The following is a 56,119-nucleotide window of genomic DNA, read 5'->3' as shown; positions in this document are numbered from 1 at the left end:
TCGTCTGTGTGGTGATCGGACTGGTGGCGGGCCTGCTCACCGCCGTCGTGCACGGCAATGCCAAGGCGACGCTGGCCGTCCTGCTGCTGGCGCTGCCCAACCTGGTCTGGCTCGCCCTCGGGCTGGGGCTGGGCGCCGAGTGGCACGGCCACCTGGTCGGGGCGCTCGGCCTGCCGGTCCCGCAGCCGCTGGCCGACGTGATGCGCGCGCCGGACGGGCAGGAGGCCACCATCAGTCTCGGCACCCTCGCGGAGCAGGACGCCCGCGTCTGGTGGCTGCTGCCGCTCGCGGCCCTGCTGCTGCTGGCGGCGGGCTTCGTCGCCGCGTACCGCTCGCCGCGCGGGGTCCGGCTCTGGCAGCACGCCGTCCGGCTGGGCGCGGCGGCGGCCGTGACCATGCTGCTGGTGGGCGTCTGGTCACGGGTCTCCGCCGCCTACGGCCTCTCGGTGCTCGGCGTCGGCGTCGGCGAGGGCGGCCTGGGCGATCTCCTGGGCTCCGTCCTCGGCGACACCAACCCGGTCTCGGGCCTGGGCGGCGGGTCGCTCGCGCTCAGCCCGCAACTCTGGACGGCGGTGCCGCTGGCGGCGGGCTGGGGCGTGGTCGCGGGCCTGCTGGGCGCATTGCTGGCGGCCGGTCGGGGCCGGCGCGGCGAGATCGCGGCGGACGACGGCTGACCGACCGCCGGGGCCCGGACCGGCCGGCGCCTCACCGCGCCCGGGGGAAGACGACCGGGGCCGCCCAGAGCGGCGGCTCTGGGACGGCGGGCGAGGCGCCCGGCGCGCCCGGGCCGACGGCCGAAAGCGCCTGGGTGGGCGGTCCGCCGCCCTGCCACGCGGCGGCGCGGCCCGGGGCGTCGGCGGTGGCGGCGCGCAGCTCGGCCACGAACTGCAGGCAGCTGGTGTACCGCTGTTCGGGCGATTTGGCGAGCGCCCGGCCCACCACCTCGTCCACCCCGGTGGACAGGTCGGGGCGGTGGTCGCGCAGCGTCGGCGGCGGGTCGTTGAGGTGGGCCCAGAGCAGGGCGAGATCACTCTCCCGGCGGAACGGCGGCGTCCCGGCGAGCATCTCGAAGACGACGCACCCCAGGCTGTACTGGTCGCAGCGGCCGTCCAGCGGCCGCCCGGAGATCTGCTCGGGCGCCGCGTAGTCCAGGGTGCCGACGATCTGGCCGACGTTGGTCAGACCGCTGAGCGAGAGCGACTTCTTGGTGAGGCCGAAGTCCGCCAGGTAGAGGTGCTCCGGGTGTTCGCTGTCCGTCCCCGCGGCGACCAGCACGTTGCCGGGCTTGACGTCCCGGTGGACCAGGTCGTGGTCGTGCGCGGCGTCCAGCGCGGAGCCGATCTGCAGGGCCAGCCGGGCCGCCCGCTCGACCGGGAACGCGCCGCCCCGGTTCATCAGGCCGCGCAGGTCGCCGCCCTTGACGAAGCGCATCGCGATGAACAGGATGCCGTCGGCCTCGCCCGCCTCGAAGACCGGGATGATGTGCGGGTGGTCGATCGCGGCGGCGGCCTCCGACTCGTGGATGAACCGCTGCCGGAACACCTCGTTGCGGGCGAGCTCGGGGGCCAGCAGCTTCACCGCGACCGTCCGGCCCAGCCGCAGGTCCTTCGCGCGGTAGACGACGGCCATGCCGCCCCGCCCGATCTCCGCCTCCAGCCGGTAGCCGGCCACCCGCCGGCCGACCATGCCGGACGGCAGGCCCGGGGCCTCCGTCGTGCGCCCGTCGGGCGGTGCCGGCTGCTCGGTGGGCTCCCCGCCGCCGGGCCGGTCCGGGGGGATCACGGCTCACCCGTCCGGGTCTGCTCGTAGTCGCCCGCGCCCGGGCCGGGCGCCGCCGGGCGGGGCGCCGCGCCGGCTGCCGCGCCGGGGGTGGCCTTCGGCCGCCCGGGGGCCGCGTACGTCTGCAACTGGAGGCCGTCGCAGTAGCACCAGCGGTCGTGCACCTGGTCGAACAGCCAGAGCGCCTCGCCGTCGACGACCAGCCCGATCCGCAGGCCACGGGCCCGGTCCCGGAAGGTCTCCAGGTCGGCGCTGCCGGCGGCGAGGTCCTCCAGCAGCGCCCGGTAGCGGGCCAGCGCGCCCTCGGCCTCGGCCAGCGCCGGCCTGGGGTCGGCCGTCCGGGCCGGCGGGCCGGTGGCGTCCGGCGGCGCGCCGGGGAGGTTGATCAGCAGCCGGCCGTCCACCCAGGTGGTCCACCCGTTGGAGCAGAGCACGTGCCCCCAGTCGCCCTGCAGGCCGATCAGCCGGACGGGCAGCAGCGGGTCCAGCCGGGCCGACGGCTGCGCCGGGTCCGGGGCCGCCCAGGTGGCCATCCCGTCGGGCGGGGCCACATGGGTCGGGCGGAACGCGAATTCGTCCATGGGCTCCGTCCATCGGGGGGCGGTTCACTTCCGCATGATCGCCGGCTCCTGTCGGCGCAGCAGTGCCAGCACGGCGCCGCCCAGCACCACCGCGAGGCCCACCAGGATGCCCAGGCAGCGCAGCCAGCTGGTGCGGCCGGGGCGGAACAGCGGATCCGCGGTGATGGCGGTCGGGAACACCGTGTGCAGGTCGACGGTCTGGGCCATCGCGGCCAGACCCCAGCGCGACGGCACCAGCCAGGCGAACTGCTCCAGGCCGGGCACCCCGTGCAGCTTCAGCATGGCGCCGCTGAAGACGATCTGCACCACCGAGAGGAGCACCAGCATCGGCATGGTGGCCTCCTCCTTGCGGACCAGCGCCGAGACCAGCAGGCCGAGCATCATCGCCGAGAAGGAGAGCATCGCGACCGCCAGGATCAGCTCGATCAGCGGCGGCAGCACGACGCCACTGTGCACCTGCAGCCCGGTGGGCAGCGTCGGGCTGAGGTCCACCCCGGCCAGGCCGACGGTGGTCAGCACGGCCGCCTGGGCCACCGTGATCGTGCCCAGCACCACCACCTTGGAGACCAGGTACGCCGATCTGGAGAGCCCGACCACCCGTTCTCGCTGGTAGATCGGACGTTCCTTGACGATCTCGCGCACCGCGTTGGCGGAGCCGGTGAGCAGGCCGCCGATGCAGAGGGTGAGCACCACGTTGATGGCGTTGTCGGGGGAGATCCGGGAGCCCGCCATCGCCCGGCACATCACACCGATGATGAACGGCAGGGCGATCATCACGGTGAGGAAGAGCCGGTCGGCCGCCAGCACGGCGGTGTAGCGGCGCACCAGGGTGGACAGCTGGGAGAACCAGCCCTGCGGCTTCTCCGGTCCGAACGGGCTGCCGGCGGCCGCGGCCGGGCGTGCGGCCGGGACGCCCTGCACCGCGCCGGCCGCCACGTACCGCTGGTACTGCGGGGACTCGCGGTAGCGGCGCTGCCAGGTGGCGTGGTCCTCGTTCTCGAACGCCTCGAAGGCCTCCGGCCATTCGGTGTAGCCGAAGTAGGCCAGGGCCTCGCCCGGCGGGCCGTAGTACGCGGTCCGGCCGCCCGGGGCCAGCACCAGCAGCCGGTCGCAGACGGACAGGCTCAGCACGCTGTGGGTGACCACGACGACCGTGCGGCCGTCGTCGGCCAGGCCGCGCAGCATCGTCATCACCGAGCGCTCCATGCCCGGGTCCAGCCCGGAGGTCGGTTCGTCCAGGAACAGCAGCGAGGGCTTGGTGAGCAGTTCCAGGGCGACGCTGACGCGCTTGCGCTGACCGCCGGAGAGGCTGGAGATCACCAGGTCGGCCCGGCTGTCCAGGCCGAGTTCGTGGATCACCTCGTCGACCCGGGCCTCGCGCTCGCCCTTGGTGGTGTCGCCGGGGAAGCGGAGTTCGGCCGCGTAGGAGAGCGCGCGGCGGACGCTGAGCTGGGTGTGCAGGATGTCGTCCTGCGGCACCAGGCCGATCCGGCGGCGCAGTTCGGCGTAGTCCCGGTAGAGGTCGCGCCCGTCGTACAGGACGGTGCCCTCGTCGGCGGGGCGCAGTCCGGTGAGGGCGTTGAGCAGGGTCGACTTGCCGGCGCCGCTCGGGCCGGCCACCGCGAGCAGGGCCTTCTCGGCGAGCGGGAAGCCGACGCCGTCCAGCAGCACCCGGTGGTCGGGGCCGACCCGGACGACCAGGTCCTGGACGTCGAGCGAGATCTCGCCGGTGTCGGTGTACTCGACCAGCTCGTCACCGGACAGGCAGAACGCGGAGTGGCCGATGCCGACGATGTCGGCCGGGCCGACCGGAGCCTGGTGCACCGGGCGGCCGTTGAGGTAGGTGCCGTTGTGGCTGCCGAGGTCGACGATCTCGTGGCCGCCGTCGGGGAGGGTGCGCAGTTCGGCGTGGTGGCGGGAGACCACCAGGTCGTCCAGGACGAGGTCGTTGTCGTCGGCCCGGCCGATCCGCATCGTCCGGCCCGGCAGCCGGATGATCGCACTGGGCTGCCGGAACACGCCGGAGGCCTGCGGGGCGATCAGCGACGGCCGCTCGCCGGCCGCCGCGGGCAGCCCGGCGAAGGTCGCGGACGGGCCGTCGGCGGGGCTGCCGAACCGCAGCCGGGTACCGGGGCTGATGTCCTCGTGCTCGATCCGGCGGCCGTCCGTGAAGGTGCCGTTGGTGCTGCCGACGTCATCCAGCAGCCAGTGGCCGTCACTGGCGTGCAGCACCGCGTGGTGCCAGGAGACCCGCGGGTCGTCGAGGACGATCTCGCTGGTCGGGTCGCGGCCGACGTGGTACGACCGACCGGGGTCGATCAGCTGCGAATCCCCGTCGGTGACGAGTACCAGAGGCGGCGCGACGGGCGCGCCTGCGCGCTCTCCCATGATTCGGATTCTAGCCCGGCCGGGGCGCCCCGGCTTTCCGGTGCGTCCCCTCCGGTGCGGCCCCGGCGGCTGACCGGCACAGGTAAGTGGACTGGACCACTGGATCCGGACCGGGCCGCTGCCCTATCGTTTGCCCCATCGTCCGGAGCCGCTGCCTCATCGTCCGGAGCGGTTGCCCCGTCGTCCGGAACGATCCGGACCGCCCCCGCGAGCCCCTGGATGGACCGATGAGCCCCTGGCCGCAGTTGCGCGACTCCCGGCTCGTCCGGGCCGGCCGGGCCCCGGGGACCCTCCTGCGCTGCGGGCTGATGGACACCATGCTTGCCGACCTCTCGGTCTCGGTGGTCCTCTTCTTCGAGCAGACCCTCGACGAGGACCGGCTCGCCGCCGGCCTCGCCCGGGCCCTGGCGCGGGTCCCGGTCTTCGCCGGCCGACTGCGCACCGTCGGCGAGGAGTTGACCGCCGTCTGCGACGACTCCGGTGTGCCGGTGGACAGGTACGACGTCGACGGGACGCTCGCGGAGGCGATGGGCCGGGTCACCTCGGCCGGCGCCGCCCTGGTCGACCCGGTGGACGCCCCGGCCGCCCGGGCCGGCGGCGTCCCGCTGCTCACCGTCCGGATCACCCGCCCCTCGGCCGGCGGTACGGTGCTCGGCTGCTCCTGGCACCATGCGATCGGGGACCTGCAGAGCTTCATGCTGCTGATGCGGGCCTGGTCCGCCGCGGTGGAGGGTGAGGAGCTGCCCGAGGCCGAACTCGTCGAGGACCAGGACGCGTTGTTGGACAAGGTGCTGCCCGCCGAGGACTGCGGGCGGCCCGGGTTCCGGCTGCCCGGTCCGGCCGAGGCCGCCGTGCTGGCCCGCGCGGTGGCGGCCGGGCCACGCGCCAACCGGACCGTCCAGCTGTACTTCGGCGAAGCCGAGATCGACCGGATGCGGGCGGAGTTCAGTGCGCGGGCGGGCCGAAGACTCTCCGCCGGCGACGTGCTCTGCGCCCATGTCGTCGCTACCGTCAGGGCGTTGGACGAGGACGGCGGGACCCGCTGGCTGACCGTCCCGGTCAACGCGCGCCGCCCGCTCGGCCTGCCGCCCACCCTGGTCGGCAACCTGCTGGGGGACGTCCACCTGCCGCACGCACCGCAGGACGGGGCACCGGCCCTGGCGGCCGCGCTCCGGGCGGCGCTGGACGGCTTCGCGGGCGAGCACCTCAACCTCCGCTCCAACCTCCGCTTCCTGGAGGCGATCGGGCGGTCCCGGCTGCGCGACTGCGTACCGCTCGGCTTCGACCCGGAGGACCGTCGGTTCAGCTTCTCCAACTGGAGCCGGTTCGGCGCGTACGAGATCTCCTTCCAGGGGCACCGGCCGGTGTTCTTCAGCCCGGCCGCCAACTATCCGCTGCCGTGGGTCTCCTGGACGGTCGAGGGCTTCCACGGGGCCGGCTCGCTCACCACGGCGGTGCTCCCGGCGCGGTTGGCCGCCAGGCTGCGCGGCGCCGAGGGGCGGGCGGCGCTGCACCGCTTCCGCGACCCGGCCGACGTGCTGCCCGCGCTGGTCGCCGCGGTGCCGAAGGTGCTCTGAGGCACCGGCTCTCGCGACACCGGTCCTCGGGGCACCTTCCCCGGGACGCCGGCCCCAGGGTGTCAACGCCGATGGGGGAGAGGGCCAACGGGCCGTCTCCCCCCCCGATCGGGCGGTGGTGCCGGTCAGGCCGGGAAGGCCTCCTCGATCGCCGTCCAGAGCTGCACCCGGGCCTTGAGCGCGAGCCGGACGGTCTCCGCACACGCGGTCCACTTGGCGTCGTCCTCGCCGCAGAGGTCGATCAGCATCTGCATCGCCATCGGGGTGTGCTGCTCGCCGTCCACCTCGATGTGCCGGGCCAGGTAGTCCTTGAAGACGGTGAGCGCGCCGTCCGGGTCGTCGATCTCGATGACCTGGGCGAACATCTCGGGGATGAGGTCCTCGCGGCCGAAGGCGAACGCGGCCGCGCGGCAGTGCACCGGCGCGTTCTCGATGATCTCCCAGGTGGTCGCCGTGAAGTCGACGGCGGCCTGCGGCACCCCGGCGGTCTTCAGCGCCTCGGGTACCGGGGTGCCCGCCCGCAGCAGCTCCAAGAAGGCCTCGACCGGGGCCGGGTCGGCGCCGGCCTGCCGCATGCCCTCGACGTACAGCTCGAAGTGGCTGGTGTAGCCCTCGCCGAGCTCGTCGCTCTCCTCCACCAGCACGATGTCGTTGATCAGCCGGCGGCTGGCGGTCGGCCCGTTCGGGACCCAGGGCACGTCGACGCAGGTCAGCTCGCGCTGCAGGCTCTTCAGCAGCGACATGAAGTCCCAGACGGCGAAGACGTGCCGGTCCAGGAAGGTGCGCACGTGGCCGATGCTGGTCAGGCCGCCGTAGACGGTGTGGCCGACGACCTCGCGGCGCAGCGGGTCGATCGCCTCCTGCAGGCCGGTCAGGCCGGGGTGCGAACGGTCCCAGTGGTAACGGTCGTTGGACATGTGAAGCTCCTTCACGGGGGGAACGGGAGTCTGCCACGACGGGTGCGCTCCGGACAGGGGTCGCGCAGCTGCCGGGCTACTTGGTGGCCGGACGGGACCTACTTCATGACGGCGCGCAGGGCGGCCCGCAGCTGCTCCCGGCCGGGCTGGAGGGCGCGGTCGAGGGCGGGGGCGAAGGGCAGGACCGCGCCGTCGGGGCGGGTGATCCGGCGGGGCGGGGCGATCAGCCGCATCTCCTCCGCGGCGGTCGCCAGCACCTCGGCGCCGATGCCGCAGCTGCGGTTGGAGTCGTCGACCACCACCAGCCGGCCGGTGCGCTCCAACGAGGCGGCGAGTGCCGCCCAGTCGAAGGGGTGCAGCGTGCGAGGGTCCAGTACCTCGACCGAGATCTCGTCGGCGAGCTCCTCCGCGACCGCCAGCGCGTCGTGCACCAGGTGGCCGACGGCGACCAGGGTGACGTCGGTGCCGGCCCGGTGCACGCGCGCCGAGCCGAGCGGGATCGGCTCCAGCGCCCAGGTGACGGTCTCGCGCACCGCCAGCGCGGCGGCCGGCGCGAACACCACCACCGGATCCGGGTCGCGCACGGCGGAGCGCAGCAGGCCGTACGCGTCGGTCGGGGTGGCGGGCACCACGGTCTTCACCCCGGCGTGCGCGAACAGGCTGTACGGGTGGTCGGAGTGCTGGCCCGCCCAGCCGTCCCGGGAGCCCGAGCCGGGGACGACACAGGTCAGCGGGACGCCCGCCTGGCCTCCGGTCATCAGGGAGAACTTGTGGGCCTGGTTGACGAGTTGCTCGAAGACGAGGAACAGCAGGGAGGGGATCTGGAACTCGATCACCGGCCGCCGCCCGGCCAGGGCCGCGCCGATCGCCATCGCGGTGAAGGCCTGCTCGGAGAGCGGGGTGTCGACGATCCGCTCCGGCCCGAACCGGTCGAGCAGCCCGAGGGTCGGTCCGGCCAGGCCGGCGCCGATGTCCTCGCCGAACACGCAGACCTCGGGATCGTCGGTCAACTCGTCGGCCAGGGCCCGGTTGAGCGCCTTGGTGTAGGAGAGCCGGGTCACCGCGTCGCCCCCGCCCGCGGTCGCCGTCCATCGGCGTACAGGTAGTCCAACGCGCCCTCCGGGTCCGGGAGTTCGGATGCGAGCGCGAATCGCTCAGCCTCCGCCAGGTCGGCCGCCACCGCCACGTCGAGTGCGGTGGCGGCGGCCTCGCCGATCGCCGCGGCGGCGCGCGGAAGCGGGTCGCGGGCCCGCCAGTCGGCCACCTCCTCCGGGGTGCGGTAGCGCAGCTTCATCCGGCGCTCCATGGTGTGGTGGCCCTCGAAACGGTAGGTGCGGCACTCCAGGAACCCCGGGCCGCCGCCCGCCCGCGCCCGGGCGACGGCCTCCTCGGTCGCGGTCCGGACGGCCTCGGTGTCCATCCCGTCGACGGTGACGGCGGGGATGCCGAAGGCGGCCGCCCGGCCGACGGCGGTGCCCGCGACGGCGGTGGCGGCGGGCAGCGTGGTCGCGTAGCCGTTGTTCTCGCAGACGAAGACCACCGGCAGCCGCCACATCGCGGCCAGGTTGAGCGACTCCAGCAGCACGCCCTGGTTGAGCGCGCCGTCGCCGAAGAAGGAGACCGCCACCCGGCCGTCGCCGGCCTGCCGGGCGGCCCAGGCGGCGCCGACCGCGATCGGTGCACCGGCGCCGACGATGCCGTTGGCGCCCAGGATGCCCAGCGAGAGGTCGGCGGCGTGCATCGAGCCGCCCCGGCCGCGGTTCAACCCGTCGACGCGGCCCGCCAGTTCGGCGAGCAGCCGGCAGGGGTCGACGCCCCGGGCGAGCACATGGCCGTGCCCGCGGTGGGTGGAGGTGAGGCGGTCGCCCGGGTCCAGTGCGGCGCAGACGCCGACCGCGACCGCCTCCTGGCCGATGTAGGGGTGGATGCCGCCGGTGATCACCCCGGACTTCACCAGGCCGAGCGCCAGCTCCTCGAAACCGCGGATCAGCCGCAGCATCCGGTACCGCTGTGCGGGCGTGCCGAGCGCCGCCGTCCCGGTGCCGCCCCGCGCCGTCGGGTCGTCCGTGGCGGCGCCGGCCGCCGCCGTCACGGGGTGCCCCGCCAGAGCGTCGGGCAGATCTCCGGGTCGGCGTAGTCCGGTCGGCCGTCGGCGGTGCGGCGGACCACCACGTCGTGGTTGTAGACCACGGTGCCGCCGTCCGGCCTGAGGTGGCGGCGGTACTCGTTCGCCCCGTCCTGGAGGTGGAGCGAGACGGCGCGGCGCGGGGCGTCGGAGAGGTTGGCGCCGCTGCCGTGGTAGGTGCGGCAGTGGTGGAAGCTGACGTGCCCGCGCGGGATCTCGATCGGGACCTTGCGCACCTGCTGCCCGTTGTGGTGCGCGTTGGCGGTCAGGATCGACTCCAGCTCGGAGCGGTCGCGGTGGGCGAAGTGGCGGGTGGAGTCCTCGCCGGAGTCCAGCTCGCGCCAGCGGTGGCTGCCGTCGATCATGGTGATGGTGCCGTTCTCCTCCCGGCAGTCGTGGAACGGGAGGAAGGCGGTGAGCATCCGGTCGGAGCTGGACGTCTGCCAGTAGTGCTTGTCGAAGTGCCAGGGCACCTGGTTGGTCGGCTCCTCGGGCACCGGCGGCTTGTAGATCAGCGTCGCCTGGAAGACCCGGATCTCCTCGGCCTCGGCCAGCAGTGCGGCGACGGCGCCCAGCAGGGGCTTGCGCAGGATCGCGCCGATGGCGTCGCTCTCGTAGTGCACGTAGTCGTTGTGCCGCTGGACCGGACCGTGCGCGGGCTCCCAGGCGGCGAGGTTCGGCGGACGGACGGGCAGTTCGCGGTCCCGGTGGCCCTCGTAGTACTTCTCGGTGGCGGCCTGCAGGGTGTCCAGCTCCTCGTCGCTGAACAGCCGGCGGGAGAGGTACCAGCCGTGTTCGAGGTAACCGGCCACCTCCTCGGGGGTGGGCAGCAGCGCGCGCTCGGCGTCGGTCAGTCGGAACTCGGGTGCGGTGGTCATGCCGTGGCCTCCTTCTGCGGGGCGGGAGTTGCTCAGACCGAGGCGGTGGCGTTCTGCCGCTCGACGGCCTCGTACAGGGCCTTGATGTTGGCGGTGCCGAAGGTGCCCGCGCCCTGGCGCTCGATCAGCTCCAGGAAGTAGGTGCGGCGCGGGTGGGTCGAGCGGAGGAAGATCTGGAACAGCTGCCCGCCGTGGTCCTGGTCGACCAGCACGTCGAGTTCGCGCAGCGTGTCGACCGGGATGGCCGTCGTGCCGAACCGCTCGGCGAGCGCGTCGTAGTAGGCGCCCGGGGTGGTGAGGAACTCCACCCCGCGGTCGCGGATGGTGCGTACGGCGGTGGCGATGTCACCGGTACGGAAGGCCAGGTGCTGGACGCCCGCGCCCTCGTTGTCGGCCAGGAAGGTGTCGATCTGACCGGGCCGGCGCGTGGTGTCGGGCTCGATGAGGGTGAAGGTGACCTCGCCGGAGGCGCTCTGCACCACGCTGGAGTCCATCGCCTGCTCGCCGACCTCGATGTACTCGCCGAAGATCCGGTGGAGACCGAGCGCGGCCTCGCAGAACCTGACGGCGGGGGCGAGCTCCCCGGCCGGGACGCAGATCGCGGCGTGGTCGAGGGCGTCCAGCAGGGCGCCGGTGGCGGGCTGCGCGGGTGCGGGGTCCGCCTTGGTGTCGGCGACGAACCGCAGGGCGACGTCGCCGAACCCGGCCACCAGCCCGCCGGCCCGGTCCAGGACGCGGGCGCCGTGCCGCTCGGCGCGCTCCAGCGCGGCCTGCGGGTCGGTGCAGCCGAGCGCGATCACCCCGATGCCGTCGCCGTGCGCGGCCACGAACCGGGCGACCGGGTGGGCGGGGTCGGCGGCGGAGACGAGGTGCAGCCGGATGCCGGCCTGGCGCAGCCGGACGGTGCGCACGCCGTGCGGGCCGGCGCCGGGGCCGGTGGAGGTGAGTGCCCCGCAGGTGTGGTCCTCGCGGGTGTGGTCCCCGCAGGTCTGGCCCTCGCGGGTCTGGTCCTCGCGGGTCTGTTCCTCAAGGACGAAGCCGAAGTCGGCGCAGAGGCCGGCCGCGGTCTTGTCGGCGTCCGCGCAGTGGAACTCGACGTGGGTGATGGACTGGATGGACAACGGGTTCTCCCCGGGGGTGGCGAATGATGGGTGGCCGGGGCTCGGCCCGGCCCGGGCATCCCGGCGGGCCGGGCCGAGCCCCGGCGGGGTGCCGCGTGGCAGGCCGGGGCGCGAACCCCGGCGGCCGGCCCGCTACTTGGCGGACCGGGTGGACGCCGGGCCGAAGACCAGGCTGAGGTTGTGGCCGCCGAAGGCGAAGGCGTTGCTCAGCGCCGCGCCCGGCGGCGCGGGCCGGGCCGCGCCGCGCACGTGGTCCAGCGCGCAGGCCGGGTCGGGATCGGTCAGATTGAGCGTCGGGGGCAGCGTCCCCCGGGCCACCGCGAGTGCGGTCACCGCTGCCTCCAACGCCCCTGCGGCGCCCAGCAGATGGCCGGTCGCCCCCTTGGTCGAGCTGACCGCCGGCCCCTGCTCGCCGAAGACGGCGCGCAGGGCGGCGCTCTCGGCGACGTCGCCCAGCTTGGTGCCGGTGCCGTGCGCGTTGACGTAGCCGATGTCGGCCGGCGTCAGGCCGGCGTTGGCGATCGCGGCGCGCATCGCGTCGGCCGCGCCCGAGCCGTCCGGGCGGGGCATGGTCGGGTGGTGGGCGTCGGTGGAGGCGCCCCAGCCGGTCAGGTCGGCGTAGCCGGCCGCGCCGCGGGCGTCCGCGTGCTCGGCCCGCTCCAGGACCAGGACGGCGCTGCCCTCGCCGAGCACGAAGCCGTTGCGGCGGGCGTCGAAGGGCCGGCTGGCCTGCGTCGGATCCTCCCAACCCGCTGACAGTGCCCGGGCGTTGGTGAAGGCTGCGGCGATCGTCGGGTGCAGCGAGGACTCACTGCCGCCGCAGACCACCACGTCGGCGTCGCCGGCCCGAATCAGCCGCAGCCCCTCGGCGACGGCCTGGGCGCCGGCCGCGCAGGCCGTCACGATCGCCGAACTGAAGCCGCGGATCCCGTGTTTGATGGCGATCCGGGCGGTGGCCATGTTGGAGAGCATGCCGGGCAGCAGATACGGGCTGACGCCGGGCCGGCCGCGCTCCAGCCGCCGGTGCGACTGCTGTTCGAAGGTCTCCAGCCCGCCACCGCCGGTGGCCAGCACGACGGCGGTGCGGTGCGGGTCGGCGTCCCGCCCGACCACCAGGCCGGCGTCGGCGAGCGCGTCGTCGGCGGCGGCGAGGGCGAGCAGGACGAACCGGTCCACGCACCTGGTCTCGGTCGGAGGCAGCACCTCGCGGCCGTCCACGGCGGGTGCCAGGCCGGCGGAGGTGAGCCAGCCGTGCGCGGCGTGGCCCTCGGGCAGCGCGCGGATGCCGGAGCGGCCGGCGGTGAGCGCCTCGAAGACCTCGACCGGCTTCCGGCCCACCGGCGTGACCAGGCCGATGCCGGTGACCACGGCTCCCGGGCGGCCGGCGGCCGCGCTCATCGGGCGGCCACCGAGTCGAGGTAGCGCTGACGCAGCAGCACCTTGCGGACCTTGCCGGTCGGCCCGAGCGGGATGTCTTCGCCCGTCACCACCAGGACCTGGCGGACGGTGGCCGCCGCGGCCTCGTCGAGGGCGGCCGTGACCGCCTCGGTGTGGTCCTCGGCCGGATCGGCGTCGGCGGTCAGGAGCAGCAGGACGTCGGTGACCACGCGCTCGCCGTCCCGGACGGCGACGACCGTGCAGTCCGCCACACCGGGGCAGGCGGCCAGCACCCGCTCCTCCGACATGGCGGTGAACAGCCGCTTGCCGTCGCCCAGTTCGACTGAGTCGACGGCCCGGTCGACGTGGTAGTAGTAGCCCTCCTCGTCCCGGTACATCAAGTCGCCGGTGAGGAAGCGGCCGCGGATCCGGGTGCGGAAGGTGGTCGCCGAGTCGTTCCAGTAGCCGAGCGCCAGGGTGGGGGAGGAGGTGGCGAGTTCGCCGACCTCGCCGGGGCCGAGCGGCTCGCCGTCCGGGCCGACCACCTCGCAGTCGACGAAGGCGTGCGGGCGGCCGACACAGCGGCCGTACCGCTCGGTGCCCGGGCCGTGCGTGATGAAGAAGTGCGAGTGGCCCATCTCGGTGGAGCCGAGACCGTCCACGAAGAGCGAACCGGGCAGCCGGACCCGGCCCTCGCGGGTGACGGACTCGCGGCTGCCGGTGGCGATCAGCCGGCGGATGTGCACCTCGTGCGCGCAGTCCCCGGTGTTCCACCAGAGCGCGACGGAGGACAACTCCCGCTCGGCGAGGTCGTGGTGGGCCAGTTCGGCCCAGGTGGCGGCGAAGCCGATCACGCCGGTGGGCCGCCGGCTCTCGATGGCCTCCAGCACGCCCGCGCCGGACTGCCGGGAGAGCAGGTCGAGCCGGGTGTGCGAGCTGAGCGCGAGGTTGACGGCGATCAGGGTGGCGGCGTGCGGCGCGGGCAGCGCGCTGAGCATCCGCTCCTGGCCCTGCGGGCGGGGCAGGCGCAGGCGGTGACGGATGGCCGCGTACAGGCCGGCGTGCGAGTGGACCACGGCCTTGGGCATCCCGGTGGTGCCGGAGGAGTGCGTGATCGCCACCGGGTCACCGGACCAGTGGCGGTAGGGCGCGGGGGCGGCGTCCGGGTCGCCCGCGCCGAGCGTGCCGATCTCCGGGAACAGCGGGGCGCCGGGGTCGTGGCCGGCCAGGGCGGCCAGGTGCGCGGCGTCGGCGAGGATGCCGACGGCGCCGAGCCGGGCGATGTAGCGGGCGGCGCGCTCGCCGTCCACGTTCGGGTTCAGCAGCGCCGGGATCGCGCCGAGCCGGGCCAGTGCGAGGAAGGAGAGCACGTGGTCGGCGGCGTCCGTCGCGTAGACCACCACCGGGTCGCGGCGGGTGACGCCGAGGCCGTGCAGGGCCGCGGCCCGGGCCCGGACGGCCCGGTCGAGCTCGCGCAGGGTGAAGGCCTGCCAGGCGGCGTGGTCGTCCACCGGGGTGTCGAAGGTCAGCAGCGGCTCGTCCAGACCGAGGCCGAGGGCCAGCCGGCTGGTGAGGACGTTGCCGGCGCCGACGTCGGGGTCGTCCGCGAGAAGGGTGCGGATACTGCGGATGCTCACTGTGGTGAATCCCTCCCATGGTGCTGGGCGTACTTCGGCGGGGCACGGCGGATGGCGCCGTCCGGCGTGCGGGGAACGCGGAGGCGGTGGGGCGTGCGAGGTCGGTGGGTGCGGGTGACCGGGCTGCGCGGGTCAGCCGGCCGTGACCAGGACGGCGGCGGCCCGGTCGGTGCCGTCGGCCTGCTCGGCGGCGATGACGAGGACCTGGTCGGCGTCGCCGTCCGCGAGGAGCAGCGCCGCGAGGTCGAGCGCGTCCTGCGGCACCCGGCCCGGTACGGCGTCGGCCGGGCTGATCGCCACCACCGGGCCGGTCAGGCCCCAACGGGCGGCGATGTGTCCGAGCACGGCGTTCGGATTGGACTGGAAGAAGAGCAGCGGCGGCACCCGCTGCCCGGAGGCGGCGGCCTCGTCGATGGCGCGCGCGGTGGCCCGGTCGCCGCCGGCGCTGGCCAGCAGCAGGGCGGTCCGGCCGGGGGCCGGAGCGGTGCCGTGGTGGGCGCGCAGGCAGCGCTCGGCGGTCTCGGCCACCAGGGGATTGAAGGAGGAGGTGGTGAAGCCGGGGATCGGCGGGAGCGGGTCGTGGCGGCCCGGCTCCGGCCAGCGGGCTTCGGCGAGGACGCGCAGCCCGGTCACCGGGCCGCCACCAGGAGTGCGGTGTTGGCGCCGCCGAACGCGGAGTTGAGCGTCAGCGCGTAGCGCGGCCGGCCGGTGCGTGGGCCGTCCAGGACGAGGTCCAGTCCGACGTCCGGGTCCGGGCCGAGCCAGCCGGCGTTCACCGGCAGCCGACCGTCGCGCAGCGCGCCGATGGTGACGGCGAGTTCGAGCAGTGCGGAGGCTTCCAGGGCATGGCCGTGGACGGCCTTGCTGGAGCTCACCGGCAACCGCCCGGTGTGGGCGCCGAACACCCGGTGCAGCGCGCTCGCCTCGGCCCGGTCGGCCAGGGGCGAGCCGGTGCCGTTGGCGTTGACGTAGCCGACCTCGGCCGGCGCGACGCCGCCCCGGGCGAGCGCGGCCACGACGGCCCGGGCCACGCCGTCGCCGGTCGGCTCCGGGCGGCAGACGTGGTGGGCGTCGCCGGCCCGGCCCCAGCCGGCCAGCCGGGCGAGCACCGGCGCGCCGCGCCGTTCGGCCTGCGGCTCGGCCTCGACGATCACGGCGGCGGCCGCGTCGCCGAGCAGTGTGCCGGTCCGTCCGGCGCTGAACGGGCGCAGCTCGCCGTCGCGGGCCAGTGCCCGGCCGGCGTCGAAGGCGGCGAAGACGCCCGGCTCCACCAGATGGCCGGCGGCGACCAGCACCCGGTGGTGGCGGCCGGAGGCCACCAGGGCGGCGGCGTCGGCCACGGCGGTGCCGGCGGCGACGCAGGCGCCGGTGTAGACGCGGGTGACGCCCGCGATGTCCCAGGCGGCGGCCGCCCCGGCGGCCACGGCGGCGGTGACGGCCCGGGTGTTCAGGTCACTGTGCAGGGCGAGCAGGACGGGCGTGCCGTCCGGGGCGGTGGTGGGCCGGTGGCCCCGGTCGGTCGCCCGGCGGTCGCCGTCCTCGCCACCCGTGTCGCCGGTGGTGGGCAGGCCGGCCTGGCGGCAGGCCTGGTCCACGGCGGTGAGGACGGCGCCGGCGAGCGGTACCGGCTCGGCCAGCAGCGCGGCCCGGGTGGTCCGGCGCGCGGAGACGTCGAACCTGGTCACCGTGGTGAAGGCGGTCTTGCCGTGGGCGGCCGCGTCGACGAGTGCGTCGAGCCCGGTGCCGGCGGCGCTGAGCACGCCGACGCCGGTGACCACGGGCCGGACGGCGGGCGGGGCATGGCCGGTCATGACTGCGCGACCCCTGCGGTCTGCGCCGCTGCGGTGCCCCCGGGGTCGCCGGCCGCCGCGAGGACGGCCGTGCGGAGCACCTCGACGGCGTCGTCCACCGTCCGGATCGCCTCGAAGCGTTCGTCGTCGAGGTCCGGCTCGATGCCGTAGCGCTGCTCGAACTCCGCTATCAGCCAGGTGAGTTCGAGGGATCCGAGCTCCTCGGGGACGGTGCCGGCGGCGCGCTGCCCGAACGCCGCCAGTATCGCCAGGACCTCGGCCCGGTCGGGGAGGACGGGCTCGGTCACGCCGGGCTGCCCGCGGTGGCGGCGGCGATGCGCTTGGCGACGTCGCCGGTGAACTCGTCGAGCGTCATCAGCGCGGTGCTCTCCATCTCGTCGAAGTCGAACTTGATCCCGAACTCGTCCTCGACCTGCACCGAGAGGTCGGCCAGGGCGAGCGACTCCAGGTCGAGCCCGGCCGGGCCGAGGTCGGTGTCGCCGGTGACCTCGGAGACGTCGTACTGCATCTCGGTCAGCGCGGCGAGGACGAACTCGCGGATGCGGTCCTGCATGGTGGGCTCCTGTACTCGCGCACGCTGCGGCGCGCGGATCGTCGGGGGAGGAGGGGACACGTCGGTTCGAAGGCGGCGGTCCGGGTACGGCGGTCTGTTCGGCCGGCGGGGCGGGGCGGGGCGGGGCGGTTGAGCGGTTCAGCGGGTCGGTGCGGCGGTTCAACGGGTCCGTGCGGTTCAGCGGGTCTGGTCGGCGGCGGTCGCCCGCAGGGCGGCCGGGTCACGCAGCAGCTTTCCGGTGGCGGTGCGCGGGAGTTGGTGGAGGAAGGCCAGCCGGCGGGGCCGCTTGTAGGCGGCGAGCTGCCGGGCCAGCCCGTCCCGGACCAGCGCCTGGTCGGCGTCCTCGTCGGCGGCGAGGTACGCCTCGATGGCGCCCTGGTCGAAGACCACGACGGCCTCGCGGACCTGCGGCAGAGCGGCCAGGACCAGTTCGACCTCGGTGAGGTCCACCTTCAGTCCGCCGATCGAGACCTGGGAGTCCAGTCGGCCGAGGACGGTGACCAGTCCGGTGGCCCGGTCCAGCTCGGCGGCGTCGCGGGTGTGCAGCCAGCCGTCGGACCAGCGGGTCGGGTCGTCCAGCCCCGGGTACGGCGAGGTGGCCGTCCTCAGTTGCAACTCGCCTGCCACCAGGCGAAGTTCCATGCCGTGCACGGGAAGCTTCGCAGGGTGCAGTCTGCCGTCCAGGTCGGTGGCGATGACGCCGAGCTCGGTCATCCCGTACATGGTGCCCAGCGGCACGCCGTACCGGGCGGTGAAGGCGGCCGGCAGGCCCGGGCGGACCAGTTCCCCGGCCACCACCATCCGGCGCAGGCGCGGCAGCGCCGGGGGCGCGGCCGCACCGGCCAGCAGTTCGGCGTGGAAGGGGACGCCGATCACGGTGGTGGGCCGTTCGTCCTCGTCGGCGACGGCGGCCAGAATGCCCGCCACCGTCATCCGCTCCGGCATGGTCAGCGGTGCGCGGGCGTGCAGGCTGTTCAGTAGTCCGCCGACCAGCCCGAGCACATGCACCACCGAGGAGAGCAGGACCACCCGCTCGCCCTCCCCGGGGAAGTCCACCAGCCGCCGGTAGCAGCCGAGTTCGCGGATCAGATCGCCGGCGGTACGGGCGATGACCTTGGCCGGGCCGGTGGACCCGGAGCTGAGCTGGACCAGCGCGTGGCCGGTCCGGGCCGGCCGCCCGCCCGGTAGTCGGACGGCCACCGGTTCGATCTCGGAGAAGCCGCGCAGCGCCGCCGAGGGCCGGTGTTCGGACCCTACCAGCACCTGCGGGGCCAGCCGTTCGACCGCGCGGTCGATCTCGTGGTCGGTCAGCCGGTGGTCCAGCAGCGCCACTTGGGCGCGCAGCTGCCAGCAGGCGAGCAGCACGGCGACGAAGCCCAGGGAGGGCGGCAGCCGCAACGCCGCCGTGCCGCCCGGGCCGAGGCCGGCCGCGGCCAGCCGTGCGGCCTGCCCGTCGACCAGCGCGCGCAGGGTGGCGCGGTCGACGGGTGTGCCGAAGCGCAGGCACTCCTCGCCCTCCGGACCGGCCAGCAGGAACCGGGCCACCCAGTCGTCCGGGGCGTCGGCGTGCGGCGGTGAAGAGGGCGGAAGTGAAGAGAGGGAAATGCCGGTCAACGCCACTCCACACAGAGGAGATTTGACATGGACGCCGTTCTCAACCAATACGGTCAATTCCGTTGCCAGACTTTTGCACAGACGTTTGGTCAAATCAAGGTCTATACCAATCCGGCTCGTACCTCCTACGCTGCCGAAGCGGGACTGGTCCGAGCGCGGCCGTCCGGGAACGAGGATGCCCGTGGGACCACTCACGCTGGCCGGGATGGCGCGCACGGCGCGCGACCAACTGCCACCAGAAATATGGGACTTCATCGAGGGTGGCAGCGGAGCCGAACGCACCCTGGCGAGCAACCGGGAAATGTTCGGCCACTATGCCCTGCGGCCCCGCACGCTCGTCGACGTCTCGACCTGCTCGACCGCCGTCCCGCTGCTCGGCACCGAGCTCCGGACGCCGGTCGGAATTGCCCCGATGGCCTACCACCGACTGGTCCATTCGGACGGGGAAACCGCGACCGCCCGGGCAGCGGGCCGGGCCGGCGCGCTGCTGGTCGCCGGAATCTTCGCCAGCCGTACCCTGGAGTCGATCGCGGCCGCGGCCACCGGCCCGCTCTGGCTGCAGCTCTACTGGCTGCGCCGCCGCGACGCGCTCGCCGCCCTGGTGGAACGGGCCGAGGCGGCCGGCTTCACGGCGCTGATGCTGACCGTGGACGCGCCCCGGATCGGCCGCCGGCTGCGCGACCTGCGCAACGGCTTCGCCGTCCCGCCGCAGATCCGCGCCGTCAACCTCGACCCCGAGCTGATGGCCGCCAGCCACCACGCCGACGCGGGCTCCTCCGGCATCGCCGACCACGCACTGGAGCAGTTCGACCCCAGCCTGACCTGGTCCGACCTGGCCTGGCTGCGGGAGCGCAGCCGCCTCCCGCTGGTCCTCAAGGGAATCCTGACCGCCGAGGACGCCAGGCTCGCCGCCGAACACGGGGTGGACGCCGTGGTGGTCTCCAACCACGGCGGCCGCCAGCTGGACGGTGCGCTGCCCGCCCTCGCGGCGCTGCCCGAGGTGGTCGCCGCCCTCCCGCCGTCCGTCCCGGCGCTGCTCGACGGCGGCGTCCGCACCGGCACCGACATCGCCGTCGCGCTCGCGCTCGGCGCCCGTGCCGTGCTGGTCGGCCGCCCCGTCCTCTGGGGGCTCGCCACGGAGGGCGAGGCGGGCGTGGTCCGCGTGCTCGACCTGCTCCGCGACGAACTGGAGCACGCCCTGGCCCTCCTGGGCCGCCCCACGCTCGCCGACCTGGACCGCACCGCCCTCGCGCCCTGGCCCACCACCCTCCCACCGGAGGAAGCGCGCCGAGGCCCCGCACGCCCGACAGAAAGACCGACGACATGAAGAACCAGGACGCCTTCCCCGGCTGGGACTGGGACGATCCGGACGGCCTCGCCGTCCGCCTCGACGCGATCAGCGCCGACGTCGCCGTCTGCCGGAAGCTCGAACCGGCCGCCGGCGGCCTCCCGCAGGACCGCCAGGGCCTCCGCGAACTCGGCGTCACCGGTATCGAGTTCGCCGCATTCCGGACGGCCCACCCGGAGGGCCTCGGCACCGATCTGACCGCGCTGCGCAGCGCCGGCACCACCACCGAGCCCGGTACCCTCTACCGCGTCGACGGCGACCGCTGGTTCACCCAGCTCGACATCGGCCGGCCGCTGCCCTTCGCCGACGCAAGCGTCGACTGGGTCTACGCCGAGCACCTGATCGAGCACGTCACCATGCCGGTCGCGGTCGGCTGGCTGCGCGAGGCCCGGCGCGTGCTGCGCCCCGGCGGCGTCCTGAGGATCACCACCCCCGACCTGGCCCGCTACCTGGTCGGCTACGCGACCGACGACGGCTTCCTCGCGAAGCACCGCCGACGCCTCACCACCATGGGCTTCGGCCCGCCGATGCCGTCGCGCCCGGCCTTCCTGGTCAACCAGATCTTCCGGTACTACGGCCACCAGTGGATCTACGACCTGGACGAGCTGCGGCACGTCCTCACCCTGGCCGGCTTCGCGGCCGACCAGATCCGCCACTGCGCCTACCGGCAGGGCGTCCGCGCCGACGTCGCCGACCTCGACACCGCGTTCCGCACCGACGAGACGATCTACGTCGAGGCCGACCGCTGAGCCGGATCGCCCCGACCCCCGCTGTCCGATGGGATCACCATGCCGCTGCACCCCCAGGCCCAGGCCCTGCGCGAGCGCCGCGCGCGGGCCGGCACGCCCCCGCTCTACAGCCTCACCCCGGCCCAGGCCCGCGCCGCCGACCTCGCCGACATCCGGGCCGCCGCCGGCACCCCCGAGCCCGTCGCGGCCGTCGAGGAGCACCGCATCCCCGGCCCCGGCGGCGAACTCGCCCTGCGGCTCTACCGACCCGAGCCGCCCGGTCGGCAACTCCCCGTCCTGCTCTACCTCTTCGGTGGCGGCTGGACGCTCGGCTCGCCCGACACCAGCGACGCGATCTGCCGCCGGCTGACCAACACCGTCGGCTGCGTCACCGCCTCCGTGGGCTACCGCCTCGCCCCCGAACACCCCTTTCCCGCCGCCGTCCACGACTGCCGGGCCGCCGCCCGCTGGCTGGCCGGGAACGCCGAGGCCCTCGGGCTGGACCCGGCCCGACTGGCCGTCGGCGGCGACAGTGCCGGGGGCAACCTCGCCGCCGCCCTCACGCTGCTCGCCCGGGACGAGGGCGGCCCGGCCCTGCGCCACCAGCTGCTGGTCTACCCCAACACCGACCACCGGGCGGCGCCCGCGGCGGCGGGGGAGCAGCACGACGACCCGCTGCTCTTCAACCGCCGTTCGGTGGCGTGGTACTGGGGGCACTACCTGGCCGACCCCGCCGACGGGGACCACCCGCTCGCCTCCCCGCTGCGCGCCCCGAGCCTGGCCGGGCTGCCGCCGGCCACCGTGATCACCGCGGAGTACGACCCGCTGTGCGAGGAGGGGGAGCGCTACGCCGAGGCGCTGCGGGCGGCCGGTGTCCCGGTCGAGTCGCGCCGGTACGCGGGCATGCCACACGGCTTCTTCGCCATGACGGGCGTGCTGGACGCGGCCGGGGAGGCCCAGCGGTATGCCGCCGAGCGGCTGCGCGAGGCCCTGCGGTGACCGCCGGCCGAGCGCTCGCCGAGCCCGCCGCCCCCGTCGAGCCCCTCGCGCTGGCCGGGCTGCACGCCTCGCTGTCCGATCCGCTGCTGGACGCGATGACCTTCCTCAACGAGGTCACCACCCGCTACCCCCGGGCCGTCTCCTTCGCCCCCGGCCGCCCCTACGAGGGCTTCTTCGAACCGGAGGACGTCCACGGGTACCTGGACGCCTATCTGGACCACCTCGCGGCCCAGGGCCTCGACCGGGACGCCGTGCGCACCACGCTGTTCCAGTACGGCCCGACCAAGGGCGTCATCGCCGGCCTGGTCGCCCGCACCCTGGCCAACGACGAGGGCCTGGTCGTCGCCCCCGAGTCCCTGGTACTCACCGTCGGCGCCCAGGAGGGCATGCTGCTGACGCTGCGTGCCCTCTGCGCCGGCCCGGACGACGTCCTGCTGGTCAGCTCCCCCTGCTACGTCGGCGTCACCGGCGCGGCCCGGCTGCTCGACCTGACCACCGTCCCCGTGCCCGAGGGCCCCGACGGCGGACCGGACCCGCAGGCCGTCCGCGCCGCGGCCCGCGCCGTCCGGTCCGGGGGACGCCGTCCGCGGGCGCTCTACGTCGTCCCCGACTTCGCCAACCCCTCGGGCACCAGCATGCCCGTCCCGGCCCGGACCAGGCTGCTGGACACCGCCGCCGAGGAGGGGCTGCTGGTCGTCGAGGACAACCCGTACGGCTTCTTCGCCCGCGACCCCGGGGAGCGGCCCACCCTGAAGGCGCTGGACCGGCGCCGCCAGGTCGTCTACCTCGGATCGTTCGCCAAGACCTGCTTCCCCGGTGCCCGGCTCGGCTACGTCGTCGCGGACCAGGAGGTGGCCGGGCCGGGCGGGCGGCGGTCGCTGCTCGCGGACGAGCTGGCGAAGCTGAAGAGCATGACGACGGTCAACACGCCGGCGCTCAGCCAGGCCGTCATCGGCGGCATGCTGCTGCGGTACGACTGCCGGCTGCGGGCCGCCAACGCGCGCGCGACGGCCTACTACGCGGCCAACATGGCGACGCTGCTGGCCGAGCTGGACCGGCGGTTCCCCGCGGCCGGGCGCTGCCGGCTGGGCGTGTCCTGGAACGAGCCGGAGGGCGGCTTCTTCGCCGTGCTCACGGTCCCCTTCGCGGCCGACGAGGCGGCCATGGAGCGGTGCGCCCGGGACCACGGCGTGCTCTGGACGCCGATGGCACCGTTCTACCCGGCGGGCGGGGGAGAGCGCCGGCTCCGGCTCTCCGTCAGTTCACTGACGGAGCGTCAGATCATCGACGGAGTGGCGGACCTGGCCCGCTTCATCCACGCCGAGGCCCGGGCGACGGTGGCCCCGGCGCGGTAGCGACGGCGCGGGGGCGGGGCCAGGGCTTGGAGAAGCCCCGGCCCCGCCCCCGTTGCGTCACCACCGCGCCGCGGACTCAGCGCACCCGGGTGGAGAACAGCCGGGCCGAGCAGTACACGGACGCCACCGTCATCAGGACGACCACCAGCAGCCCCTGCCAGACCACGCTGTCCCCGACGTGGCCGGAGAACAGCGCCCGCATGCCCTCCACGGCCCAGTAGAAGGGGTTCCACTTGGCCATGGACTGCAGCCACACCGGCGCCAGCGCCAGCGGCAGCAGGACCCCGGACAGCAGGGCGATCGGCTGCGCGAGGGTGTTCACCACCGGGGCCATCGCCTCGTCGGCCGGGAGCACCAGGGCGATGCCGTAGGAGATCGCCGAGGTCATCAGCGCCAGCAGGCCGAGCAGTAGATAGGCCAGCAGCAGGTCCAGCGGTGCCACCCGCAGCCCGAACGGCAGCGCGATCAGGGTGATCAGGACCGCCTGCACCAGCAGCGCCACCGTCTCGCGCAGCGCCCGGCCGAGCAGCAGGGCCAGCCGGCTCACCGGGGTCACCCGGGAGCGCTCGATGATGCCGGCCTTCAGCTCGCCGAGCAGGCTGAAGCCGGTGTACAGGCCGCCGAAGATGCAGAGCACGGCCAACAGACCGGGTACGTAGACCTGGTAGGCCTCGGCGTAGGTGGTCGCGCCCATCGGCGCCAGCACCTTCTTGAGCAGCGGTGCGAACAGCAGCAGATAGAAGACGGGCTGGATCAGCCCGACGGCGATCCAGATCGGGGTTCGCCACATGAGCAGCAGCTGTCGCTGGAAGACCAGCCAGGTGTCGCGGGCGAGCTTCATGAGGGCCTCTCGGGGATCAGTGCTCAGGACTGCTCGATGGAACGGCCCGTCCGGGCCAGGAACACGTCGTCCAGGCTGGGCCGTTGCAGCTGAACGGTGCCGGGTACGACGCCCGCGCCGTCCAGGGCGCGCAGCAGTCGCGGGATCGCGGCCGCGCCGTCGTCGAGGTAGAGCCGCAGGCCGTCGTCGCCCTGCGCTTCCAGGCGGCGCAGGTACGGCTGCTCCCGCAGCGCCTTGGTGGCGCGCTCGGCCTCACCGGCCGTGAGGCCCACCAGGACGACGTCCCCGGAGATCTCCCGCTTCAGGGTCTCGGGCGTGCCCTCGGCGACGATCTCGCCGTGGTCGACGATCGCCACCCGGTCGCAGAGCGCGTCGGCCTCCTCCAGGTAGTGCGTCGTCACCACGACGGTCAGACCTTCGGCGTTCAGGCGGCGGATCTCGGCCCACACCTGTCCCCGGCTGGCCGGGTCGAGGCCGACCGTGGGCTCGTCGAGGAAGAGCACCCGGGGCGCGTGGATGACACCCAGGGCGATGTCCAGCCGGCGGCGCTGACCGCCCGAGTAGGTGCGGCACGCCCGGTCGCCGAACTCGGTGAGCCCGAACGCCCTCAGGGCTCCCTCGGCCAGCTGTTGGGCCTGCGCCTTGCGGGTACCGTGCATCCGGGCCTGCAGCACCAGCTCCTCGCGGGCGCTGACGGTGTCGGCGGTGCCGCCGCCCTGGGCGACGTAGCCGATCCGTCGACGGACTCCGGCCGGGTCGGCGAGGAGGTCGGCGCCGGCGATCCGGGCCGCGCCGCCGTCCGGCCGGATGAGCGTGGCGAGCATGCGCAGGGTGGTCGTCTTGCCGGCGCCGTTGGGCCCGAGGAAGCCGAAAACCTCACCTGCGGCCACGTCCAGATCGATGCCGCGAACGGCGTCGACGGCGGCCTGGCCGCGTTGTTTGGACGGATAGGACTTGCGAAGCCCCTTGGTCTCGATCAACCAGAACTCCCGTGCGGGGATGGGTTGCCACGTCGACGACGGCCAGCGCACACAGGGCTGGACGGTCCGTGCGGGGATGGGTGGCCGGGGCACCTGGGAAGCGGTGCTTCGCGCCACACTAGGGTCTGCGGCGCCCTGGATACAATGGCCTAGACCAATGGATTCGATCGTTCTGCCCCGGCTCCGACCAGCGCCTCCAGCCGGTCGGCCGCCGTCACGGCCCCGCCGCCGGCCCGCAGCGCCGCACCCACCCGGGTGGCGGCCTCGCGGTGCTCCGGCGCGTCGAGAACCGTTCGCAGCGCGGCGGCCAGCCCCTGCGGCGTGACGCGGGCGAACGGCACCCGCAGCCCGGCGCCGGCCGCCACCACCTGCGCCGCGACGAAGGGCTGGTCGTGCCGGATGGGCGCCGCCACCAGCGGCAGCCCGTGCGCCAGCGCCTCGCCGACGGTGTTCATCCCACCGTGGCACAGCACCGCGTCCAGTGCGCCGCGCGCCATCAGCTCCAGCACCGGCGCCCGCTCCACGGCCACCGCGTGGTGGGGCAGTTCGGGCAGCAGGGCGGCCGGGGCGGCGATCACCGGCTGGATGTCGTTCCCGCACAGCTCCAGGGCCCGGACGGCCCGGGCGTGGAAGTCCGCGCCGAGGTCGCCGGCCAGCGTTCCCATGGTGACCAGCACCCGCCGCCGGCCCGGCTCCAGCCGTCCCCAGGGGAAGTGCGGATCGGCCGGCCGCTCGGCGAGCACCGGCCCGACCAGCGCGTAGTGCGCCGGGAAGGCCGCCGGACCGGTCAGCGCGGGCCCGGTCGGTGCCAGCACCAGGGCGGGGGAGAAGCGCGGGTCGGTGTACTCCTCCTCGGGCAGCCCGGCCCGCCGCCAGAGCCCGGTGAGCAGTCCGGTCATCCAGGCCTCGACCCGCGGCAGCGCCCACAGCGGCCGCCCCAGCTCCATCGCGCCCGGCGCCACGCTGGCCCAGGGCAGGCCGTGCCGGTGTGCGACCAGCGCGCCCGCCGGCGTGTGCTGGTCGACCAGCAGCGCGTCCGGCCGGAACTCCCGCACCGCCGCGTCCAGCGGCTTCGCCGTGAAGCGCGCGTACGGGACGATGAAGCCCTCCCAGAGCGAGCGCAGGGCGGCCAGCCCGTGCCCGCCCTGCGCCCGGAAGGCCCGGGTGCCCGTCCCCAGGACGACCGCCCCGGGGCCGAGCAACGGCCGCAGTACCGACTCGGTGCCGGTCCACGCCACCTCGTGGCCGCGCGCGGCCAGCTCGCGGGCGATCCCCACGACCGGATTGACGTGGCCCGTCAACGGCGGCACCACCAGCAGAAATCGGCTCATCGGGCGGGCTCCTCGGCGGGCAGCAGGCGCTGCACATCGGCGACGGTCAGGGCTTCCAGCTCGGCCAGGTCCAGCCCGGCGCGCAGTGCGGCGAGGCCGGCCGGTGCCCCGAAGTGCCCGCACAGAAGGGCATCGAGCGCCGTGAGTTCGTACTCGTCCAGCATCAGATCGGCGTCCAGCCGGGCATCCGGGGTGACCAGCGCGGCCCACTCGGGCGGCGCGCCGGCGGCCTGGACCAGCAGGGCGGTCAGCTCCGGGCGCACCGGGGCAGCGGAATCGCGGGGTTCGGAAACGGTCATGGGGGCTCCACCTGCTCGACGGCACGGGGCGGATGAGTCTGCGAAGGGCCCGAGATCACTTGTGCGACCCGTCGGGCGTCGGAATACTAGCCCGCGTGACCGCACTGGAGGCAGTGGCCGTTCACCTCCCCCACCACACCGTGCCCATCGAGGCAGTGGGCGAGCGAATCGGCCTGACCCCACGTCAACTTCGACTCTTCCGCCGTTTCCACGGCCTGGACCAGCTGCGGCTGGACCCGGACGGGAAGCTGCCCGACCTGCTCGGCGCCGCCGTCGAGGCCTTACCGCAGCTGCGCGGACGCGAACGGCACGTCCGCTTCGTGATCCACGCGCGCAGCATGCCGGTGGCGGTGCCCTACCCGCTCAACCCGCTGCACGACCTGCTCGACCGCTACGGCCTCGCGCACGCCGCGGCCTTCACGGTGACCCACCACGCCTGTGCGGTGGGCCTGCTGGCCGTCGACCTGGCCGGCCGGCTGCTGTCGGGGATGGCCGACCCGGAGGCCCTGGCGCTGGTGCTGGCCGGGGAGAAGACCTTCACCAAGGACGCCCAGGTGGTGCCCGAGACCGGGATCTTCGCCGAGGGAGCGGCCGCGTGCCTGGTCCGGGCGACGGGCGAGCGCAACCGCGTGCTCTCCTACGCCGTCCGCCACCGGCCCGAGTTCGACGGCCGTCTCGCCGAGGACGCGGATCTGCTGGCCCGCTACCAGCGGGAGTACCCGGTGGTGATGATCGAGGCGATCGAGGCCGCCCTCGACCAGGCAGGTCTGGACCTCTCCGACCTCGCCCTGGTGCTTCCGCACAACGTCAACCAGGCCTCCTGGCGGATGATCTGCCGGCGGATCGGCTTCCCGGTGGAGAAGGTGGTGCTGGACAACGTGCGCTCGGTCGGGCACAGTTTCGCTGCAGACAGCCTCATCAATCTCCACACCGCCACCACGCGGGGGCTGCTCCGCCGCGGCGATCGCTACCTGATCGCCGCCGCCGGTGTCGGAGCCACCTTCTCCGCCATGGCCGTCGAGCACTGACGCACCGTCGGCTCGGCGCGCACCGGCGACGCATCGGCAGGCCGAGGACGACCACGCCTCCGCCCGCCGCACCCATTCACCTCTCATGCACGACGGGACGGGACATCCATGTCAGAACCGGCGGTCCAGACCATTGACACCGAGCTGCGCGACCGGGTCCTGCGGAGCATCGGCGAGCTGCTGCCGCGCGTCCTCAAGCGCGACCTCCCCGAGATCCCCGAGAACGCCTGCCTCTTCGACGATCTCGGCCTCACCTCGGCCGGCACCATCGAGCTGATCCTGGAGGTGGAGGAGACGCTGGACATCCAGGTCGACGTCGAGCAGATCGGCGAGGACGACCTGCGCTCGGTGACCAGCCTGGCCGACTACGTCGCCGGGCACATCATCCCCGAGGACTGACCGGGTGGCCGCCGCTTCCGCGCCGCCCCCGCCCGCCCTGGGTGTCACCCGGATCCTCGCCCGGTCCTTCGACGGCAGGTCCGAGACCTCGCTCGACCCGGACCTCCGGGTGTTCGTCACGGACCTGGTCCGGCCGTACGGCCTGCCGGTGCGGGAGGACCTCCTGGCCGAGGGCGTCGGCCACTCCTATGCCGAGATGGCCGAGGGCCTGCTGGGTGAGGCGCTCGCCGACGGCGTGCCGGTGGACCTGCTGATCCTGGCGTTCGACTCGCCGGACGTGCGCCCGGGGGCGCCCAGCTCCCTGGCGCTCAGTCGGTCCTGTCCGGGCTCGCCGCTGGCCTTCGCCCTCTGTGACCAGGGGTCGGCGGTGGCCTTCAGTGCGCTGCGGGTGGCTGCCGAGTACCAGCGCACCGGCGCCTGTCGGCGCGCGGTGGTGGTACTGGCCGAGCAGACCGCGCTGCACTACCGGCCCGCGGTGCCGGTGCAGCTGCCCGAGCGGCACAGTGTCGTTGTCCTGGTCCTCGACGAGACCGCCGGGGCAGAATTGACGGTCAGTCAAATACCGTCGGTCGGAGGTGACATGGTGGCCGAGGTGGTGAGCGGGGCGACGCCGGCGCTGGGGGTGGGCGCCGCCGTGCTGGTGGACTCCGGCCTGGCGGTCGACGAGGGCTGTGGCGCGGCGCTCACCGCTCCGTCCGGCCGGCCGTTCACCGGCCTCTGGGCGGAGCTGGCCGAGCGGCTGCCCGAGTGGCAGGCGCGGCGGCGGCCGGTGCTGGCCGTCGGCCTCGATGCGAGGTTGGGGGTCCTGAGCACCCTGACCCTCCGGGGTGGACCGTGACCGCCGATCCGGCCGGCACCGCCGATCCGGCCGACGCCGCGGCGCCGGTCGACCCGGTCGACCTCTGGATCATCCCCACCGACCAGCCGGACGAGGTCGTCCGGGAGCTCCGCGACCTACTGGACCCTGCCGAACTCGCCCGCGCCACCGGCCGCCGCCCCGACCGCGACCCCGCGCTCGGCCGCCGCTTCACCGTGGTGCACGGCATCGTCCGACTGCTGGTGGCGCAGCGCCTCGGCCTGCACCCCGCCGAACTCGCCTGGCGGTACGGCCCGCACGGCAAGCCCGAACCGGCGATGGGGCGCGAGCGGATCGGTGTCAGCTATTCCGGCTCCGGCGCCCTCGCCGTCCTGGCCCTGACCGAGGGTCGGCCGGTCGGCGTCGACGTCGAGGAGATCCGCGACGCGCGGGTGGCCACCAGGGTCGCAGAGCGCTACTTCCCGGGCGCCGAGGCCGAGTTCCTCGCCGGGTCCGACTCGCCCGCCGTGCTCGCCGAGCGGTTCACCACCCTGTGGTGTCGCCGCGAGGCCTGCGTGAAGGCCTACGGCGGGCGGCTGGTGCAGGGTTTCGGGCTGCCGCTGGCGGGCCCGACGCCCCTGCGCCTGGCCCGGCCGGGTGCGCTCGGTGAGGCCCCCTGCGTGATCGACGACGCGCCGGTGCCCGGGCCGTTCCGTGCCGCCGTGGCGCTGCTCGGCGACCGGCCGTTCCGGCTCCGGAGGCACCGATGGAGCGCTCTGATGTGTTCCAACCTATCTTTCTCGCAATGAAACTGACGGGTCATCAGGCAGTCGAGGCTTCGGTTCCGCACCACTCCTTCGGGCCGCTGGTGGCGTCCCGACCCGCACTCCGCTGAAACCCCAGGCCGGCCGAAGGGCGCGTACGACGTGACAGAGACCAGCCGGCGGATCACCGTCCGGTATGCCGGCGCGAGCAGCGGCTTCGGGCCGCTGACCCTCGGCCAGGACAACATGATCCGCTGCATCCGGCGCGACAGGCCCGAGCAGATCAACAAGGAGTCCGTCTGGCCGGTCCCCGACGGGACGACCCTGCCGGTCGCGCTCCAAGCCCTGCGCCGACTCGTCGAGCGGCACGACTCGCTACGGACGGCCTTCCCGCCCGGCCCGGGTCCGGAGGCCTTCCCCGTACGCCAGCTGGTGGGCGGCGAGGGCGAGTTCACCGTCACCGTGCGCGCGGTGGACGGCCTGCCGACCGACGGTACCGGCGGGCCCGCCGGGCTCGACGCGCTCGCCGACGAGGTGGGCCGGGCCGATGCCGCCGTCCCGTTCGACCTGGCGGTCGGCCCCCGGCTCCGGTTCACCCTGCTCACCGACCACGACCGGGTGCTCCGGCTGGTCGTGGTCGTCTGCCACGCCGGCGCGGACGGCGCCGCGACGGCCCTGCTCATCCAGGACTGGCTCGACCTCGCCGCAGGCAAGGAGCTCCCGCCCGTCACCGCCCGGACCCCGCTGGAGGTGGCGGCGCTGGAGCAGAGCGACCAGGGCCGTCGCAAGGCCGCCGCCGCGCTCCAGCACTGGCGGAAGGTCCTGACCACCGCTCCGCAGGCCGTCTTCGCCGACTCCGGGATCACCGGCCCGCCGAACGGCGTCGCCGCCGTCGTGCTGCGTTCGCGGACGGCCGCCGCCGACCTGGCCGCCACCTCGCGGCGCACCGGCGCGAGCCCCTCCGTCGTCCTGCTCGCCGTCTACGCGGCCCTGGTGGCCCGTCGGGCGGGCCGGACCGGCCTCGTCCTGTCGGCGCTCTCCGCCAACCGGCAGCGCGCCGTGATGGCCGACCACATCGGCACCCTCGCCCAGGACGCCCTGCTCGCCCTGGACACCGACGCGGGCGACCTCGACGAGCTGATCGGCCGCGCCAAGGCGGCTTCGCTGGCCGGTTACTGGCACAGCACCCTCCAGGCGGGCAGGGTCTGGCAACTGATCGAGGACATCGCCCACCTGCGCGGTTCCCGCTTCGCCCGCCAGGTCGTGGTCAACGACCTCAGCCTGACCATCCCCGAGGCGATGTCCGACGCCCGGCCGGCTCCGACGAGCGACCCCGAACTGACCTGGCTGCCCGACCAGCCGGTCGCGGTCCGGGTGATGTTCAACATCCTGCGGACCTCGGGCAGTCTGGAGTTCGTGCTGGTCGCCTGCCCGCAGGTGCTCGACCGCGAGCAGACCGGCCGGTTCGCGCTCGCGGTGACCGCGGTTCTCGAAGCCGCCGCGCGCGGACCGGTCCCGCTCGCCGAACTCCCCGCGCTGACCGGCCTGGACGGCGCCGTCCGGGTCGGCGAGTGGCAGCGGATCGAGGGCTCCTGGGTCGACCTGGACGCCGTCCGGGCGCTGGTCGTGGAGGCTCTCGGCGCCGCCACCCGGGTCGAGTTCGACGACGGCCGCCTGGTCGCCCGGATCGCCACCGCCGACCCCGGGCTCACCCCGCTCGTCGCCCACCGCACGGTGATCGGGGCCCTGCCCGGCCGCGACACCGCGATGGCCCCGCACCACTACGTCGTCCACGCCGCCGCGGCCGACGTCGCCGGGCCGCCGCCCTGGGGCGAGCTGCCGGTAGTCGCCGAGGGCGCCGGCAGATCCCCGGAGGTCGCGGGCCGGCTCGCCCCGCCCGGCTGAGCGCCCGGGCGCCGTGCGGACCGGCCACGGCGGCGTGTTCCGTCCACCGGGAGCCCCCGGTGGGCGGAGCACGGCCGTGAGCGCCTCACCCGAACGGGGGTGGCGCGTCCACGGCCCGGTTCACTCCTGCGCGCCGTCCCAGGAGCAGACGGACGTCGCACCCGAGGTCAGCCCCCACGGGCTGGGCACCTCGCCCGGTTCCCCCGGGTCGGTCTGCAGCGGCAGGCGGTCGACCACCTCGACCAGCGCCGGCGGCAGTCGCGGTGCCAGCCCCCGGTGGCAGCGCGAGAGGATGTCCCGCCGTACGGCGTCCGGCAGCAGCGGCCGGGCCGGGTGCGGCGGCTGTCGGCCGGCCGGCAGCGGGCGCGGTTCCGGTGGGTCCACGGCGGTGGCGAGCTGGTCCGACCAGGCCCGCCAGTAGTCGGCGTCGTCCGTCTCGCCGAACCGAAGGTGGTACAGGTGCAGGCAGTACGCGGCCGTGCCACTGCCGGACCCGGCCGCGAAGCGCCACCAGTACTCGGCGCCCTCCTCGCGGCCGGTGGCGTAGAGCAGTGCGGCGAACACCTCGGCCCCCTCGGGCTGGATCCGCCGCGCGTTGACCAGCAGATCCAGGCCCCGGGACGCGTTCGGGGCGCCCAGCACCAGGGCGACCACCAGGCCCAGCTCGAAGGCGGCCTGCTCGTGCTCGGACGGCAGGTGCGCGGGGGCCGCCGTCAGCCTGGCCTGGCGCAGCGCGGCGATCCGTTCGGAGTGCGCCCGTTCGGGCCGGGGGACGTGCGGCGCGACCGTCGGACCGGTGGCGGGCGGGCCGGCGCCCGGGGGTCCGGCCGGTGCGGCGGGCGCCTCGGCCCGGTGCCGGGGGATCACTGCTCGCCTCCCCGGTCCGGCAGTTCGCGCACACCGAGCCGTTTGGCCAGCCGTTCCCGGGCGTGCCGGAGGTTGGAGTGAACGGTCGCGACGGGTCGGCCCAGGTAGGCGCCGATCACCTTGACGTGCAGGCCGAGCAGGTACCGCAGGACGACCACGTCCCGCTGACGGTCCGGGAGTTCGAGGATCGCCGCGTACAGCCGGACTCCGTCGGCCTCGCTGTGCAGCAGTCCGTTCGCGACGTCCTTGAACGCACCGATCACCGCCGCGAAGGTGACGGCCTCCACCTCGACCTGCTGCTCGCCGGCCACCCAGTCGGCGACGTGCCGGTTCGCCAGCCGCCACGCGTAGGCGGCCGGCTCCTCGAACCGCAGGACGTGGGCCCAGTACCGGGCGAGGTCCTCCTTCACCGCCTCGACGACCAGCGCCACGTCCGCGCGGTTGCCTATCCGGGTCAGTGCGAGGGCTCGCCAGGCCGGCTCGTGGGTCTCGCAGAACGCCGAGTAGGCCAGCTTCAGGCGGATGTTGGCGTTCTCGGGGCCGGTGTACCCGTCAGCGTGGACCTCGTCGTGGCCGGGGTCGGGACCGTCCCCACGGCCGCCGCCTCCGCGGGGGCCCGCCGGTGCGGGACCTCCCCGGTGCCCCAGCGTGCGGACACTCCTGTCCATCGCCATCGAACCTGCCTTCCGCGGCCGCCGACCGATCGCCGGCCGCCTGAGGGTGCGGACTCCGTGTCTGCCGCGCCCATTCCACCAGTTCCGTCACTCCGGGCCGCACTTCGAACACCGGCTGTCACCACCTCCGGTGTGCCGATCATCAGCGCCGCCGAACTCGACCGGACGGAGCGGTGATCGGCCGCCGGGTAGCGTGGGCGGCAATCGGTGAGTCCTGCGGCAGGGGAGAACGATGAGCCTTTACGACGGGGTCGACCTGCGACTGAACGTGCCGCACTCGGCGCGGATGTACGACTACTACCTCGGCGGGTTCACCAACTTCGCCGCCGATCGCGAGGCGGCCGGGCAGGCGCTCGCCGCCCTCCCCTGGCTACGCTCCGCCGCGCGTGCCAACCGTGCCTTCGTGCACCGCTCCACGCGGGCCCTCGCCGAGGCCGGTCTCGACCAGTTCCTCGACATCGGCACCGGCATCCCCACCTCGCCCAACCTGCACGAGATCGCCCAGGCGGTGAACCCACGGGCCCGGATCGTCTACGTCGACAACGACCCGATCGTGCTCTCGCACGCCCGGGCCCTGCTCACCGGGGCCCCCGGGGGCCGCACCGCCTACGTCGAGGCCGATCTCGCCGACCCGGCGGCCCTGCTCGCCGCGCCGAGTCTGCGCGGCACCCTCGACCTCTCCCGCCCGGTCGCCCTCTCCCTCAACGCCGTCCTGCACTTCATCCCCGACGGCGCCGGTGCACCCGACGGCGCCGGTACGCGCCGCGCCCACGCGATCGTCGAGCACCTGAAGGCCGCCCTCGCGCCCGGCAGCGCCCTGGTGATCTCCCATGTCACCGCCGACTTCGCGCCCGAGGAGATCGCCCGCGTGACCGGCATCTACCACTCCGCGGGCACGCCCCTCCAGGCCCGCACCCACCACGAGATCACCCGGTTCCTCGCCGGCTGGACGGTCCTCGCCCCCGGACTGGTCCCCGTCCCCCGGTGGCGCCCGGCCGGCTCCGACGACACCGTCGTGACCGACATCGAGGCGTCCGGCTACGCGGCCGTGGCCGTCAAGCCGTAGCGGCCCGCGGCAGGCACCCGCCCTTTCGCGGCCCCGCATGCCCCCCGGTGCGGACGGGCGCGCGTCGGCCCAGACTGGTCGTGGAGCCTGCCCCGAGGAGAGTCATGCTGCTCGGACTCACCACCGCCCTGGTCGCGACCGTCTGCTTCGGCTTCGGCTCGGTCTTCCAGGCGCGCGGCGCGCGAACGGCGCCGCGGGCGGACCGGGTGAGGGTCGGGCTGCTGACCGCCCTCGTCCGCTCCTGGCAGTTCCTGCTGGGCACGGCGCTGGACATCGGCGGTTTCGCGCTGAGCATCGTCGCGCTGCGCAGCCTGCCGCTCTTCCTGGTCCAGGCGGTCACCAACGCGGGCCTCGCGGTGACGGCGCTCGCCGCCGTCTGGCTGCTCGGCGCCCGGCTGCGGCGCGGCGACGTGGCCGGGATCGTCGCGGTGGTCGTCGGACTCACCCTGCTGGCCCTGGGTTCCGGGCACGAGGGCCGCGAGTACGCGCCGGCGGCCTTCCACTGGGCCCTGCTCGCCACCACGGTCGTGATGCTGGTGCTCACCCTGCTGCTGGCCCGCCGGGACGGCAACGCCGCGGCGGCCGGTCTCGGCCTGCTCGCCGGCATCGGCTTCGGGGTGACCAGCCTGGCCGTGCGGGTCCTCGACGTCGACGGGGTGGTCGGCGTCCTCACCGACCCGGCCGGGTACGGGTTGGCCCTCGGCGGCCTCGGCGGCTACCTGGCGTACGCACTCGCGCTGCAGCGCGGCACGGTGACGGCGGCGACGGCGGCCGGCACGGTGGCGGAGACCTTCGGCCCGGCGCTGGTCGGGGTGCTCGCCCTGGGTGACGCGGCGCGCCCGGGCTATGCCTGGTGCGCGCTGGTCGGCTTCGTGGTGGCGGTCGGCGGCACCTTCGTGCTCTCCCGGTTCGGCGAGGTGGAGGCCGAGGTGGGTCCGGCCGCGGCGGGGGCCGAGGGCCGCTCCGAAGAGGCGGCGATGCCACCCCGGTAGCCCGGACGGCGCCCCCGTGCGAAGGTGACTTGCCGGACAAAACGGACGGCCAGGTGTGCAGCGGACGGGAGCAGCCATGGTGGACGAAGGCCATCACCGGTCCCGGCGGCCCGACCGGCCCGACCGGCCCGGAAGCCCTGGGAGTCCCGCCGCCGGGCCGCCGGTGGCGCTGATCACCGGCGCCTCCTCCGGCATCGGCGCGGCCACCGCGCTCCGGCTGGCACCGGCCGGCTGGCAGCTGCTGCTCTCCGGCACCGACCGCACCCGGCTGGACGACATCGCCGCCCGCACCGGCGGCCGGGCCCTGCCCGAGGACCTCTCCAAACCGGACGGCCCGCAACGCCTCACCGAGGCGGCGCTGGCCGCCGCCGGCCGGGTCGACGTTCTGATCGCCAGCGCCGGTCTCGGCTGGCGCGGGCCCTTCGCCCGGACCCCCACCGACACCCTGGACCGGATGATCGAGGTCAACCTGGCCGCTCCACTGCGACTGGTCCGTCTGCTGCTCCCCGGCATGCTGGAGCGCCGGCGCGGCCGGATCGTGCTGCTCGGCTCGATGGCCGGGGAGGTCGGCGTGCGCGACGAGGCCGCCTACGCGGCCACCAAGGCCGCGCTGGCGATGTTCGCCGAGAGCCTCTGGTACGAGCTGCGCGGCACCGGCGTCGGCGTCCGGATCGTCCTGCCGGGCCCGGTGGACACCCCCTTCTTCGCCCGCCGCGGCACCCCCTACCAGCGTGAACGCCCCCGCCCGGTGAGCCCCGAACGGGTCGCCGACGCCGTGATCGGGACGATCACCACGTCCAGCGACCGCCCCTTCGTCCCGCGCTGGCTGGGCCTCGCCGCACGCGTCCACGGCGTCGCACCGGGGGTGTTCCGGCGCATGGCGTCCCGCTTCGGCTGACCGGGGCGGGCACCGATGGACCGGGCGCGAACGGCCCGCCGGGCGGTCCTCGCCGCGGCGGGCGCCGAGCTGCTCCACCTCGCCCCGGCCGCCGTCCGCCTGCCGCCCGTCCGCCGGACGCTCGCCCGCCGCACGGCCGGGTACGGCGCCACCCCCCGGCACGTCGCGCTGACCTTCGACGACGGCCCGGACCGGCGCAGCACCCCGTACGTCCTCGACGCCCTGGACGGACTCGGCGTCCGGGCCACCTTCTTCCTGCTCGGCACGATGCTGGAGCGGGCCCCGGAGCTCGGCCGCGAGCTGGTGGCCCGCGGTCACGAGGTGGCCGTGCACGGCTGGTACCACCGCCCCCAGTGGTACCCGGCCCCCGCCCGCGACCTGCGCGAGCTGCGCCGCGCCACGGAGGCGGTCACCGAGCTCTGCGCCGCCCGCCCGCTCTGGTACCGCCCGCCCTACGGCGTCCTGACGGCCGGCCCGGCGCTGGCCGCCCGCCGGCTCGGTCTGCGGAGCGTGCTCTGGACGGCCTGGGGCCGCGACTGGACCGAGCACGCCACCGCCGCCTCCGTCCACGCGACCGCCCGCCCCGGCCTCGTCGCCGGTGCCACCCTCCTGCTGCACGACTCGGACTGCACCTCCGCCCCCGACTCCTGGCGCGCCACCCTCGCCGCCCTCCCCCTCCTCGCCGCCCACTGCCGCGACCACGGCCTCACCCTCGGCCCCCTGCGCGACCACGGCGTACCGGGCGGGGCGGTGGAACGGCAGCCGGCGCGGTGACCGCCCCGCCGGGCGGCTACGCCAGGCCGACCCGGGCGAGAGCGGCCCCGAACCCCGTCCGCCAGCCCTCCGGGGAGGCGCCGGCGGACGGCGGCGGCGCCGGGCGGTCCAGCGCGGCGAGCGCGGTGCGGACCACGTCGGGCGGGCGGGCGGAGGTGACGTCGGCGTGGCCGAGCTCCAGCTCGTGCTGGAGGTTGTCCCGGCCATGACCCTGGACGACATCCAGCAGGAGCAGCCGGCGGCCGAGCGCCCGGGCCTCGCTGCAGGTGTCGCCGGAGCTGGTCACCACCAGGTCGGCGGCGGCCATCAGCGCGGGGATCCGCTCGGTGTAGCCGAACGGGTGCAGGCGTGGCCGGCGGCCGGCGGCGTGGCGCAGCCGGCGTTCCAGCTCGCCGTTGCGTCCGGCCACGGCGAGCACGTGCGGTCCGGCATCGGCCAGGTCGGCGGCGGTGCGGGCGAGCGGGCCCAGCCCCCAGGAGCCGGACATCAGCAGCACGCACCGCGCGCCCGGCGGCACCCCGAACTCGCCGCGGGCCGCCGCACGGGTCGGCGGGCGGTAGAACGGCGCCCGCAGCGGCGCCGGCAGCACGGCGATCCCGGCCTCGGGCCGGTAGCGCCGCACCGCGCAGGCCGCGACCTCGGAGGTGACCAGGAAGAGGTCGGTGCCCTCCTGCACCCAGAGCCGGTGCGGTGTGACGTCGGTACAGAGCACCAGGTGCCGGAACGCCGGCCCGCCGGCCCGCCGGGGCAGCCGGTTCACCGCCGAGGTCGCGGTGGCGAACACCGACACCACGAGCTCCGGCCGCTGCCGCGCGACCAGCTCACGCAGGGCCGGGACCAGCCGGGTCCGGGCCGCGGCGTCGGCGAGCAGGGCGAGACGGGCGCCGGGCCGCAGCGCCGCGAAGTGGAAGGCGTCGTAGACCCCGGGCAGGTCGAGCAGCCGGCGGAAGACCGCCTCGCCGGTCGCGCCCGCGCGCTGCCCGAGCAGCGCCATCGCGTCCACCGTGGCCGTGGTCCAGCCGCGCGCCCGCAGCGAGTCGGCGCAGGCCTGGGCCATCACGTCGTGGCCCTGCCCGAGCGAGCCGGAGACCAGCAGGGCGTGCGGCACCGGCGCGCCGCCTCAGGAGGCGCCGGCGGTGGGGCCGGCCTCGCCGCGGTACCAGTCCGCGTACCGCCGCAGGCCGTCCGCGAAGTTGGTCCGCGGCGACCAGCCGAGCAGCCGCTTCGCCTGGGCGGCCGAGATGCGGCGCGCGGCGTAGTCGGCGGTCCGGGCCTCGATGTGCGAGATGGTGACCGGGCCGAGCAACTCGTCGACGGTGTCGGCGATGTCCCGGACGGAGACGGCGGTGGATCCCTCCAGCGCGAAGGTCTGGTCCTCGGCGGCGGGGGAGAGGGCACGCACGTGCGCGTCCGCGAGGTCCTCGACGTAGACGAAGTTGCGGCTCTGCCGGCCGTCGCCCGCGATGGTGATCGGCCGTCCGGCCAGTGCGGCCTGCACGAACCGGGCGACCACCAGCTCGTCCCGCATCCGCGGCCCGTACGGGATGCCGTAGCGCAGGATGGTGAAGTGCTGCCCGTACAGCTCCCGGTAGCTGTGCACCAGCATCTCGGCGGCCAGCTTGGTGGCCACGTACAGGTGCCCGCTGTGCTCCAGCTCGATGGGCACGTGCTCGTCCAGCTCCTGCTCGCCGCTGTCCAGCTGGTCGTCGGTGAGGGCGGCGCCGTAGACCCAGACGGTGCTCGCCAGCACCGTGCGGCTGAGACCGCTGCGCCGCGCCGCCTCCAGGACGCTCTCGGTACCGTCGATGTTGATCCGCACGGCCCGGACCGGGTCGGCGGCGACGTGCTCGACATCCGCCATCGCGGCGAGGTGGAAGACCACTTCGCAGCCGTCCAGGGCGGCGGTGAGGGCGGGCAGGTCGAGGATGTCGATGCGGGCGTGCTCGGCGTCGGTGTTGAGGTACTTGTCGGTGGTGTCCACCGCGAGCACCTCGTGGCCGGCTGCGAGCAGCCGGTCCACGACGTGTGAGCCGATGAATCCGCATCCCCCGGTGACGGCTACGCGCACGTTCTCTCTCCTTGTCCGGCCTTCTCCCGCGCCGTCCGGGCCGGGCTGGCCGGGCGGACGGCGGGGACTCTCTGGGCGGTGCGGGTGGACGGGGCGGTGCGGGTCCGGTCCGGGGACGTTCCGGCGGCTCCGGTCGTCCCGGTCGGTCCGGTCGTCCCGGTGATGCCCGACGTCCTGGTCATCCCGTGAACCGGTGGTGGACGGCCGAGACCGCCTCGATCACCTGGTCGGTCTCGTCCTCGGTCATGTCGGAGTGCACGGGCAGGCAGATCTGCCGGGCGCAGAGGTCCTCGGCGACCGGCAGCGGCCCGCGCCGGTAGGGGGCCAGCACCGGCTGGAGGTGCAGCGGCAGGTCGTACACCTCGCCGGAGAGCCGCACCCCGAACTCCTCGGCAACCGCCCGCTTGAACGCCGCCCGGTCGACGCCGGCCGGGAGCAGCGCCACGTACTTGTAGTAGTTGCTGCGGCAGCCGACCGGCTCGACCGTCGGACGGAGGCCGTCCAGTCCGGCGAGCGCCGTGTCGTACCGCTGGGCCACCCGGCGCCTGGTCTCGACGAACTCCTTGAGCCGGCGCAGGTGCACCGCGCCGACGGCGGCGTTCAGCTCGCTCAGCCGCCAGGAGGCGCCGAACCGGACGTGGTGGTTGGTGGTGAACGACCCCTTGCCCTGGTCCCGGTGGATCCGCGCCTCGTCGCGCAGCTCGGGCGACTCGGTGAGGATCATGCCGCCCTCGCCACTGGTGGTGACCTTGGTCGGGTAGAACGAGAAGGCGCCGGCCAGGCCGAACGACCCGGCCGCGCGCCCGCCGTACCCGCTGCCGTGCGCGTGGGCGGCGTCCTCGACCAGCGGGATGCCCCGGCGGTCGCAGATCGCGCGCAGGTCGTCCACCTCGGGGGTGATCAGACCGCCGATGTGCACCAGCACCACGGCGGCGGTCTCCGGGGTGAGGGCCGCCTCCAGCGTCTCGGGGGAGAGCGCGAACGTCGCCGGGTCCACGTCGGCGATGACGGGGCGGCCACCGGCGTGCACGACGGCGGCGGCCGTCGCGTAGAAGGTGACCGCCGGGACGACGACGTCGCGGTCCCGGACGTCGACGGTGCGCAGGATGATCTCCAGTGCCGCCGTGCCACTGGCGACGGCGACGGCGTGCGAGGCGCCGTGCTCGGCCGCGAAGGCCTGCTCGAACCGCTCGGTCCACGGGCCGAGGGTGAGCGCGCCGGTGGCGAGGATCTCCGTCACCGCGTCCGCGACGGCCGCACGGTCGCTCTCGTCGAACACGATACGAGCGGCTGGAACGCCCATGGGGGCCACCTCCGGCAGCAGGATGGACAGGCCATCGAACGGATCGGTTCCGGCCGGACCGGAGAGAACGGTCGGGCCAGGCACATCACGCTACTTCGCCTGCCCGCTCCCGGCCCGTCGTCACCGCCCGCCCGGGTGACCGGCCGATCACCGGCCCGCCGGACCCGGCCGGCACCGCCGTCCGCCACCGGGCGGCCGGAAGGGCCGGGAGGCCCGACCGCTGCTCCCCACAGCGGACCGCGACTACGCCGTTCGGGTAGTGCGCTACTGCGTACGGACTACGTGAACGACCTGCTCAGCGATGACGACGCGCCGGCCTCCGTCGGCCGAGGATGGCCATGCTCCGGGCGACCCGGGCCGTGACGCGGCCCGGTGTCCGGGCCGCACCCGTGAACGTCATCCGAAGGAGGCTGCTCTTCCGTGGCCACATTCCTGTACCGCCTGGGCCGATGGGCCTTCCTCCGGCGCCGCCTGATGACCCTGTTCTGGGTCGCCCTACTGGCGACCGCCGGAGTTCTGGCCGCCAAGGCACCGGCGGCACCCGACGACGGCTTCGCGGTGCCGGGCACGGAAGCACAGCAGGCCTTCGACCTGATGGACGAGCGCTTCCCCGGCAGCACCGCCGACGGCACCTCGGCCCGCCTGGTCTTCGTCGCACCCTCCGGGCAGAAGATCACTGCCAGTGCCAACCAGCAGGCCGTGGAGCGGACGGTCGCCGAGATCGCCCACGGCGCGCAGGCCACCGGCGCGGTCAGGCCGTTCCAGGCGGGCGCCGTCTCCGAGGACGGTTCGACCGCCTACGCGACGGTCAGCTACGACACCAAGCCCGGCTCGCTGACCACGGCCGCCACGAACGCCCTCCAGCAGGCGGCGCAGCACGGGCGGGACGCCGGTCTCACGGTCGACGTCGGCGGCTCCGCACTGCTGGGCGGCGGGGAGGAGGGCGGTCCCGAGCGGCTGTCGGCGCTCACCGCCCGCGAGCGCGAGGTGATGGCGATGGCCGCCACCGGCCTGGCCAACGAGGAAATCGCCGAGCGGATGTACGTCAGCCGTTCACGGTCCGGATCCATGTCCACCGTGCGATGTCCAAGCTCCAGGCTCGCGACCGGGCCCAACTGGTGGCCATCGCCTACCAGTCCGGGCTGGCCCGGCCGCCCGCTCGCCCCGCTGAGTCCGCCTCGCTGGGCCGGCCCTGCCGAGTCCGCCCCGCCGGGCGTCCCGGCCGGGCAAGGCTCGCCCGTCCGACCGGGCACCGGCGGTGTCCCACCCTGGGCAGCGCCCGGGCACCACCGGGGCACCGCCCGGGCACCACCGGGTACCGACTGCGGCCCGGGCGGCCGTCGCAGGCTGACGGGGCGCCACCGAGGGTGCGCCCGCCGGACGTTGGCCCCTCGTCGGCGGTGGCTGTCCGGGCCCCGGCCACCGCGCTGTTCCGCCCGCACCGTTACCATGCGCTCCAAGGCCCGCCACCGCGGCGGCCGGAGCTGTTTCCCCAGGCGAACGGGGAGCGGGAGGGGCGAGGATGTCAGGCACGGGGTGGCCGTCAGGGAATCGGCAGGGCGAGCGCTGGCCGGGGGTGGACCTGCGGATGGACGTCCCGCACTCGGCCCGGGTGTACGACTACCTCATCGGCGGCAAGACCAACTTCGAGGCCGACCGGACCGCGGCCGATGCGTCCGTCAAGGCGTGGCCGGCCCTGCCGATCTCGATGCGCACCACCCGCACCTTCATGCAGCGCGTGGTCCGCCACCTCGCCGAGGAGCACAAGGTCCGCCAGTTCCTGGACATCGGCACCGGGATCCCGACCTCGCCCAACGTGCACGAGATCGCGCAGGGCATCGCACCGGAGGCACGCGTCGCCTACGTCGACAACGACCCGATCGTGCTGACCCATGCCCGCGCCCTGATGTCGAGCACCGAGGAGGGCCGGACCTCCTACATCGACGCCGACTTCCGCGACGTCGACTCGATCATGGGCGCCCCCCAGCTGCGCGAGGTGCTGGACCTGACGCAGCCGGTGGCGCTCTCCCTGATCGCGATCGTGCACTTCGTCCTCGACCAGGACGACCCGCAGGGCATCGTGCGCCGCTTCATGGACGAGCTGGCCCCGGGGAGCTTCCTGGCCCTGACCGTCTTCACGGGGGACACCGACCCGGTCGGCGTGGGCGGCGTCGGCCGCGAGTACAACGCGCGCGGCATCCCCCTGCAGATCCGGGACAAGGAGGAGGCGCTCGCCTTCTTCGACGGCTTCGACCTGCTCGACCCGGGGGTGACCCTGGTCCACCACTGGCGGCCGGACGCGGACGCGGCACCGGTGCGCGACCAGGACATCGCGATGTACGGCGGCGTGGCCGTCAAGCGCGGCTGAACCGCCCGCCACTGCCCCGTCAGGCGGCAGCGGCGATCAGCGGGGCCGACATTCGAACGGACCGGCGGCAGCCCCTGGCTCCACCGATCCGCCATCGACGAACGAGGCGCGCTCTTCGGGAGTGGCGGTGGCACACTTCGGACACACCACGGGTGACACCGTGGAGAGGCCGAGTGTGCGCACCGGGGACTCCTGACGGCGCACGCGCACCGTCGAGCGAAGGAGCGCCGTGGAGCGGATCGTGCCCGCCGGTGACTGGGTGGTCGGGATCGACGTCGGTGGCACCGGGATCAGGCTGGCCGTCGCCCCCGGCGGGTGGCCCGCCGATCTCTCCGGCGCGCGGCTCCGCGCGCTCGCGGAGCCGGCCCGGATCGCCGTGGGCGGGCACGACGCGCAGGCACTGCTGACGCGCCTGCTCCCGGCGCTGGACGCGCTCGCCGCCGGTCTGCCGCCCGGTGCGCGGATCGGGGCGGTGGCCGTCGGGGCCACCGGTATGGCGCTGCTCGGCCGTGGCCTCGCCGCCGGGCTCCCCGCCCCGCTGGCCCGGGCGACCGGCGCGGACCGGTTGGTGCTGGCCGGCGACGCCGTCACCGCCCACGTGGGTGCCCTGGGAAGGCGGCCGGGAGTGGCCGTGGCCGCCGGGACGGGCCTGGTCGCGATCGGCCTCCATCCGGCCACGGGCTGGCACCGGGCCGACGGGTGGGGCCAGTTGCTCGGCGACTGCGGAAGCGGCGGCTGGATCGGCCGGGCCGGCCTGGAGGCGGCCCTGCGGGCCTACGACGGCCGGACCGGCGGCTCGGCCGCGCTGCTGGCGTCGGCCGAGCACCGCTACGGCCCGGTGACCGGTCTGCCGGGCGCTCTTCAGCCGCGCCCCGACCGTGCCGCCCTGCTCGCCGCCTTCGCTCCCGACGTGGTCGACGCCGCGGACGGGGGGTGCCCGGTCGCGGGTGCGATCGTGCGGCGGGCGGGGGAGGAGATCGCCGACGCGGCGGCCGCCGCCGCGCGGTCCGCCGGCCTGTCGGCGCCGCAGGTGGCTCTGACAGGTGGCCTGTTCGCCCTGGCCCGTCTGCGCGAGGCGGCGCTGGCAGCCCTGGGCGACCGTCTCCCGGCGGCGCGTCCGCACCACCCCGACGGCCCGCCGTTGCTCGGCGCGCTGCGACTGGCGGCGAGCGTGACCGGTGCAGCGCTGCCCTGGCCGCTCGATCCGCCGCTGCTCGACGTGCACACCATGGTGGGCTGAGCGAGGGCCGGGGCGGGTTCGGGGCCGGCCTTCAGCCGGTCCGGACGGTGATCGCGCCGTTGGGCGCGGCCGGGTCGAGCCGGTGGCGGCCGTTGCCGGTCCTGGCCGACACCTGGTGGCTCGCGGCCGGGATGGTGAGGGTGCTGGCTCCGGTGGGCCCGGCAGGCAGGCACAGAGCGCGCCGACGCCGACCCCGGCGATCAGGAGAGCCCCGGGCGTGCGGTGCCGCTGGCGCGTCCCGCCCCCGGCGCCCGTTCGCTGCCGACTGCCGTTCGCGCAGCCGACCGGCCGACCGGCCGACCGTGGCCGGGTGGCGAGGGTGCGAACCCTGGGCTCGTCCCCTGTCCCGGCCGGGGGCCGGCCACCCGGGTGGACCTGGTGCGCAGTTCGCCCGCGCCGCCCCGGGACGTCGGTCGGACGTCGCGCCGAGGGCAGTCGGGCCTGCCCGATCGGGCAGCGTGCCCCCGGGCCTCCCGGTCTTCCCGAGGCGGCGGTTGACACCGGAAGTTGGTCTAGTCCACGGTAGGGAACGTCGGGTCGGGAGGTCGGGGGAGTCTTGGTGGGATTCCCCGCCGTGGGTGTCAACTCGCCTCTGATCAACGTGAGTTCTCGACTGTCCCGGTGCGTGGTCCACCGGCGGCGGGCCGTGCTCTCGTCGTGCCCGGGGCCGACCGGCCGGCTCGGGTGGTGCCGGCCGTGCCGGCGATCGCGTCGGAGGCCACGCGCCGTCGACACCGGCGGGCTCCCCCCGGTCGAGTGCCCTGGGGGCGTGGCCGACCGGCGCGGCCGCAGCAGATTCGACCCTTGGAGTGACCGGGACGGGATGCCGTTCGGCGACGCGCCGATGCGGGAGCCCCCGGGGCGCTCCACGGTCCGCCGACCTCGGGCGGGAGTGGATGGACGTCAGCTGCCAACACCCGTCAACCGCAAGACATCTGATGACCGAACGGAGAACTGGCATGCGCGGAACCTGTCTGGCTCTGCCCACCGACGGGGCCTGTGCCGGCACCATCGCGGACCTGGTCGGGAGCAGCGCCGTCGGCGGATCCGGCGGCACCGTCGGCGGATCCAGTGCCGCTGTCGGAGGGGTCGAGTAGATGACGGACGACATCGACATCAGCTTCCGCCTGCTGGCCGACGACGACTGGGACGCCGTCGTGGCACTGGAGTTCGACGCCTACGCGGCGGACGACCTCTCCGAGGGGCGGGAGGCGCTGCGGGCCCGGGGGCGTTCCTCGCCCGGTACCTGCTTCGTGCTGGAGCACGGGGGGAAGGTCCGCGGTTACCTGCTGAGCCTGCCCTACCCGCTCCACCGGTGCCCGGACCTGGGCCAGGTGGAGGAGGCCGACTTCGATTCGCGGAACCTGCACGTGCACGACTTCGTGATCGCCGAGGAGTTGCGCGGCAAGGACGTGGCGCTGCGGTTCATGCGCCACATCCGGGAGCAGGCGGAGCGGCAGGGCTTCGAGCGGATCTCCATGGTGGCCGTCCGGCGCAGCGACATCCTGCTCGCCCTGCTGGGCTACCGCACCCACCGTGAGGTCGCCGTCCCGGCGGGCTACGGCAAGCGCGCGGTGTACATGTCCATGGAGCTCCAGGGTCCACCGGCCGGGCAGACGGACTCCGCGGTCCGAACTCCCCGGTGACGGCACGCGTGGCGGATGCACGAAGGCGAGGTGGCGCCCGCTCCCGTCGCGCTCGTCCGCCCGGCCCCGCGCCGTTCCCGCGGCTCGGCCGAAGTGATCGCAACGCGGCCTATACTCGGTCTGCTTGACGGACGAACGGCACAACGGGGGGCGTTCATGGAGAGCTACACGGAGACTCCGCTGGGCCGGATCATCCTGATCCTGGCCGGCGTGACGCTGCTTCTGCGGGTGGTGTCACTCCCGCTCCTGACGCGCGCCCAGTTGGTCACCCGCTACCGCGCGGTCGGTCGCCTCGGGGGCCCGGCCGGGCGGCCGGCGGTGCCGGCGGGACTGACGGCGGCGGCGGTCGGCGAGCAGGTGCTCGTCCTGCTGGGCGCGGTCGGCCTGGTGCTCCTGCTGTGCTCGACGGTCGGCGGCAACGACTTCGCGTTCATGATGCCGTCGATCGTCTCGGAGAGCCCGCTGGCCATCGCCCCGTACTTCGGCGTCTACTTCTTCATCGAGCAGATGGTCTTCCTCGTTCCGGCGGTGGCCGCCCTGCTCTGCTGGGTGTTCCTCTGGATCCTGACGCAGCGCAACCTGCTGACCATCGACATGCCGCCGGGGGCCGGGACGGCCCCCGGCAGTACCGTCCGGCTGATCGGCGGGTTCGTCCTGCGCCTGGCGGCCGGTGCGCTGGTGCTGCCGATCGGAGTCGTCGAGGGTGCGCTGATGTTCCAGATCGTCGCGTTCGTGACCAGTCGGCGCCCGCGGGCCGTCGGTGCCGGCTCCACGGCTCACCTCGTGCCCGCTGCTCCGTCCGTCGGTCGGCCCGCGCCCTTCGTGCCGATGCCGGCCGCCCCGGCCGACGCGGTCCGGTCCATGCCGGCCCCGCCGGCGCCACACGTCCCGCCGGCCGTAACGGTCGGGCGCGTCGCACCCGCCGGCCACACCCCACCGGTCGGGCACGTCGCTCACCAGGAGCTGTACCCGTACGAGCCGCGGATGATCGGCGGTTACCAGCTGCTCGGCCGGATCGGGTCCGGTGGCATGGGGACGGTCTACCTGGCCCGCCGCGAGGGCTCGGCCACCCAGGTCGCACTGAAGACGATCAACCCGGAACTCCTCGGCGAAGCCGAGCTGTTGCGGCGCTTCGAGCGCGAGGCGGAGGTGCTGGCGATGGTGTCCGGCGCCTACACCGCCCGGGTGCTCGACGCCGGTGTCGACTCCGGGCGCCCCTACCTGGCCATGGAGTTGCTGGACGGCCGCCCGCTCGACGTCCACCTGCGCGAGCAGGGGCCGATCCGCTCGCCCGAGGCGCTGAGGGCGCTGGCGCTCGCGCTGGCCGTGGCCCTGCGCGGGGTGCACCGGCTGGGGCTGGTGCACCGGGACCTCAAGCCGGCCAACATCATGCTGACGACGGCCGGGCCGCGGCTGCTCGACTTCGGCATCGCGGCCATCGTCGACGGCACCCGGCTGACCCGCACCGGTGGTGGCCCGGGGACGTTGACCTACATGGCGCCCGAGCAGTTCGGCGAGGGGCCGGTCGGCCCGGCGGCGGACGTGTGGGCCTGGGCGTGCTGCGTGGTGTGCGCGGCGCACGGGGGGAGTCCGTTCGCGGCTGCCAGTACGGGGGCCGTGATCCGCCGGATCGTCGACACCGGCCCGGAGCCGACGGCCCTGGCGGCCCTCGCGGCGCTCGATCCGGCCCTCGCGGCCGTGGTCGGCCGCGCGCTGACCGCGGACCCGCAGGCCCGGCCCGGCGACGGGGGCGCGCTGCTGGAGCTGCTGACGACGCACGGCCCGGGCGGCACCGAGCCCGATGCGGGTGTGCTTCGCGACGAGATCACCCACGGCTGGCGCACCCTCGCCCTCCGCGCGGACCAGGACCCGGCTCAGCAATGATCCGGCGCCTGCCGTTCAGGCCCGCCGGAACGAGAGCCTGACGGCACCGGGCGCGGGACACCGCCGCCCGCTCGCCGCGCACCCGCTCACCCCTCCGGAAGGCAGGCCGGCCGGGCGCCGCCGTCCTCGCCGGGCGGCTCGGGCCGTCTCGGCGCAGGATGGAGATCCCGGGCGTCCGACGACGGAACCGGCGACAACGGGAGGCTGTGGTGATCGGAACGGCTGACATCAGGGAGTGGCGCGGCCACGCCGTGGTCGACGAGAAGGACCACCGGATCGGCACGCTGGAGTCGGTGTACGTGGAGACGGCCAGCGACCAGCCGTTCTTCGCCACCGTGACGGTCGGCCTGCCGGCCCGCCGACGGCTGGTGTTCGTCCCGCTCGACGGCGCCGTGGTCGGGCCCGGGTACGTGCGGGTCGCGTTCGCCAAGGGCGTGGTCAAGCAGGCGCCCTCGATCGGGACGGACGACGTCCTGCCCGCCGAGGACGAACCGGCGGTCTTCGCGCACTACCAGCTCGCCTACACCCCCGGCGCCGGCGGCGAGCGCCGACTGGCCAGACGCTGAAGATCCTGCCCGCCGCCGACCGGTCGGGTCCGTGGGACTGCCGTACCCCACGGGCCCCACGGGCCCCACGGGTACGCCTCGGCAGCTCGTCGTGACAGCGGAAGGCAGCCCTCGGGCGCAGGTGGACGAGGAAGTGGTCGGTGCCGTCCTGATCCTGCTCCGCCGGGCCCGGGGGCAGCCGGCGCTGTGATCGCGACGATCGAGGCGGGCCGGGACCGCAAGGACGTCGTTACCCGGATCGACCCGCGCCCGTCGTTCCGACGGCCCTCGTCCCGGTGCCGGCCCGGACCGGGCGCACACGGCGCGGCGCGCCGCCGCCCGCGCGGAGCGCCGGGGTGGGAGGCTCACCTGTCCCGCCGGGGCCGGCCGCCCCGCCGACCCCAGAACGCCGACCCCGGACCCCCGGACCCAAGACCCCCGGACCCCCGGACCCAAGACCCCCGGACCCCCGGACCCAAGACCCACAGACCACCGACCCGCCGAACCCCTTCAGGCTCTTCCTGACCCACCACCACGATCACCGGGCCACCACTCATGACCGTCTCCATCGCCCTGCTCACGCAGGATCTGCGCCTGCACGACAACCCCGTGCTCCACGCCGCCGCCGAAGCCGCCGACGAGGTCGTGCCGCTCTTCGTCCTCGACCCCGACGTCGCCGCCACCGGCTTCGCCGTACCCAACCGGACGGCCTTCCTCGCCGCCTGCCTCACCGACCTCGACGCCGGGCTCCGCCCCCTCGGCGGCCGGCTGGTGCTGCGCCGGGGCGCGGCCGCGGCCGAGACCGCCCGGCTGGCCGCCGAGGTGGACGCCGTCTCGGTGCACGTCGCCGCAGGCGTGAGCGCCTTCGCCCACCGCCGCGAGCAGGCCCTGCGCGAACTCCTCGGCCCCCGCCTGCACGTCCACGACGGCGTGCTGACCGTGGCCGTACCCGGCGCCGTCAGCCCGGCCGGCAAGGACCACTACGCCGTCTTCACACCGTACTTCCGCGCCTGGCAGCAGGTCCCGCGCCGGACGGTGCACCGCGCTCCCCGGGTGCTGCGCACGCCCGAGGGCGTCGCGAGCGAGCCCGTGCCCGCCGTCACGCCGGACTCACCGGGGCTGCCGCCGGGCGGTGAGCGCCCCGGCCGCAAGCTCTGGCAGGGCTACGTCCTGGAGCGCTACGAGGCACTGCACGACGACCTCGCCGCCGACGGTACGTCGCGACTCTCGCCCTACCTGCACTTCGGCTGCGTCTCCGCCACCGAACTGGTGGCGTCCGCCGAAGGGCGGGGCGGCAGCGGCGCGGAGGCGTTCGTCCGGCAGCTGGCCTGGCGGGACTTCCACCACCAGGTGCTCGCCGCCCGCCCGGACACGGCCCACGGCGACTACCGGTCCAAGGGGGACCGCTGGTTGCCCGACGACGCGGAGTCCGAGGCCTGGCGCCGGGGCCGTACCGGCTTTCCGCTGGTGGACGCGGGCATGCGCCAACTCGCCCACGAGGGCTGGATGCACAACCGGGCCCGACTGGTGACGGCCTCGTTCCTGACCAAGACCCTCTACAAGGACTGGCGCACGGGCGCTCGTCACTTCCTGCGCCTGCTGGTCGACGGTGACCTGGCGAACAACCAGCTCAACTGGCAATGGGTGGCCGGAACCGGCACCGACACCCGGCCCAACCGGGTGCTCAACCCGCTCGCCCAGGCGGACCGGCTCGATCCGGACGGCACCTATGTCCGGCGCTGGGTACCCGAGTTGGCGGGTCTGCCCGGCCGTTCCGTGCACCGTCCGTGGCGGCTGGAGCGGCCACCGGCCGGTTACCCGGCGCCGATCGTCGACCCCGACGCGATCTCCGTCCGGCTCCGCCGGGCCCGGGGCCTCGACTGACCTGCGGTCCCTGCCGATCCGTTCGTCAAGGTGCCGGTCGGCCGGCCGGCCGACGCTCGAAGCAGCGGTGGTGGGCGCCACCTCACGGCGCGGTCCGACTGGCCGTCAACTTCGTTCGCCCGTCGCTTTTCACCGGTCCGGACACGCATGGTCCCCGCGGTTGCGGGTAGCCGGGCGGGCACCACTGCCGCCAAGAGAGGGGGGACGTATGGTGCCCCAGATCGTCGAGGACGTCATCGAGGCCTGTCTCGTCGGCCCGGAGCCCCGGCCGGTCCTGATGGGCCTGCGCTACGACCCGGCCGACCCGTTCGCGCTGTCGCTCGGCTTCGGGGCCAACGCCTCGCTAGGACTGGAGAGTTCACTGTCCTGGACGGCGGCTCGCGAGCTGTTCGGCGGCGGGCTGCGCAAGCCGTCCGGTCTGGGGGATCTGCGTGTTCGGCCGTGGGCGCCCGGGGTGGTCGCCGTCGAGTTCCACGGGGACGAGGGTTGCGCGGTCCTGGTGCTGTCCTCCCGGGATCTCGTGCACTTCCTCCGCCGGACCTACGAGGTGGTCGCCCCGGGGACGGAGCACCACCTGCTCAGCTGGCCCGACACGGTGGCCGGGCTGGTGGACGAGGCCGGCTGAGCGCAGGCGAACGGGCGCGTGCCCCGGCCCCGCCGTCGCACCGGTCGCCGCCGGTCGCCCCCGAGTGCGTACCGGTGCGAACCCTCCACTGCGAGCACCACGACGAGCACCACGACGAGCACCACGACGACGGCCACGGCCCGGGCGGAGAGACCGCCCGGGCCGTGGCCGTCGTCCGCTGAGCCGTTCAGCGCCCGGGAGCGAGCCGGCGGGCGTCGATCTCGACCCAGACCGCCTTGCCCTGCTCATGGCGCTCGGCGCCCCAGCGATCGGCGGCCCGCTGGATGATGAACAGGCCGTGGCCGCCGGGCAGGCCGGGCCGGTGCGGCAGGCGGGGCTCGGGGAGCGCGGACTCGCCGTCGCTCACCTCGACCCGGAGCCGGTCCGCGGACGCGTCCAGGACGAGTTCGAGCGGGCCGCCCCCGTGCATCATGGCGTTGGCCACCAGCTCCGCGACGAGCAGCACGACGTCGTCGGCCACGTCCGGGTCCGCGCCGCTCTCCGGGGTCAGCCACGCCCAGTCGGCGAGCGCCTGCTGGGTGAAGCCTCGGGAGCGGGCCACGGGCTTGGGCAGGCCGGCCAGCCGCAGCCGCCGGCGTTGGCCGGCCTCCGGCAGCGCGGCGCCGGACCGGTTGTCGTCCAGGGTGCCCCGGCCCCTCGTCATATGCGGTTCACCCCTTCGTGCGGTTGCTGTGGCACATCGTCCGATCGGATTCCCAGGCAGCGCCGGGTTATTCCTGTGACCGCCGTCCGACTGCCGGCCCGTGGTCGGAGGCGGGCAGAGCGAGCCGGTGCGCACGGTCGAGCTCAACGGACGAGTGCCTCGCCGACCGAGTCGTGGATGGAGAACACGGCGCCGGCTCCGGTCAGCTCCAGCACACGGGCGACCGGCGCGGCGACCGCCGCGAGGCGGAACTCGACGCCCGCGGCCGAGGCGGCCAGGCGGGTCTTCAGCAACAGGTTCAGGCCCGAGGAGTCGCAGAACCCGACCCCCTCCAGGTCGAGCACGACCAGCGGTGTGCGCTGGTCGACCAGGGAGGTCAGCGCCTTCTCAGCGGGGGAGAGGCTGTCGATGTCGAGATCACCCGCCACCGCGCAGACCGCTGCGTCGGCGTCGGTCCGCCGTATGTCCACGGTCAGCGCGTGCGGCATGGTGCTCGCGGCCGCCGCGATCCGGTACTGCTCGTCCTCGACTGGCATCGTGGTTGTCTTTCCCCTCCAGAGAGTGCCCTTCGACCATACGCGGGGGAAAGCCCGCGGCCAAGGCGCACGCCCTGCGGGAGGGCTGACGCCCCGGCCGCCGGGGGCGCTCGGATCAGTCCTGGTCCAGGCCGGCGCGGAGCCGGCCGAGGATCCGGCCGAGCAGCCGGGAGACGTGCATCTGGGAGACGCCCAGCCGTGCGCCGATCTCGGACTGCGTGAGCTCGTCGGTGAACCGCATCGAGAGGATGAGTCGGTCGCGCTCGGGGAGGGCGGCGATCAGGGGCTTCAGGGAGACGAGGTTCTCGACCTTCTCCAGCCGGCCGTCCTCCCGCCCGAGCCGGTCGACCAGGGCGCCCCTGGAATCGTCCTCGTTGGAGTCGGCGCCCAGGTCGAGCGAGCCCACGGTGTGGCCGTTGGCGGCGGCGAGCCCCTCGGTCACCTCCTCCGGGGTGAGCGACAGGTGCGCGGCCAGCTCGGCGACGGTCGGGGCCCGGTCGAGCCGCTGGGTGAGCTGCTCCTGGGCCCTGGCCAGGGTCAGCCGCAGTTCCTGGAGCCGGCGCGGCACGTGGACGGCCCAGGTGGTGTCGCGGAAGTGGCGGCGGATCTCCCCGAGTACGGTCGGCACCGCGAAGGTGGTGAACTCCACGCCGTGCCGCGAGTCGAAGCGGTCGATCGCCTTGATCAGGCCGACGACGCCCGCCTGGACGAGGTCCTCCTGCGGTTCGCGGCTGGAGTTGAAGCGCCGCGCGGCGTAGCGGACGAGGGAGATGTTCAGCTCGATCAGGGTGGCCCGCACGTAGGAGTACTCCCGGGTGCCCTCCTCCAGCTCGTCGAGGCGGGCCAGCAGGGTCCGGGTCAGTTCGCGCGCGTCGGCCGGAGGGACCTCGCTGGGCTCGGCGATCTCGGGGATGGCGGTGCTCTCGGTGATCTCAGCGGTCTCGGACGGACCGGGGAGACCGGACGTTCCGGGGGCCGCGGGTGCGGCTCCCGTCGGTACGGCGCTCGGTCGGGCCTGGCCCTGGACGGAGGGGTACGCGGGGGCGAGGAGAGCATCACTGGACGGAGCCATGTCGGTCCTTTCATCGGTTCCGCGACGGTCCGTCCCCCCGTACCCGGGATCGCCGGACCGATGCCCCTCCGGGGTGTGGTGATTGTGCGAAGAATGGGTGACGACTCCTGTGCGGCCAGGTCCCGCACGGCCGAGTCCTGTGCGGCCGGCCCTATCCGGTCGGGTCCGGGGTGTGCGATTCGTCCCGTTCCGCGGCGGGGGCGACCGGCACCCGGGGCAGGGCGTGGGGGTGGGCCTCGCACAGGTAGCCGACGAGGTGCTCGCGGACCTGGCAGCGCAGCTCGAACGCGGCGTCGGCGTCGGGCGCGGTCATCAGGGCCCGCACCACGATGGTGGTCGGCGTGGTGTCGACCACCTGGAGGGCGCTGCCCTCGCCGTCCCACAGTGAACTCTTGGCCAGGAACGCCTCGAACTCCGCCCGCAGTTCGGGCATCGGTGTGCGGTGGTCCAGGTGGAACAGCGCCGTCCCGGTGATCTTGCTGGTGCGGCGCGACCAGTTCTCGAACGGGCGGCCCGCGAAGTAGGACATTGGCATGACCAGCCGCCGCTGGTCCCAGGTCGCGATCACCACCGAGGTGAGCGTGATCTCCTCGACCGTCCCCCACTCGCCGGCGACCACCACGACGTCGCCGATCCGGATCAGGTCGCCGAAGGCCATCTGGATGCCCGCGAACAGGTTGGCGAGCGTGCTCTGCGCCGCGATCCCGGCCACCACACCGACCAGTCCGGCGGACGCGAGCAGACTGGTCCCCAGCCCCCGGACGGCGGGGAACGTCATCAGCATCGCTCCCAGCGCGACCACGGCGACGGCGGCCTGACAGATCCGGCCGAGCAGGCCGGCCTGGGTCCGGGCCCGCCCGGCCCAGGCGGGGTCGCGGCGCCGGCCGGCGAGCTGCATCGCGCCGCTCGTCAGCAGGGCGATCAGCCGTGCGGCCAGCCAGGCGCAGGCGGCGATGGTCGCGAGCACCAGCAGGTGCCGGACGGCGCCGTGCACGGCCGGGGCGGCGCGGGCCCACGGCTCCCCGGCGAGCATCAGCCCGCAGGCGGTGGCCGCCAGCAGCGGTGGGCGGCAGCCGCGCAGCAGGGACGGTGTGGCGCCGGTGCGCCCGCGCGTGGCGAGGAACCGTGCGGCGGCTTCCGAGAGCAGGTTCAGGGCGAACGCGGCGACGGCGGCCGACGCGGCGACGACGATCAGGCGGACGAGGCTCCACCCCACGGTGTGGATCCCTTCTTCGGACGGTCCCCGCGGGAGCGGTCCGCGGGGGCGGGGCTCCGTCTGCCCGCTGGCCCGCCGTCCACACCCGCCCGGCGCCCGGGGCGGGGCCGGCCGGGTGGTGTCCTGACGGATCGTCCGGATCGGGGCATACCCGGGCGCGGCCGGGGCAGGCGCCCCGGCGACCGGCCGCCGGCCCGGCGGTCGGGAGCTCGGCGGAGAAGGGAAACGTGATGACACTGATCGAGGAGTCGGTCCAGGTCGATGTGCCGCTCGCGGTGGCGTACGAACAGTGGCGGAAGGTCGAGGACTTCCCGCTCTTCATGCGTGGCGTGGTCAGCATCGAGCGCGCCGGGGAGCTCACCCACTGGGTGGTCGGCGTGGCCGGTGCGTACCGCGAGTTCGACGCCAGGACGACCGAGGTGGTGCCGGACGAGCGGGTGGCCTGGGCCGCGGTGGCCGGCGAGGTCCGGCAGGCGGGCGTGGTGACCTTCCACCGCGTCGGTGAGGACACCACGCGGATCATGCTCCAGCTGGACGTCGAACCGCAGGGCCTGCTGGAGCGGATCGGGGAGGCGCTCGGCTTCGTCGACCGTCAGGTCATCGACGACCTGCACGACTTCAAGGAGTTCGTCGAAGCGACTCACGGCGGCCCCCCGGGTGCGCCCCGCGCGGCCTGACCACCGCTCGCCCGCCCGTCCGCGCGCCCGCAGGCCCACCGGCCCGCCGGCCAGCCGTCCGGCCCGCCCGCCGGGTCGAAGCCGGGCCGGAGTTCCCGCAGCGCCCGACAGCGCGTCATGCGTCGTTCACGTCACGGTCGCCGACCTTGGGATGAATGGGGGCCGCCGACAGTTGTACAGCCAACTGTCGGTCTCCCTCATCCCAACCTCCGTGACCAGCCGCGGACGGGCCCGGCCGTCCCCCCGGCGGACCGGCCTCCCGAGCGCGGCGGACAGGACCACCGTGGCCGCAGGCAGCGCCCTGACGCTCAGCTCATCCGCCGACCCGTTCGAAGGCGACCGGCTCACCTTCCACTGGAGCACCGACGCTCCGGACGCCAAGAACTGGGTCGGCGTCTACGACGGCAGCCGGAAGCCAGGCACCGGCAGCTCGCTGGTCTGGAAGTACACCCCGGCCGCCGCCGGTGACGTGCAGCTCGACACCTCGGCGCTCACCGGCGGGCCGTACACCGCCTACCTGCTCGCCAAGGACGGCTACGGCGTCCTGGCGCAGTCCGCGCCCTTCACCTTCCGGCCCAAGCCCGCCGTGGCCCGCCCGCACAGCGCCGTCGACGCGCTGACCACCACGGCCGTGGCGCCCGGCGGCGCCGTCTCCGTCAAGCTCGGCGGTCTCTGGCACCGGCCGGCCGGCAATCCGGCGGGCACCGCCGCCTTCCGCAAGGTCAGCGGCCCCGCCTGGGCCTCCGTCGGCTCCGACGGCACGCTCACCGGTACCGCGCCCGCCACCGCGCCGAAGAACCCGGAGGTGGTCGTCGTCGGCGTCAAGGACAGCGCGGGCGCCACCGACACCGTCACCGTGCAGATACCGGTGGCCGACCCGGCCGGCCCGCTCCGGCTGAAGGTGGCGAGCTGGAACCTCGCCGAGGCGGGTGCCGCGTTCACCGACGCCCTGGAGAAGCAGCTGCGCGTGGTGCTGACCCAGGGCCTGGACGTGCTGGCCCTCCAGGAGACCGTCGGCACGGCCGCCCAGAGCCTGGCCACCGCGCTGGGCTGGTACGCCTACCAGAGCGCGGGCAGCGTCGGCATCCTCAGCCGGTACCCGCTCACCGCCGTCACCCCGGTCACGGCCGCGCTGCCCGCCGCCGGGGCCACCCTCCAGCTCCCCGGAGGCCGGAGCGTCCGGTTCTGGGCCGCGCATCTGGACGAGGCGAACTACGGCCCGTACGCCGCCCAGGACGGCCAGAGCGCCGCGCAGATCACGGCCACCGAGAACGCCTCCGTCCGACTCCAGCAGGCCAAGGCCCTCGCCACCGCCGTCCAGGCGGACGCCGCCGGGCACGCCGCGGTCGTCCTCGCCGGGGCGCTCGCCTCGCCGTCCCACCTGGACTGGACGGCGGCCACCGCCGGCCTGCACAGCGGTGTCGGCCCGCTCGACTGGCCGGTCACGGTGGCCCTCCGGGGCGCCGGACTGACCGACAGCTTCCGTGAGGAGAACCGGAACCCGGTCAAGGCACCCGGGACCACCTGGTCGCCGGTCCGCAAGCAGCGCGGCAGCAAGCCCGAGCCGCAGGACCGGATCGACTACGTGCTGTACGCGGGCCCGCTGAAGCTGGTCGAGGCCCACACCCTGGTGGCCGACTGGCCCGCCACCGGGGCCGACCCGGCCGCCGTCGCCGCCAACCAGTGGCCCTCCGACAGCGCCGCCGCGGTCGCCACCTTCCAGCTCTGACGGCCTCGCGCCCCACTCCGCTCCCTCCCACCGCCCCGAGAGGCCAGTTCGCCATGTCCGATCTCTCCCGTCGTTCCTTCGTCGGCGCCACCGCGGCCGTCGGCGCCGCCGCCGTGGTCGGCCTGCCGGCCGCGTCCGCGAGCGCCGCTCCCGCCGCCGACCGGCCCACCGGCAGCATCGCCGACGTCAAGCACGTCGTGGTGCTGATGCAGGAGAACCGCAGCTTCGACCACTACTTCGGCGCCCTGAACGGCGTCCGC

General features: G+C 74.8%; 54 protein-coding genes and 1 pseudogene (1 of these 55 cut by a window edge). 27 read left to right on the top strand and 28 right to left on the bottom strand.

The genetic code is table 11. The features are described 5' to 3' along the window. A protein-coding gene (locus AB0J08_RS07575) for a streptophobe family protein (RefSeq protein WP_360628449.1) crosses the window boundary here: on the top strand, positions 1-674 show its 3' portion. 670 nt of this gene lie to the left of the window's left edge; 674 of the gene's 1,344 nt are visible here — the last part of the coding sequence; its start codon lies off the left edge, out of view; the stop codon is at positions 672-674. A gap of 31 nt (positions 675-705) precedes the next feature. Here the strand turns inward: AB0J08_RS07575 and AB0J08_RS07570 are convergent, their stop codons facing one another. From AB0J08_RS07570 to AB0J08_RS07560, 3 genes are all read right to left on the bottom strand, one after another. Continuing rightward, complete coding sequence (locus AB0J08_RS07570; RefSeq protein WP_360628588.1) at positions 706-1,686, bottom strand: serine/threonine-protein kinase; 981 nt, start codon at positions 1,684-1,686, stop codon at positions 706-708. A 92-nt stretch (positions 1,687-1,778) separates the two neighbouring features. Next, positions 1,779-2,360, bottom strand: coding sequence for a hypothetical protein (locus AB0J08_RS07565; protein ID WP_360628446.1), 582 nt, complete (start codon positions 2,358-2,360; stop codon positions 1,779-1,781). 24 nt (positions 2,361-2,384) lie between these two features. After that, positions 2,385-4,748, bottom strand: coding sequence for an FHA domain-containing protein (locus AB0J08_RS07560; RefSeq protein WP_360628443.1), 2,364 nt, complete (start codon positions 4,746-4,748; stop codon positions 2,385-2,387). A 227-nt stretch (positions 4,749-4,975) separates the two neighbouring features. Here AB0J08_RS07560 and AB0J08_RS07555 point away from each other — a divergent pair, with 227 nt between their 5' ends. Next, complete coding sequence (locus AB0J08_RS07555; RefSeq protein ID WP_360628440.1) at positions 4,976-6,325, top strand: acyltransferase; 1,350 nt, start codon at positions 4,976-4,978, stop codon at positions 6,323-6,325. Positions 6,326-6,450: 125 nt separating this feature from the next. On the opposite strand, the gene AB0J08_RS07550 is transcribed toward AB0J08_RS07555, so the two are convergent. The 12 genes from AB0J08_RS07550 to AB0J08_RS07495 form a co-directional block, all read right to left on the bottom strand. Next, entirely contained in the window at positions 6,451-7,242 is a 792-nt protein-coding gene (locus tag AB0J08_RS07550; protein WP_360628437.1) for a DUF3050 domain-containing protein, read from the bottom strand. A 98-nt stretch (positions 7,243-7,340) separates the two neighbouring features. Next, positions 7,341-8,303 carry a transketolase C-terminal domain-containing protein gene (locus tag AB0J08_RS07545; RefSeq protein ID WP_360628434.1) on the bottom strand — a complete coding sequence of 321 codons (963 nt, stop codon included), beginning with the start codon at positions 8,301-8,303 and terminating at the stop codon, positions 7,341-7,343. Beyond that, complete coding sequence (locus AB0J08_RS07540; RefSeq protein ID WP_360628431.1) at positions 8,300-9,334, bottom strand: thiamine pyrophosphate-dependent dehydrogenase E1 component subunit alpha; 1,035 nt, start codon at positions 9,332-9,334, stop codon at positions 8,300-8,302. The genes AB0J08_RS07545 and AB0J08_RS07540 overlap by 4 nt, the downstream gene beginning before the upstream one ends. Next, complete coding sequence (locus AB0J08_RS07535; RefSeq protein ID WP_360628428.1) at positions 9,331-10,245, bottom strand: phytanoyl-CoA dioxygenase family protein; 915 nt, start codon at positions 10,243-10,245, stop codon at positions 9,331-9,333. Before AB0J08_RS07535 ends, AB0J08_RS07540 begins: the two co-directional genes overlap by 4 nt. 32 nt (positions 10,246-10,277) lie before the next feature. Further along, on the bottom strand, positions 10,278-11,366 hold the full coding sequence (locus tag AB0J08_RS07530; RefSeq protein WP_360628425.1) for a VOC family protein: 1,089 nt from the start codon (positions 11,364-11,366) through the stop codon (positions 10,278-10,280). A 132-nt stretch (positions 11,367-11,498) separates the two neighbouring features. Continuing rightward, positions 11,499-12,764, bottom strand: a complete 1,266-nt coding sequence (locus AB0J08_RS07525; RefSeq protein WP_360628422.1) for a beta-ketoacyl-[acyl-carrier-protein] synthase family protein — start codon at positions 12,762-12,764, stop codon at positions 11,499-11,501. After that, positions 12,761-14,380: a class I adenylate-forming enzyme family protein gene (locus tag AB0J08_RS07520; protein WP_360628419.1), complete on the bottom strand. Its 1,620-nt coding sequence runs from the start codon at positions 14,378-14,380 to the stop codon at positions 12,761-12,763. Before AB0J08_RS07520 ends, AB0J08_RS07525 begins: the two co-directional genes overlap by 4 nt. A gap of 132 nt (positions 14,381-14,512) precedes the next feature. Beyond that, a complete protein-coding gene (locus AB0J08_RS07515) occupies positions 14,513-15,013 on the bottom strand; it encodes a beta-ketoacyl synthase N-terminal-like domain-containing protein (RefSeq protein WP_360628416.1) in 501 nt (166 codons plus the stop codon). After that, a complete protein-coding gene (locus tag AB0J08_RS07510) occupies positions 15,010-16,191 on the bottom strand; it encodes a beta-ketoacyl synthase N-terminal-like domain-containing protein (protein WP_360628413.1) in 1,182 nt (393 codons plus the stop codon). The genes AB0J08_RS07515 and AB0J08_RS07510 overlap by 4 nt, the downstream gene beginning before the upstream one ends. Then, entirely contained in the window at positions 16,188-16,478 is a 291-nt protein-coding gene (locus AB0J08_RS07505) for an acyl carrier protein (RefSeq protein ID WP_360628410.1), read from the bottom strand. Before AB0J08_RS07505 ends, AB0J08_RS07510 begins: the two co-directional genes overlap by 4 nt. Then, positions 16,475-16,744: an acyl carrier protein gene (locus AB0J08_RS07500; RefSeq protein ID WP_360628407.1), complete on the bottom strand. Its 270-nt coding sequence runs from the start codon at positions 16,742-16,744 to the stop codon at positions 16,475-16,477. The genes AB0J08_RS07505 and AB0J08_RS07500 overlap by 4 nt, the downstream gene beginning before the upstream one ends. A 177-nt stretch (positions 16,745-16,921) precedes the next feature. After that, entirely contained in the window at positions 16,922-18,358 is a 1,437-nt protein-coding gene (locus AB0J08_RS07495; protein WP_360628404.1) for a fatty acid--CoA ligase family protein, read from the bottom strand. Positions 18,359-18,539: 181 nt separating this feature from the next. Between AB0J08_RS07495 and AB0J08_RS07490 the strand changes: the two genes are divergently transcribed. From AB0J08_RS07490 to AB0J08_RS07475, 4 genes are read left to right on the top strand one after another with little or no spacing between them, the layout of a single operon-like run. Beyond that, complete coding sequence (locus AB0J08_RS07490; protein ID WP_360628401.1) at positions 18,540-19,685, top strand: alpha-hydroxy acid oxidase; 1,146 nt, start codon at positions 18,540-18,542, stop codon at positions 19,683-19,685. Continuing rightward, positions 19,682-20,455 carry a methyltransferase domain-containing protein gene (locus tag AB0J08_RS07485; protein ID WP_360628398.1) on the top strand — a complete coding sequence of 258 codons (774 nt, stop codon included), beginning with the start codon at positions 19,682-19,684 and terminating at the stop codon, positions 20,453-20,455. Before AB0J08_RS07490 ends, AB0J08_RS07485 begins: the two co-directional genes overlap by 4 nt. Positions 20,456-20,494: 39 nt before the next feature. Next, the gene (locus tag AB0J08_RS07480) at positions 20,495-21,433 is read left to right on the top strand and encodes an alpha/beta hydrolase (RefSeq protein ID WP_360628395.1); all 939 of its coding nucleotides are present in this window, start codon (positions 20,495-20,497) and stop codon (positions 21,431-21,433) included. Next, positions 21,430-22,788: a PLP-dependent aminotransferase family protein gene (locus AB0J08_RS07475; protein WP_360628392.1), complete on the top strand. Its 1,359-nt coding sequence runs from the start codon at positions 21,430-21,432 to the stop codon at positions 22,786-22,788. Before AB0J08_RS07480 ends, AB0J08_RS07475 begins: the two co-directional genes overlap by 4 nt. A 76-nt stretch (positions 22,789-22,864) precedes the next feature. On the opposite strand, the gene AB0J08_RS07470 is transcribed toward AB0J08_RS07475, so the two are convergent. The 4 genes from AB0J08_RS07470 to AB0J08_RS07455 form a co-directional block, all read right to left on the bottom strand. Then, on the bottom strand, positions 22,865-23,629 hold the full coding sequence (locus AB0J08_RS07470; protein ID WP_360628389.1) for an ABC transporter permease: 765 nt from the start codon (positions 23,627-23,629) through the stop codon (positions 22,865-22,867). A gap of 23 nt (positions 23,630-23,652) precedes the next feature. Beyond that, complete coding sequence (locus AB0J08_RS07465; protein WP_360628386.1) at positions 23,653-24,609, bottom strand: ATP-binding cassette domain-containing protein; 957 nt, start codon at positions 24,607-24,609, stop codon at positions 23,653-23,655. A 149-nt stretch (positions 24,610-24,758) separates the two neighbouring features. Then, entirely contained in the window at positions 24,759-25,940 is a 1,182-nt protein-coding gene (locus AB0J08_RS07460; protein ID WP_360628383.1) for a glycosyltransferase, read from the bottom strand. Further along, positions 25,937-26,239: a hypothetical protein gene (locus AB0J08_RS07455; protein WP_360628380.1), complete on the bottom strand. Its 303-nt coding sequence runs from the start codon at positions 26,237-26,239 to the stop codon at positions 25,937-25,939. Before AB0J08_RS07455 ends, AB0J08_RS07460 begins: the two co-directional genes overlap by 4 nt. A 95-nt stretch (positions 26,240-26,334) precedes the next feature. On the opposite strand from AB0J08_RS07455, the gene AB0J08_RS07450 reads away from it, so the two are divergent. The 5 genes from AB0J08_RS07450 to AB0J08_RS07430 all read left to right on the top strand — a co-directional run bounded on the left by AB0J08_RS07450 (position 26,335) and on the right by AB0J08_RS07430 (position 31,131). Then, positions 26,335-27,267, top strand: coding sequence for a 3-oxoacyl-[acyl-carrier-protein] synthase III C-terminal domain-containing protein (locus tag AB0J08_RS07450; RefSeq protein WP_360628377.1), 933 nt, complete (start codon positions 26,335-26,337; stop codon positions 27,265-27,267). A 108-nt stretch (positions 27,268-27,375) separates the two neighbouring features. Next, positions 27,376-27,666: an acyl carrier protein gene (locus tag AB0J08_RS07445; protein WP_360628374.1), complete on the top strand. Its 291-nt coding sequence runs from the start codon at positions 27,376-27,378 to the stop codon at positions 27,664-27,666. A 4-nt stretch (positions 27,667-27,670) separates the two neighbouring features. After that, complete coding sequence (locus AB0J08_RS07440; protein ID WP_360628371.1) at positions 27,671-28,504, top strand: hypothetical protein; 834 nt, start codon at positions 27,671-27,673, stop codon at positions 28,502-28,504. After that, positions 28,501-29,271, top strand: a complete 771-nt coding sequence (locus tag AB0J08_RS07435; RefSeq protein ID WP_360628368.1) for a 4'-phosphopantetheinyl transferase superfamily protein — start codon at positions 28,501-28,503, stop codon at positions 29,269-29,271. The genes AB0J08_RS07440 and AB0J08_RS07435 overlap by 4 nt, the downstream gene beginning before the upstream one ends. A 117-nt stretch (positions 29,272-29,388) precedes the next feature. Next, positions 29,389-31,131, top strand: a complete 1,743-nt coding sequence (locus AB0J08_RS07430; protein WP_360628366.1) for a condensation domain-containing protein — start codon at positions 29,389-29,391, stop codon at positions 31,129-31,131. A gap of 120 nt (positions 31,132-31,251) precedes the next feature. On the opposite strand, the gene AB0J08_RS07425 is transcribed toward AB0J08_RS07430, so the two are convergent. Beyond that, the gene (locus AB0J08_RS07425; RefSeq protein WP_360628363.1) at positions 31,252-31,998 is read right to left on the bottom strand and encodes a hypothetical protein; all 747 of its coding nucleotides are present in this window, start codon (positions 31,996-31,998) and stop codon (positions 31,252-31,254) included. Beyond that, positions 31,995-32,666: a sigma-70 family RNA polymerase sigma factor gene (locus AB0J08_RS07420; RefSeq protein ID WP_360628360.1), complete on the bottom strand. Its 672-nt coding sequence runs from the start codon at positions 32,664-32,666 to the stop codon at positions 31,995-31,997. Before AB0J08_RS07420 ends, AB0J08_RS07425 begins: the two co-directional genes overlap by 4 nt. A 238-nt stretch (positions 32,667-32,904) precedes the next feature. On the opposite strand from AB0J08_RS07420, the gene AB0J08_RS07415 reads away from it, so the two are divergent. The 4 genes from AB0J08_RS07415 (at position 32,905) to AB0J08_RS07400 (ending at position 36,402) form a co-directional block, all read left to right on the top strand. After that, positions 32,905-33,738: an SAM-dependent methyltransferase gene (locus tag AB0J08_RS07415; RefSeq protein WP_360628357.1), complete on the top strand. Its 834-nt coding sequence runs from the start codon at positions 32,905-32,907 to the stop codon at positions 33,736-33,738. Positions 33,739-33,842: 104 nt separating this feature from the next. After that, positions 33,843-34,730, top strand: a complete 888-nt coding sequence (locus AB0J08_RS07410) for a hypothetical protein (RefSeq protein ID WP_360628354.1) — start codon at positions 33,843-33,845, stop codon at positions 34,728-34,730. 163 nt (positions 34,731-34,893) lie between these two features. Continuing rightward, the gene (locus tag AB0J08_RS07405; protein ID WP_360628351.1) at positions 34,894-35,628 is read left to right on the top strand and encodes an SDR family NAD(P)-dependent oxidoreductase; all 735 of its coding nucleotides are present in this window, start codon (positions 34,894-34,896) and stop codon (positions 35,626-35,628) included. Between the two features lie 15 nt (positions 35,629-35,643). Beyond that, positions 35,644-36,402: a polysaccharide deacetylase family protein gene (locus AB0J08_RS07400; protein ID WP_360628348.1), complete on the top strand. Its 759-nt coding sequence runs from the start codon at positions 35,644-35,646 to the stop codon at positions 36,400-36,402. Positions 36,403-36,418: 16 nt separating this feature from the next. Here the strand turns inward: AB0J08_RS07400 and AB0J08_RS07395 are convergent, their stop codons facing one another. From AB0J08_RS07395 to AB0J08_RS07385, 3 genes are all read right to left on the bottom strand, one after another. Continuing rightward, a complete protein-coding gene (locus AB0J08_RS07395) occupies positions 36,419-37,510 on the bottom strand; it encodes a hypothetical protein (protein WP_360628345.1) in 1,092 nt (363 codons plus the stop codon). Positions 37,511-37,522: 12 nt separating this feature from the next. Next, complete coding sequence (locus tag AB0J08_RS07390) at positions 37,523-38,470, bottom strand: NAD-dependent epimerase/dehydratase family protein (RefSeq protein ID WP_360628342.1); 948 nt, start codon at positions 38,468-38,470, stop codon at positions 37,523-37,525. Positions 38,471-38,648: 178 nt separating this feature from the next. Next, positions 38,649-39,773 (bottom strand): DegT/DnrJ/EryC1/StrS family aminotransferase, encoded by a 1,125-nt coding sequence (locus AB0J08_RS07385; protein ID WP_360628339.1) that lies wholly within the window; start codon positions 39,771-39,773, stop codon positions 38,649-38,651. Between the two features lie 474 nt (positions 39,774-40,247). Between AB0J08_RS07385 and AB0J08_RS07380 the strand changes: the two are divergent. The 9 genes and pseudogenes from AB0J08_RS07380 to AB0J08_RS07340 form a co-directional block, all read left to right on the top strand. Next, positions 40,248-40,784: pseudogene (locus tag AB0J08_RS07380) on the top strand (MMPL family transporter); the annotation flags it as partial. A 511-nt stretch (positions 40,785-41,295) separates the two neighbouring features. Further along, positions 41,296-42,141 carry an SAM-dependent methyltransferase gene (locus tag AB0J08_RS07375; RefSeq protein ID WP_360628336.1) on the top strand — a complete coding sequence of 282 codons (846 nt, stop codon included), beginning with the start codon at positions 41,296-41,298 and terminating at the stop codon, positions 42,139-42,141. Positions 42,142-42,370: 229 nt separating this feature from the next. Then, positions 42,371-43,381, top strand: a complete 1,011-nt coding sequence (locus AB0J08_RS07370; protein ID WP_360628333.1) for a BadF/BadG/BcrA/BcrD ATPase family protein — start codon at positions 42,371-42,373, stop codon at positions 43,379-43,381. A gap of 959 nt (positions 43,382-44,340) precedes the next feature. Continuing rightward, the gene (locus tag AB0J08_RS07365) at positions 44,341-44,478 is read left to right on the top strand and encodes a hypothetical protein (RefSeq protein WP_360628330.1); all 138 of its coding nucleotides are present in this window, start codon (positions 44,341-44,343) and stop codon (positions 44,476-44,478) included. Then, positions 44,479-45,027 carry a GNAT family N-acetyltransferase gene (locus tag AB0J08_RS07360; RefSeq protein ID WP_360628327.1) on the top strand — a complete coding sequence of 183 codons (549 nt, stop codon included), beginning with the start codon at positions 44,479-44,481 and terminating at the stop codon, positions 45,025-45,027. It begins immediately after the preceding gene. 156 nt (positions 45,028-45,183) lie between these two features. Continuing rightward, complete coding sequence (locus AB0J08_RS07355; RefSeq protein ID WP_360628324.1) at positions 45,184-46,911, top strand: serine/threonine-protein kinase; 1,728 nt, start codon at positions 45,184-45,186, stop codon at positions 46,909-46,911. Positions 46,912-47,120: 209 nt separating this feature from the next. Further along, positions 47,121-47,477: a PRC-barrel domain-containing protein gene (locus AB0J08_RS07350; protein ID WP_360628321.1), complete on the top strand. Its 357-nt coding sequence runs from the start codon at positions 47,121-47,123 to the stop codon at positions 47,475-47,477. 534 nt (positions 47,478-48,011) lie between these two features. After that, positions 48,012-49,340, top strand: coding sequence for a deoxyribodipyrimidine photo-lyase (locus tag AB0J08_RS07345; protein WP_360628318.1), 1,329 nt, complete (start codon positions 48,012-48,014; stop codon positions 49,338-49,340). A 208-nt stretch (positions 49,341-49,548) separates the two neighbouring features. Beyond that, entirely contained in the window at positions 49,549-49,965 is a 417-nt protein-coding gene (locus tag AB0J08_RS07340) for an SsgA family sporulation/cell division regulator (protein WP_360628315.1), read from the top strand. A gap of 187 nt (positions 49,966-50,152) precedes the next feature. Here AB0J08_RS07340 and AB0J08_RS07335 read toward each other — a convergent pair whose 3' ends face one another. The 4 genes from AB0J08_RS07335 to AB0J08_RS07320 all read right to left on the bottom strand — a co-directional run bounded on the left by AB0J08_RS07335 (position 50,153) and on the right by AB0J08_RS07320 (position 53,453). Continuing rightward, entirely contained in the window at positions 50,153-50,629 is a 477-nt protein-coding gene (locus AB0J08_RS07335) for an ATP-binding protein (RefSeq protein WP_360628312.1), read from the bottom strand. A 143-nt stretch (positions 50,630-50,772) separates the two neighbouring features. Then, positions 50,773-51,165 carry an STAS domain-containing protein gene (locus AB0J08_RS07330; protein WP_360628309.1) on the bottom strand — a complete coding sequence of 131 codons (393 nt, stop codon included), beginning with the start codon at positions 51,163-51,165 and terminating at the stop codon, positions 50,773-50,775. Positions 51,166-51,280: 115 nt separating this feature from the next. Further along, positions 51,281-52,237, bottom strand: a complete 957-nt coding sequence (locus AB0J08_RS07325; protein WP_360628306.1) for a SigB/SigF/SigG family RNA polymerase sigma factor — start codon at positions 52,235-52,237, stop codon at positions 51,281-51,283. Positions 52,238-52,388: 151 nt separating this feature from the next. Next, the gene (locus AB0J08_RS07320) at positions 52,389-53,453 is read right to left on the bottom strand and encodes a mechanosensitive ion channel domain-containing protein (protein WP_360628303.1); all 1,065 of its coding nucleotides are present in this window, start codon (positions 53,451-53,453) and stop codon (positions 52,389-52,391) included. A 230-nt stretch (positions 53,454-53,683) separates the two neighbouring features. Here AB0J08_RS07320 and AB0J08_RS07315 point away from each other — a divergent pair, with 230 nt between their 5' ends. The 3 genes from AB0J08_RS07315 to AB0J08_RS07305 form a co-directional block, all read left to right on the top strand. Continuing rightward, positions 53,684-54,130: an SRPBCC family protein gene (locus tag AB0J08_RS07315; RefSeq protein ID WP_360628300.1), complete on the top strand. Its 447-nt coding sequence runs from the start codon at positions 53,684-53,686 to the stop codon at positions 54,128-54,130. Between the two features lie 283 nt (positions 54,131-54,413). After that, positions 54,414-55,859: an endonuclease/exonuclease/phosphatase family protein gene (locus AB0J08_RS07310; protein WP_360628297.1), complete on the top strand. Its 1,446-nt coding sequence runs from the start codon at positions 54,414-54,416 to the stop codon at positions 55,857-55,859. A gap of 53 nt (positions 55,860-55,912) precedes the next feature. After that, positions 55,913-56,119: alkaline phosphatase family protein (locus AB0J08_RS07305; protein WP_360628294.1), on the top strand; the 207-nt coding region annotated here is incomplete at its 3' end.

It is taken from the genome of Kitasatospora sp. NPDC050463 (assembly GCF_040655255.1).
Classification (GTDB): Bacteria; Actinomycetota; Actinomycetes; order Streptomycetales; family Streptomycetaceae; genus Kitasatospora.
The sequence above is the reverse complement of the archived record's forward strand: the minus strand, read 5'-3'. Positions and strand labels throughout refer to the sequence as shown.

Excerpts from the sequence above, each read along its gene's own strand:
- AB0J08_RS07570 (WP_360628588.1), bottom strand. The coding sequence starts at position 1,686 with ATGGTCGGCCGGCGGGTGGCCGGCTACCGGCTGGAGGCGGAGATCGGG.
- AB0J08_RS07565 (WP_360628446.1), bottom strand. The coding sequence starts at position 2,360 with ATGGACGAATTCGCGTTCCGCCCGACCCATGTGGCCCCGCCCGACGGG.
- AB0J08_RS07560 (WP_360628443.1), bottom strand. The coding sequence starts at position 4,748 with ATGGGAGAGCGCGCAGGCGCGCCCGTCGCGCCGCCTCTGGTACTCGTC.
- AB0J08_RS07555 (WP_360628440.1), top strand. The coding sequence starts at position 4,976 with ATGAGCCCCTGGCCGCAGTTGCGCGACTCCCGGCTCGTCCGGGCCGGC.
- AB0J08_RS07550 (WP_360628437.1), bottom strand. The coding sequence starts at position 7,242 with ATGTCCAACGACCGTTACCACTGGGACCGTTCGCACCCCGGCCTGACC.
- AB0J08_RS07535 (WP_360628428.1), bottom strand. The coding sequence starts at position 10,245 with ATGACCACCGCACCCGAGTTCCGACTGACCGACGCCGAGCGCGCGCTG.
- AB0J08_RS07525 (WP_360628422.1), bottom strand. The coding sequence starts at position 12,764 with ATGAGCGCGGCCGCCGGCCGCCCGGGAGCCGTGGTCACCGGCATCGGC.
- AB0J08_RS07510 (WP_360628413.1), bottom strand. The coding sequence starts at position 16,191 with ATGACCGGCCATGCCCCGCCCGCCGTCCGGCCCGTGGTCACCGGCGTC.
- AB0J08_RS07500 (WP_360628407.1), bottom strand. The coding sequence starts at position 16,744 with ATGCAGGACCGCATCCGCGAGTTCGTCCTCGCCGCGCTGACCGAGATG.
- AB0J08_RS07485 (WP_360628398.1), top strand. The coding sequence starts at position 19,682 with ATGAAGAACCAGGACGCCTTCCCCGGCTGGGACTGGGACGATCCGGAC.
- AB0J08_RS07480 (WP_360628395.1), top strand. The coding sequence starts at position 20,495 with ATGCCGCTGCACCCCCAGGCCCAGGCCCTGCGCGAGCGCCGCGCGCGG.
- AB0J08_RS07470 (WP_360628389.1), bottom strand. The coding sequence starts at position 23,629 with ATGAAGCTCGCCCGCGACACCTGGCTGGTCTTCCAGCGACAGCTGCTG.
- AB0J08_RS07460 (WP_360628383.1), bottom strand. The coding sequence starts at position 25,940 with ATGAGCCGATTTCTGCTGGTGGTGCCGCCGTTGACGGGCCACGTCAAT.
- AB0J08_RS07455 (WP_360628380.1), bottom strand. The coding sequence starts at position 26,239 with ATGACCGTTTCCGAACCCCGCGATTCCGCTGCCCCGGTGCGCCCGGAG.
- AB0J08_RS07445 (WP_360628374.1), top strand. The coding sequence starts at position 27,376 with ATGTCAGAACCGGCGGTCCAGACCATTGACACCGAGCTGCGCGACCGG.
- AB0J08_RS07420 (WP_360628360.1), bottom strand. The coding sequence starts at position 32,666 with ATGGACAGGAGTGTCCGCACGCTGGGGCACCGGGGAGGTCCCGCACCG.
- AB0J08_RS07415 (WP_360628357.1), top strand. The coding sequence starts at position 32,905 with ATGAGCCTTTACGACGGGGTCGACCTGCGACTGAACGTGCCGCACTCG.
- AB0J08_RS07410 (WP_360628354.1), top strand. The coding sequence starts at position 33,843 with ATGCTGCTCGGACTCACCACCGCCCTGGTCGCGACCGTCTGCTTCGGC.
- AB0J08_RS07400 (WP_360628348.1), top strand. The coding sequence starts at position 35,644 with ATGGACCGGGCGCGAACGGCCCGCCGGGCGGTCCTCGCCGCGGCGGGC.
- AB0J08_RS07385 (WP_360628339.1), bottom strand. The coding sequence starts at position 39,773 with ATGGGCGTTCCAGCCGCTCGTATCGTGTTCGACGAGAGCGACCGTGCG.
- AB0J08_RS07375 (WP_360628336.1), top strand. The coding sequence starts at position 41,296 with ATGTCAGGCACGGGGTGGCCGTCAGGGAATCGGCAGGGCGAGCGCTGG.
- AB0J08_RS07365 (WP_360628330.1), top strand. The coding sequence starts at position 44,341 with ATGCGCGGAACCTGTCTGGCTCTGCCCACCGACGGGGCCTGTGCCGGC.
- AB0J08_RS07360 (WP_360628327.1), top strand. The coding sequence starts at position 44,479 with ATGACGGACGACATCGACATCAGCTTCCGCCTGCTGGCCGACGACGAC.
- AB0J08_RS07355 (WP_360628324.1), top strand. The coding sequence starts at position 45,184 with ATGGAGAGCTACACGGAGACTCCGCTGGGCCGGATCATCCTGATCCTG.
- AB0J08_RS07345 (WP_360628318.1), top strand. The coding sequence starts at position 48,012 with ATGACCGTCTCCATCGCCCTGCTCACGCAGGATCTGCGCCTGCACGAC.
- AB0J08_RS07340 (WP_360628315.1), top strand. The coding sequence starts at position 49,549 with ATGGTGCCCCAGATCGTCGAGGACGTCATCGAGGCCTGTCTCGTCGGC.
- AB0J08_RS07335 (WP_360628312.1), bottom strand. The coding sequence starts at position 50,629 with ATGACGAGGGGCCGGGGCACCCTGGACGACAACCGGTCCGGCGCCGCG.
- AB0J08_RS07330 (WP_360628309.1), bottom strand. The coding sequence starts at position 51,165 with ATGCCAGTCGAGGACGAGCAGTACCGGATCGCGGCGGCCGCGAGCACC.
- AB0J08_RS07325 (WP_360628306.1), bottom strand. The coding sequence starts at position 52,237 with ATGGCTCCGTCCAGTGATGCTCTCCTCGCCCCCGCGTACCCCTCCGTC.
- AB0J08_RS07315 (WP_360628300.1), top strand. The coding sequence starts at position 53,684 with ATGACACTGATCGAGGAGTCGGTCCAGGTCGATGTGCCGCTCGCGGTG.